We start from the raw sequence: 54,761 nt of genomic DNA on the forward strand, positions 1-54,761 counted from the left end.
AACCGGGGAGATCACCCGCAGCGTGGCCGAGGCCGCCACCGGCAGCACCGAGATCGCCACCAACATCTCCGGCGTCGCCGCGGCCGCGGCCACCACCACCGAGGGCGTCACCGAGTCACAGCGGGCGGCCGAAGAACTGGCCCGCATGAGCAACGAACTGCAGCAGGCCGTCGCGCGCTTCCGCGTCTAACCGCATCGAATATCGTCGACTCCCGCGCCATAACTGGCGCGGGGGTCGACGTTTTTCCGACGGGTCGCCCTGATTGTGTCTCCGCATGTCGAAAAGATCAGAAAAATGCGCGGCGCCCCTTGCCACCAAACCGGCGACAGGGGCGCCCGTACTGGCGCATCGCGCGTAGTACGCGAAATCGAAAACCACGGCAACGCGCCGAATATCCCCGGCGACTGTGCCGGCATTGTCGAAACCGCGCCGTCGGATCAATTCATTTTCCCTCGCACTCGTTTCACGACCGAGGCACGTGCGACTCACCCGCTATTTCGGAATTCACGCGGCATTCACCATGAGCGTGCCCACCGGCCCCGCCGGCACAACAAGCGCCGGATCGGCGTCGGAGTCATTCCGACGTGGTGAAATCGGCGAAGACAATCAGGTTGTCGCGATAGTTTCCCGAAAACCAGTCAAAACTTCCGCCGCAGGTGATGAGGCGAAGCCCCGGGCTTGCCGTAGGGCCGTAGACCTTCTCCGTGGGGAAGTGGTCCTTGGACACCTGTTCGGTGTGGTGCACCACGAACTGGGCGGTCGTGCCGTCCTGTCGGGTGACGAGGACCAGGTCTCCGGGGCGGATTTCGTGGAGCCGGAAGAAGATTCCGGGTTCGTTGTGCCCGTCCACATGGCCCAGGATCACGCTCGGCCCCATCTCCCCGGGGCTGGGGCCGAGCGCGTACCAGCCGGCCTGCATCGGGTTCGACAGCGGCGGCACCTGAACGGTCCGATCGGGGTTGAGTTGGAGCGGCAGCAACGAGGACGCCGCGTCGATCGCGGGAATCCAGACTTGCACCGGGACCGAGCGCGGCAACGCCGCCGGCTGCAGTGCTTCCCGCCGCGGACCGCGTAGCACGACCCGGGTGGGCTGTCCCGCCGACACATGGGGAGCGGTCGGCGGGACAGTCACTGTTGGCCGGGATGCAGCAGGCGTAGTCACCGTCAACACGGTCAACGCAGCGAGGGCGATGCACCGCATGGCGGCCACGTCGGCACCACGAGCCGGTCGCGGCGGACGATCAGTCATCCGCCATCCGACGGCGCCGGGTAAGGGCGACGCCGGCCGGGACAAGGACAGCCATAGCAGCCAACGGCACGAGGAGCTCGGCGGTGGATCCAGCCGTACCGCCACCGCCGGTCTTTGCCGCACCAGTCGGCATGACAGTCGGTTTCTCGGTCGGCGTCTTCGTCTCGGTCGGCATTTCGGTGGGCTTCTCGGTCGGCTTCTCGGTCGGCTTCTCGGTCGGCTTCTCGGTCGGCTTCTCGGTCGGCTTCGGCGTCTTCGTCTCCGTCGGCTTCTCCGTCGGCGTCTTCGTCTCCGTCGGCTTCTCCGTCGGCGTCGGCTTCTCCGTCGGCTTCTCCGTCGACGTCTTCGTCTCCGTCGGCTTCATCTCCGCGTCGCACAGGGCGGGCTTCTGCGGCTGGTGGTCGCAGGTCTGCACGGTGTTGGTCGGAGCCTGGGCCGCGGCGACCCCGCTGTAAACGCCCACACCCAATGCGGCCATGGATGCCACTGCCACCAGACGAGGCCATGTTGCGTTACGCCGGCGAAGAGGTTCTCTCGTTCCCTCCGGGGACCCATCCTCGATCATCTTGTGCACCAATACCTCCAGGTAGATCGCGAAATCGGACTGCCGAACTCGGCCCGCTGGCGCGCAGCCGTTCGAACCCCGTTGCCGCCGGTGACACCGGTGGCATGGGGCCAGGCAGGCGGGTGGGCAACGCCGATATCAGGCCGGCGGTGCGAGCGGACTATCCGCGGAGGATGGCTTTAAACAAGGCCAGACGAAGAAAGGGTCGCTTGTGGACGGTAGGACAACCCGGTGAACCTGCTTGCGCATACGATCGCGGCCGGGTCGCGGTCGCCGTGCGGCGACCGCGACCCGGCCGGGGTCAGGGGGTGGTTAGGACGACATAATCAGGACACGGTCGATTCGGTCTCCGCCACGATCGTGCGGCGCAGTTCGCGCTTGAGCACCTTGTGGCTCGGCCCGAGCGGAAGCTGGTCGAGGAAGCGGACCTGCCGCGGGTACTTGTGGCGGCCGAGCCGTTCCCGACTCCAGTCGATGAGTTCGTCCGCGCTCGGCGCCGGCTCGTTGCCGTCGAGGACCACCACCGCACAGATCTCCTCGCCGTGCACCTCGTCCGGAACGCCGATGACGGCTACCTGTACGACGGCCGGGTGGCGGGCGATGACCTCCTCCACCTCGCGCGGGTACACGTTGAAGCCGCCGCGGATGACGAGGTCCTTCTTGCGGTCGACGATCGAGATGAATCCGTCGTCGTCCTTGGTGCCGAGGTCACCCGTACGGAACCAGCCGTCGACGAGCGCCTGCTCGGTCGCCTCCGGCCGTCCGAGATAGCCAGCGAAGACGTTGTGTCCCCGGATCACGATCTCGCCCAGCTCACCGGCCGGCACCAGCTCGATGCGATCGTCGACGTCGGCCCGCGCGACCTCCACCTCGACACCCCAGATGGGGTGGCCCACCGTGCCGGGCCGGGTGCCGAAGCGCGGCTGGTTGACCGTCGCGGTCGGCGACGTCTCCGACAGCCCGTACCCCTCGAAGATGGTCGTGGAGAATGCGGCGTTGAAGCGTTCGAGCACGACCACGGGCAGCGACGCCCCACCGGAGACGCACAGGCGCAGCCGCGGTAGCCGCTCATGCCGGGCGGCTGCCTCCACGAGTGCCACGTACATCGTCGGCACGCCGTGGAAGATGGTGACGCCCTCACGCAGCATCAGCTCGATCGCCGCATCGCCGGTGAAGCGCGGCAGCAGTACCAGCGTGCCGCCGATCCGGAAGGTCGAGTTCATGCTGACCGTCTGCCCGAACGTGTGGAACAGCGGCAGGCAGCCCAGGGCCACGTCGTCGGCGCGTACATCGTGGCAGTCGAATGCGTTGACGGTCGCGTTGAGGACGAGGTTGAGGTGGGTGAGCAGGGCGCCCTTGGGTTCACCGGTCGTGCCGCTGGTGTAGAAGACGACAGCGGTGTCCTCGGCCTCGCGCGACACGTACGACCGGAGTGCCTCCACGCGCGAGCTGACGTCCTCCAGCCGGCGCACCTGTCCCGCCATCTCCGGCGACAGCGGCCCCACCGCCACCAGCGGGATTCCGGCCTTCGCTGCCGCCTGGGCGCCCATGGCGAGCTGGCTGGCGTGGCAGACCAGCAGGTTCGCGCGGCTGTCGCGGAGCACGTACGCCATCTCGTCGGCGGTGAGCAGGAGGTGGACCGGTACCACCGCCGCGCCGGCGGCGAGCGCGCCGTAGTAGGCGCGCGGGAAGTCGACGACGTTGGGAGCCAGCAGCGCGACGGTGTCGCCGGCGCCGATGCCCAATTCGCGCAGCCCCGCCGCGTACGACCGGGCCTGCGCCCACAACTGCGCGTACGTGACCCGCACGTCGCCGTCAACGACCGCGACCTTGTCGGCGTGGCGTCGGGCCGACTCGGCGAGGATGGTGGCCAGCGAAAGTGTCGTCACGCCAGGTGCCCTCCGATCATCGTGTACCCGCGCAGCAGGTCCCGGGAAATGATCAATCGTTGCATCTCGTCGGTGCCCTCGAAGATGCGGAACAGCCGGACCTGGCGGTACCACCGCTCGATCGGCAGCTCACGGGTGTAGCCCATGCCGCCGTGGATCTGCATGACCCGGTCGACGACCCGGTTGACCATACCGGCGCCGTACAGCTTCGCCATCGACGACGAGTGCCGCGGGTCCATTCCCTGGTCGACCGTCCACGCCGCCCTCAGCACCAGCCAGCGGGCGGCCTCCAACTCGACCTCGGAGTCGGCGATCATCCACTGGATGGCCTGGTTGGTACCGATCGGCTTGCCGAACGTCTCCCGCGTGCGGGCCTGGTCGAGCGCCATCGACAGCGCCCGCTCGGCGATGCCGATCGCGTGCGACGGGATCGTGTAGCGCCCCTTGCCGATCCACTGCATGCCCAGTTCGAAGCCCTGGCCGATCTCGCCGAGAATGTTGCGGCTCGGTACCCGGACGTTGTCGAACACCAGCGACGCCGGGCCACCCTCCCCCATCGTCTGGATGAACTCCGAGCGCCACCCCATGGCCCGGTCCACGAGGAACGCGGTCGTACCGCCGCCGCGTACGCCCTTCTCCCTGTCGGTCACCGCGACGACGATGGTGAAGTCGGCGTCGTTGCCGTTGGTGATGAAGGTCTTCTCGCCGTTGAGGACCCAGTCGTCGCCGTCCTTGCGTGCGGACAGCTTGATGTTGGCGGCGTCCGAGCCGGCGCCCGGCTCGGTGATGGCGAAGCAGGAGATCCGCTCACCCTCGATGGTCGGGATGAGGTACTCCTTCTTCTGCTCGTCGTTGGCGTAGAAGAGGATGTTGTCGGCCTCGCCGCCGAACCGGAACGGCACGAACGTGTGCCCGATCTCGGTCCAGATCAGCGACTGCATCACGGCCGACAGGTTCATGCCGCCGTACTCCTCGGGGGTGGACAGCCCCCAGAAGCCGAACTTCTTCGCCTTGAGCTGCAGCTCGCGCAGCTCGCTGAGGTCCAGGCCGGGCTGGTGGTTGCGCTCGCGGCGTAGCACCTCCTGCTCCAGCGGCATGACCTCCTTGCGGATGAAGTCGCGGACGGTGTCGCGGATCGCCTTCTCTTCGTCGCTGAGGGAGAAGTCCATGGTGTCCTCCGAGGAGTTCTTCAGAATGCGTTGATACCGGTCAACGCCCGTCCGATGAGCAACTGCTGGATCTGGCTGGTGCCTTCGTACAGAGTGGTGACGCGGGCGTCGCGCAGGTACTTGCCGACCGGGTACTCGTCCACGTAGCCGTAGCCGCCGAAGACCTGCAGGGCGTTGTTGGCCGCGCGTACCGCCGCCTCGCTGGCGAACAGCTTCGCCATGGACGACTCGGTCGCGAACGGCTGGCCGCGGTCGATGAGGTCGGCGACCCGCCACACGAGCAGCCGGGCCGCCGCAGTGTCGACGGCGATGTTCGAGATCAGCTGCTGGACCAGCTGGTACGAGGCGATCGGCTTGCCGAACTGCTGGCGCTGGCCGGCGTAGGCGACGGCGGCGTCGAGGCTGCCCTGGGCGATGCCGACGCAGCCGGCCGCGACCGACATCCGCCCCTTGGCCAGGGCCGCCATCGCGATGCTGAAGCCCTTGCCCTCAGCGGCGAGCCGCGCGGAGTCGGGCACCCGGACGCCGTCGAAGACCAGCTCTGCGGTTGCCTGCCCGCGCAGGCCGAGCTTGCCGTGGATCTCCCGCCGGGTCAGGCCCGGCGTATCGGTCGGCACGAGAAACGCGGTGATGCCGCGGTGGCCGTCGCCGCCCGTACGCACGAACACCAGCGCCACGTCGGCCCAGGTGCCGTTGGTGATGAAGATCTTGGTACCGGAGATGACCCAGTCGTCGCCGTCGCGCACCGCGCGGGTACGCAGGGACGCGGCGTCCGAGCCGGTGTCCGGTTCGGTGAGCGCGAAGCAGCCGAGCGCCTCGCCCGCGCACAGCCGGGGCAGCCACTCCCGCTTCTGCGCTTGCGTGCCGTACGCCGCGATCGACTTGGTGACCAGGCCGAGCGAGACCGAGACGATCCCCCGGACCGACGAGTCGCCGCGGCCGAGCTCTTCGAGGACCAGGCAGTACGCCAGATGGTCGCCGGCCGACCCGCCGTGCTCCTCGGGGATGGTCAGGCCGAGGAAGCCCAGGTCGCCGAGCGTCTTCACGAGCCCTGAGTCGACCGACTCGCGGCGGTCCCACTCGGCGGCGTGCGGCAGCACCTCCCGGTCGACGAAGTCGGCGGCGAGCTGCCGCACGGCCGTCTGCTCCGGCGAGAGCGTCAGGTCCATGTGTTCTCCTGCTCCAGTGGCACAGCCGAGTGGCACAGCCCCCATAAACTAGCGGTGCAAGTTTTTCGAAGTCCAGCCCCCCGGAGGCCGCTATGGCTCGACCGCGCCAGGCGCTGCTGAGCCGGCAGCGCATCATCGAGGCGGCGACCGCGCTCATCGACGCCGAGGGCCTCGCCGCGCTCTCCATCCGGCGCCTCGCCACCGAGCTGGGCGTACAGGGGCCGTCGCTGTACAACCACGTCGCCACCAAGGAGGAGATCCTCGACGCGGTCGCCGACGCGATCACCGGACAGGTGGACAGCTCCGTCTTCGGCCGGCACGACTGGCGAGTGGCGCTTCGGATGTGGGCACACGCGTACCGCGACGCCCTCGCCGCGCACCCGAACATCGTGCCCTACCTCGCGCAGGGCCCCGGCCGGCGGCCGGCTGCGCTCGCCATGGCGGACGCGGTCTACGGCGCGCTCGTCGACGCGGGATGGCCGCCGGCCCGCGCCACCCATATCGGCGCGGTGATGCGGTACTTCGTCGCCGGTTCGGCGCTGGGCTCGTTCGCCCGCGGCTTCGTCGAGGATCCCCAGCTCTACGCGGCCCGGTACCCGCACCTGACGAGCGCGCACCGGCTCGCGGGGCACCAGAAGAGCGTGGACGAAGGCGCGTTCACGCTCGGGCTCGACGCGCTCATCGACGGACTGACAGCGGTGTACGAGCAGGTCATAGGCCCGCTGCCGGCCCTGCCAGGAGAGCCGTAGCCGTAGCCGTAGCCGACGCCGACGCCGACGCCGACCGTGCCACAGCCGGGCGCGCCGGCCGCTGGCGCGGTATGCGGACCGCCCGCCCGCTACCCACCACGGCCGCCCGCTCCGCCGCAGCAGCCGCCTCAGCGTCCAGGCTGCGCTTCGCCGCCGCCGCCATGTCGGCGGCGTTGCGGGCCGCCCGCTCCATCTCAGACCCGGTCCGGTAGGCCGCGAGAAGCTTCTCACGGACGGCCCGCCGCAGCCTCGCCTCCTGCTCGTAGCGGTTGCGCTGAGCGCCCCAGCTGTCACGCTGCCCCACCAGGTCGCGCAACTGCTCGACCGACAGTTCCCCACGCCGGTACGCCCCGGTGGCGGCGTCGCACACCCGCCGCCAGTTGGCGGCGTGCTCCTCGGCAGTCTGTACGGGCAGCGAGTACATCGCCGCCTGCGCCGCGACCCGCGCGGCCTCGTCCGCGGCTTCATACGCCTGCCACGCCGCCGCGCACTCGCGCTCGGCCCGCTTCCACTCGTCGTGCCGGCGCTCGGCGGTGATCGTCGCCCTCCTCGCTGCCACTGCGACCTCGTCGGCGTAGCGGCGGACATCGGCGACCTCGGTGGCTCGGCGGGTGCGGCGCAGCCGTGCCGCGGCCATGCGCGCCGCCGTGGCGCACAGCCGGCGGCGCGCTTCCGGCATCAACATGACCGCCACGGCGAGTACGGCGAACGCGATGAGCGCGGCCTGGATCAACGCTGCCTGCTGAATGATGAGCATGGGTTCCCGCGCGACGGACATGGATCTCAATTACCGCTGACGCCGACGGCCCAAACACGATCCAGGCTCGGGCCGCCCTGCAACCTTGTTGCACCCGTTTCGACACGGCCGGCGCTCCCCGCGGCCTCAAGTATTGGCGTCACCCGATCAGGTACGGCCCACCGCCGACCAGATCACATCGCCGGAGCCGCATCACATACCAGGCTCCGGTTCGTTGTCTGCCTCGGCGGAGCCGTGCGTGCAAGTGAGGTAGTTGAATTGGGCCGGATTGACGTGAAGCGATCATCGGGCAGGATCGTCAGGCTGGGCGCCATCACAGTGGGCGCGATAGTGCTGACAGCCGGCCTCATGGGCCCGGGTGTGGCGTCGGCCTCGCCAGCGGAGGGGCCTATCGTCGGCGCCAACGCCGTCGGCGCGGTCAAGGACAACTACATCGTGGTGTTCAAGCCGGGTGCGCCCGAGGCAAGCGCCGTCGACGCCTCGGCCAACAATCTGAGCCGCTCCTACGGCGGCACACTGCGCCACGCGTACAAGAGTTCGATCAAGGGCTTCTCGATTCGGCTGACCGAAACGGCCGCCAAGCGGTTGGCCGCCAACCCCGCGGTCGCGTACGTCGAGCAGGACCGAAAGGTCAAGCTCACCGGCTCCCAGACCAGTCCGCCGTGGGGGCTCGACCGCATCGATCAGCCCAATCTGCCGCTCAATGGCGCCTACACGTACCCGAACGCCGCGGCCACCGTCCACGCGTACGTCCTGGACACCGGCATCAACGTCACCCACACCGACTTCGGCGGCCGGGCGACGTTCGGCTACAACGCGGTTGACACCAACAACACGGACTGCCACGGCCACGGCACGCACGTCTCCGGCACCGTGGGCGGCACCACCTCCGGGGTCGCCAAGGCCGTCCTGCTCGTCGGCGTCAAGGTGCTCGACTGCGCCGGCGAGGGCACCGTTGCGCAGATCGTCGCGGGTGTCGACTGGGTCACCAGCAACGCCGTCAAGCCCGCCGTGGCGAACATGAGCATCGGCGGCCCGGCCTCCAGCACGATCGACACCGCCGTCAGGAACTCCATCACCTCGGGCATCACGTACGCCGTCGCCGCCGGCAACGACAACCTCGACGCCTGCACCCAGTCGCCGGCTCGCGTAGCCGAGGCGATCACCGTCGGCGCCACCGACAAAACCGACACCCGCGCCGGGTTCTCCAACTACGGGTCCTGCCTGAACATCTTCGCCCCGGGCGTGAGCATCCGCTCCGCCTCCAACGCGGACAACGTGAGCTACGTGTCGATGAGCGGCACCTCGATGGCAAGCCCGCACGTGGCGGGCGCCGCTGCCGTGTACCTGGAGGCGCACCCGACCGCCAGCCCGGCGGAGGTGCGCAACTCCCTCCTCACGTACTCGCCCAACGCAGTGCTCAACGCCGGCGCCGGCTCGCCGACCAAGCTGCTCAACAGCACCGTCCAGGTCGGATCGGTGCCGAACAGCAGCACGCCCGGAGTGGGCGCCGCCCAGCTGTCGGGCGTGGAGTCGTCAAAGCTCAAGGCCGACTTCAACGGCGACGGCACCGACGACGTCGCCATGTTCTACGACTACGGTAACGGCAACGTTTCGCTGTGGACGATGACCGCGCGCAACGGCGCCCTGGACCCGCCGGTCCTGCGCTGGCAGGACCGGAACTGGGGCCGCGGCACGAAGTTCGTGACCGCCGGGGACTTCAACGGCGACGGCAAGGCCGACATCGCCCTGTTCTACCACTACGGCGGCAACTCGGTCGCCCTGTTCACCCTCACCGCCACCGGCAACGGCGACGGTGGCCTCTCCGCCCCGGTGCTCCGCTGGAACTCCGCCTACTGGGGACCCGGCACCAAGTTCCTGTCGGCCGGGGACTTCAACGGCGACGGCAAGACCGACATCGCCCTGTTCTACCACTACGGCGGCAACTCCGTCGCCCTGTTCACCCTCACCGCCACCACCAACGGCGACTTCGGCCCAGTGCAGGCCCGCTGGAGCTCCGCCTACTGGGGACCCGGCACCCAATTCCTGTCGGCCGGGGACTTCAACGGCGACGGCAAGACCGACATCGCCCTGTTCTACCACTACGGCGGCAACTCCGTCGCCCTGTTCACCCTCACCGCCACCACCAACGGCGACTTCGGCCCGCTGCAGTCCCGCTGGAGCTCCGCCTACTGGGGACCCGGCACCAAGTTCCTGTCGGCCGGGGACTTCAACGGCGACGGCAAGACCGACGTCGGGTTGTTCTACCACTACGGCGGCAGCTCCGTCGCCCTGTTCACCCTCACCGCCACCACCAACGGCGACTTCGGCCCAATGCAGGCCCGCTGGAGCTCCGCCTACTGGGGACCCGGCACCCAATTCCTGCCGACCGGCGACTTCAACGGCGACGCCAAGACCGACATCGCCCTGTTCTACTACTACGGCGGCAACTCCGTCGCCCTGTTCACCCTCACCGCCACCACCAACGGCGACTTCGGCCCAATGCAGGCCCGCTGGAACTCCGCCTACTGGGGAACGGGCACCAGCGCGCTGCTGTGACCACCGTGCGGTGGCGGCCTGCTGGGCCGCCACCGCATCGGGGCTCTCGCGGAACCCATCGACCGGCTTCCGGTACGTGTGGCGGTCGCCGCCATGGGTCGTTAACCCAAGCCGGGGACCAGGCGCAGCGCGCCCGCTCGCCGGGCGGCCAGCCGTAGGGTACCGACGGTCGAGCGGACCACCTGCTCCTTTACTCCCGCCGCCGAACGTCCGGTGAGGAGCGCGGCCGCGGCGTGCGCACCGGTGGGAAGAGCGGTCGCACACGCCATGCGCAGCAGGCCCGGCACAGGCGCGGTGGCAGCAGCGGCATCTCCGGCGGCGTACACCTCTGGATGGGAAACCGAGCGCAGCGCCTCGTCGACGCGTATCCGGCCGGCTGCGTCCACCGCGAGCCCGGCGCGTTCGGCCAGGTCGGTGACTGCGGTCATGGACGCGGCCCACACCACCACATCGGCGTCAACCTCATCGGCAGACCTGACGTGGCGGCCTTCCGCCACGCGGACGCCCATCGTGGCGAGCGTGGCGCGGACGTGCGTACGACCCCGTTCGGACAGTCCCGCCCCCAGGACGGTGCCGCTCAGCAGCCGTACCTGCCAGTCCGGGTAGGTCTCGGCGAGTTCGGCGGCCAGTTCGATACCGGTCAGCCCGCCGCCGACGACTGCCAGGGAGCCGGGTCCGTCGAACAGCCGCTTGCGCAGCTCGGTGGCGGCCTCGACAGGGTACGCGCGGTCACCGGCGCCCAGGACCCCGCCGCGGGTGTCGGTACGGCTGCCCAGGGCGTACACGAGCCGGTCGTGGCACCACCACGACCGCGCGGCTGACGCTGCTGCGCGCGCCGCGCAGCCCCGACCCGCGTACCGACCAGGGCCCGCACCGGTTCACGTACGCGCTGGTCGTCGGCGCCGGCATCGGTGCCGCCGTGGACGCCGGCTATGCTCTCAACCTTCCGCTTCGCGTGGTTCCCGGCGCTGCTGACCGTCGACCACCCGGCGGTACGGGTGGAGGCGGTCAAACTCGCCGACGACCGCTCCGGCGACGGGGTGGTCCGGCTGTACGAGTCGCACGGCGGGCGGGCGACGGCGACCGTCCGCGCCGGGTTCCCGATCGGCGGTTTGTCCGAAATAGACCTGCTCGAACGCGGGCTGAGCAAAGGGCAGCGCCGCGCCGGGCCGGACGTCGAACCCGACGGTGCCGTGCGGCTGTCGTTGCGCCCGTTCCAGGTGGCCACTCTCCGGTTGCGGGCCGCCAGCCTTAAATCAACCTCCGACCAGGCCTAAGGGCAGCTTAAACGATCTTTCCGCACCGTCCGGCATCGATAGGGTTGGCAACGATCACCCGGGGGCTCGTTGCCGCCTCCGGCATGGCCGCTTGCGGGAGGCGCCGGTGAGTACCCCTGTCGACCCTGGCCTCGTGCGGCAGCGCGCCGACGCGCTGACCGCCAAGGAGGCACGGGCCGTCACCTTTCGGCAGTCCCAACTGGGGTGGCGTGGGTACTCCGAAGACGAGGTCAACGAGTTCGTCCAGCGCGCCGCCACCGCGCTGGAGATAGCCGAGCGCGACCAGGCCGCCCTCCGCGTCGAGATCGAACGGCTGCGCAGCTTCTACCGCGATCACGGCACCGACGTCGATCGTACCGCCGGACAGCCCCGGCCTCGCCGGCTGCACAGCCCGTTGATTCGCGAGGTGGACCGCTACGCCGACACGATCGTGACCCTCGCCGGCGCGTGCGCGGACAGTGTGGTGGAAGACGACCCCCGGACGAGCGAGCAGCACCTGTACCACGCTCGCGTCCGCGCCCGCCTGTTCGTCGAAGAACTGATCTCGGCACTCCTGACCAATCCCCGCTACCGGTCCCACGCCGAAGCCGAACTACTGCAACTGGCGCGCTGGCTGCACGGGTTCGGCGAAGCGCTCCTGGCACAGGTCGACGCCATGGTGCTGGCGGCTGATGGCAGGTCCCGACCGCCGGCTTCGTGGCGGTGAACCTCCACCGATCACCCTTCTTTTGCAGCCCGCTGTCGTTTTCGTATCGGGGCTTGGCAGGCGGCGCGAGCTGGGGAACAGTCATGCCTGTCGCTGCTTAGTCCACATCACCGCCAAGTCCGCGTCACTGCTGAATTCGCCGCACGATTCGCCATCTGACGTGAGGAGCCTGAGTTGGAACTGCCGAACTGGGTGCCCGACGGCGTGGACGTGACCGTCCCCAATGTCGCCCGGGCCTACGACTACTTCCTGGGCGGGTACCACAACTTCGCGGTCGACCGGGAGTTCGTCGCGAGAGTCGAGGCGGTCATGCCCGGCTTCGGCCGGGCCGCGCACGCCAACCGGGCGTTTCTGGGCCGGTGCGTCCGCTGGCTGGTCGACGCAGGGGTACGACAGTTCCTCGATATCGGCTCGGGCATCCCGACCCTCGGCAACGTGCACGAGATCGCTCAGTCGTCCGCGCCGGACGCCCGGGTGGTCTACGTCGACATCGATCCGGTGGCGGTCGCGCACGGTCAAGCGATCCTGTCCAACAACCCACGCGCCCTGTCGATCGAGGCCGACCTCCGCCGCCCCGCCGAGATCCTCTACCACCCCCAGGTACTCGACCTGCTGGACTTCTCCCAACCGGTGGCGGTGCTCCTGATGGCCGTGCTGCATTTCGTACCCGACGACGACGACCCGGCCGGCATCGTCGCCCAACTCCGCGACAGCCTGGTCTCCGGCAGCTACATCGCGATCTCCCACGTCACCGAGTCCACCCACAAACAGGAGATCGAGGAGATCCGGCGGCTCTACGACCACACCCCGACACCCGGTCAGCCGCGCACGCCCAAGCAGGTGGAGGCGCTGCTCGACGGCCTGGAGATCGCCGAACCCGGCGTCGTGGAGGTCGAGCACTGGCACCCGTACCCGGGCGAGACGGACGACTCCCCCGGCGCGGCGTTGATACTGGGAGCGGTGGGCCGCAAGCCCTAGCTCTCCCGTACGACCTCGTCCGGCGACTTGTCGTGTCGCAGGCCGCGCCAGCTCGGCTGGCGCAGCCTGCCGTCACGGGTCCACTCCCCGAACTCCACCTCTCCCACGAGCGTCGGCGCGACCCAGTGCGCGTCCTTCGCGTCGCGGGTGGGCAACGGATGGGCGAACGGCGGGGTCTCGCGCTCGAGCGGGCGCAGCATCCGGTACAGCTCGTCCAGCTCCTCGTGGGTAAAGCCGGTGCCCACCTGCCCGACGTACTCCAGCCCTTCGGGTGTGGGGATACCCAGCAGCAGCGCACCGATCGTGCCTTCCCGGCGGCCCTTACCCGGCGTCCAGCCGCCGATGACGACCTCCTGGGTCCGGGTGTGCTTGACCTTGATCCAGGCGCTGGAGCGTCTCCCCGGCTCGTAGCGGGAGTCGAGCCGCTTCGCGACGATCCCTTCGAGATGCTGCTTCTGGGATTCCGCGAGGGCCTGTGCGCCCCCTCCCCTGGTGTACGGCGGGGTGTCCCAGTGCGGGCCGGCCAGTCGCAGGGATTCCAGCAGCTCGCGGCGTTGCGTGTACGGCAGGCCGATGGTGTCGTGCCCCTCGAGGTGCAGCAGATCGAACACCTTGTAAGTCACCGGGGTCCGCTTGCGCCGCTGCTCGATCTGCGCCGGATCCCGGACATGGATCCGCGGTTGCAACGCCATGAAGGAGACCCGCCCCGCCGGGTCACACGCGACGATCTCCCCGTCGAGTACGGCCGGGACGTCGCCGAGCGCCTGGCCGAGCGCCTGTAGCTCCGGGTAGGCGACCGTGACGTCCCGATCGTTGCGGGAAACCACGCGTACCCGGCCGCCGGCGATGTAGATGATCGCCCGTAGGCCGTCCCATTTCATCTCGTAGCCGTACTCGTCGTCCTCGCCGGGTGGCGGCAACTCCCCCAGCGTGGCCAGCATCGGCCGGATCAACTCCGGCATCGGCTCCCGCGTCGAGGTCGGCTCGCGGCCGTGTTCGGCAACCATGATTGCTGTCTACCCGTACCGGCGGCGCCTCAACGCGCACCTACCGACGCGCACCTACCGACCAGGGCGCGGCCTGGTCGGTAGGTAGGCGCTCAGCCGGAGACGTTCCACACGAACATCCCGCCCCGGATCTTGCTGGCCACCAGGACGGCGAAGACCACCAGATCGGCGATGCCCAGACCGATTCCGGCGAGCGCGGCGACGCGGCCTGGCCGCCCCGGTCGCGCCCGGCGCGCCGCCGCCACCCCGAGCACGATCGCTATCGGTCCGAACACGACATTGAACAGAAACAGCCCTACCGCGCCCGAGAGCAGGGCCGCGGCCGCGCGGTCGTCGAGCCGCGCGGCCGCGCGGGGTTTGACGGCGTTCACGTTGTGCTCCCTTCGCTACAAGCGGGTCCTTGATGTCAGTCGTCAGCGGCGTCGGCGGACCGCGCGGCGCTCCGGGCGCGCACGCGCCACATGACGGCGAGGATCACGCCACCGACGGCGAGCGCCGCCACGATCAGCGGCAGCGGATAACCACTCAGCGCAGCCGTACCGACGATCAGAAGGGCGAGGAGGAGCGCACCCGAGAGGGCGACCACGACTACCCCTTTCGGCGTACAAACGTTTACCGGACCCAGCCTGGCCTACTCGGCTCCGCGCGAACAGGTGTTTACTGAGTGACATGACCCATACCCTCGGCCCGCGGGCGGCGCAAAAGCTCCAAACACGACAGTCCTTGTTGGAGGCGGCGCTGCGGCTCACCGAGGAACACAGCCTGGGGAGCGTGAGCCTGCGCGAGGTCAGCCGGGCGGCAGGCATCGTGCCGGCCGGCTTCTACCGGCATTTCCCGGACGTGGAGAGCCTCGGAGTGGCGCTGGTCGAACAGTCGCTGGGCGGCTTGCGCACCGCGCTGCGCGCCGTACGGTCGGATCGGACCGACAGCGAGGAGATCGCCCGCCGCTCGGTCCAGGTGCTGGCCCGTGAGGTCCGCGCGCGGCGCGCGCACTTCCGCTTCATCGCCCGGGAGCGCTACGGCGGGATGAGTCGGGTACGGGAGGCGATCCGCGATCAGCTACGCCTGCTCGGCGACGAACTCGCCACCGACCTGCTCAGCGACGGCGCCACCGCCGCGACGGTCCTGAGACGCTGGGACGATGCGGACGTACGCGTACTCACCAGCATGATCGTCGATCACATGATCTCGACCGCCGCCGCGATCGTGGACGTTCCCGCTGGCCGGCCCGCAGTGGAGCGCCGAATCATCAACGCCGCCAGCAAGCAACTGCGGCTCATCATCGTCGGCGCGAGGCACTGGCTCGATCCGACCTGAACCGGACGGATCAATCTGGGCCCGAACGCCGCCTACTACTGGGCCGGTGTCTCTCGGTGATCATGAGAGGTAGGCGCATCGTCCAGCCCGGCAAGTCTGGGCCGCCGGCCGGTCACGTACAGCACGATCAGGATGACCGCGCCGATCCCGAGCCAGACGAAGCCGAGTACCTGGGCGGCCACCTTGGCGTTGACGACCACGTACGCAAGGATTCCGAACCCGACCACCGGGACGACGAGGTGGCGAAGCCAGTCCCGGCTGCCGCGGCGGACGACGTAGTGCACGACGACCGAGACGTGCAGCGCCAGGAACGCCGTCATCGCGCCGAAGTTGACCAGCGTGGACAGCAGCGAGATACCGTCGTCGCGGGTCGCCATGGAGATGCCGAGCACCAGCGACACCGCCGCCACGAGGAAGGTGGCGTTCGCCGGTACCTTGTGCCTGGGGTTGATCTTCGCCAGGAAGCCGGGCATCTGCCGGTCGCGGGCCATCGCGTACAGCAGGCGGGACGTGGCGGCCTGCGCGACCAGGGAGTTGGCGAACCCCCACGCGATCGCGGTGGCGAGCGCGGTCAGGGCGGCGAGCCAGCCACCACCGGCCACCCGGGCAGCGTCGTAGAACGCGGTTCCGTCCGGGTCACCGGCTGCCAGCAGTTTGGCCGGGTCGGGTACGAGCAGCGAGGCGACCCAGGTCTGCACGACGAACAGCGTGCCGGCCAGCAGCAGCGCCGCCACCATGGACCGGCCGATCTGGCGGGCCTCCACGCGGCTCTCCTCGGCGAGCATCGAGATGCCGTCGAACCCGAGGAACGACAGCACCGCGACGGAAACGGCGCCGAAGACGAGCGGCCAGGAGAAGGTACCGGCGTCGTACAGCGGCCGTAGCGAGAAGCCGGTGCCCTTGCCCTGCCCGAGCGCGACCACGCCGACGACCAGGAACACGGCGAGCACGGCCAGTTCGGCCACGATCATGATGCGGGTGATCCGGGCGGTCATCTCGATGCCGAGATAGTTGACGACCGTGTTGAGCACGACGAACGCCACCAGCCACAGCCATACCGGGATCGCCGACACCAGCGAGTGCATCGCGACGCTCGCGACGAGGTACAGCAGGCCGGGCACGAGGACATAGTCGAGCAGGATGACCCAGCCGGCCAGGAAGCCGACCGGCGGGGCGATGCCCCGGCCGGCGTAGCTGTACACCGAGCCGGCCATCGGGAACGCGCGGACCATCTGCGAGTACGACAGCGCGCTGAACATCATCGCGACCATGCCGATGATGTACGTGAGGGCGACCATCCCGCCGGACCCGGCGAAGACGCTACCGAAGATGCCGAACGGCGCGATCGGCACCATGAAGATCAGGCCGTAGATGAGCAGATCGGCGAAGCTGAGCGACCGGCTGAGCTCCTGGCGGTATCCGAACTGCTCCAACTGCGCGGCGGCGGCCGGCTCGGCAGGTGGATGGGCCACGGCGCGACTTCCTTTCCCTCAATGCTTCGACGAAGGAACAGCTAGCTGGAAGTACAGAGAAACGCCTGCTTGTCAGGTGTGTGCCGCACGATAGTCCATGCGCTTGCGCTTGAAAAGATCTCCACAGCCAGCTTCGCCCCGCCTGATATACCTTGACAGGCATATGCCTGCATCGACATAGTCGCCGCATGGCCGTTGACGCCTTTGCCGTACTCGCCGAGCCGACCCGGCGCCGCATCCTCGACGAGCTGCGCCGGTCCGACAGCAGCGTCAATGAGCTTGTCGAGGCGCTCACAGTCAGCCAACCCACGATGTCCAAACATCTGAAGGTCTTGCGCGAAGCCGGTTTCGTCTCCTGCCGGACAGCGGCGCAGCAGCGCATCTACCGGATCGAAACGCGCCCATTCGAGGCCCTCGACGAGTGGCTCAAGCCGTACCGCGAGCTGTGGACCAGGCATCTCGACGCTCTCGAACGCCATCTCGACAACCTGGAGTACTGATGAGCCAACCCGACTTCGAACCCGGCCCGCTCGCTGAGGTCGACTGCCGCTCCGACGAGGACCGCTGGACGCTGGTCTTCGTCCGGGACCTGCGGCATCCACCGGAGAAGGTGTGGGCGGCCTTGACCGAGCCGGCCCAGTTGCGCGAATGGGCTCCCTACACCGTGGACAGAAACCTGGGCCGCACCGGGGACGCGACGCTGACGATGATCGACAGTGACACCTCGATGGACCTGGCGGCATCGGTACGCCGCGCCGAGCCACCGACGCTCCTGGAGTACACCTGGGGGGCGGACCTGCTGCGCTGGGAACTCACGCCGACCGGCGACGGGACGCGGCTGACCCTGCACCATACGGTCGCCGACCGCGACTGGGTACCGAAGGTGGCCGCCGGCTGGCACCTGTGCCTCGTGGTGGCGCAACACCTGCTCGACGGCGAGCCCATCACCCCCATCCGCGGCGAGGACGCCCTCAACTACGGATGGGGGGACCTGCACGACGCGTACGCCGAGAAGCTGGGCATCGGCCCCGCCGACCGGTAGGGGCGAGAATTGTCGGTGCCCCGCTGTAGCGTCCGGCGCATGGACGAGATGCCTGAGGACCTCGCTCGCCTGCAGCGACTACTCGACCGCAGCTACGACGCCGCCGGACCGCACCTGCGCGGGATCATCACACCCGAACGCCGGCTGTCCGCCGAAGAGGTCAGCGCGCGGTTGCAGGGCATGTGCCTGCTCGCCCTCGCCACCGTGACCCGCGACGGCAGACCGCTCGTCGGTCCGGTGGACGGCATCTTCTATCGGGGCTCCTTCTACTTCGGGTCCTCGCCGGAGTCGGTCCGGTTCCGCCACATCGCGAAACGGCCACAGGTCAGTGCCACCCACCTTCCCGGCGAGGAGTTGGCGGTGACGGTTCACGGTCGCGCGATCCCCATCGACGTGCGCGGCGCGGCGGAGGCGGGCCTCCGCCGCGCCCTGCTCGACGTCTACCTGCCCCGCTACGGCGCTGGATGGGAGCGGTTCCTTGACTCCGGCCCCGTCTATGCCCGCATCGAGGCGGACCGTATGTTCACCCTTCACATGGAGGACGCGGCGCTGTCATGACAGGATTCGACCCAAAGACGGATCTCCATCGCTACCTGCAGGCCGCGCGGGAGGCCCTGCTGTGGAAGCTGGAGGGGCTGTCGGAGTACGACGTCCGCCGCCCATTGACGCCGACCGGCACGAACCTGCTGGGGCTGGTCAAGCACGTCGCCAGCGTCGAAGCGGGGTACTTCGGCGAGACGTTCGGCCGGCCGTTCGGCGAGCCGCTGCCGTGGTTCGACGACGGCGCCGAGCCGAACGCCGACTTCTGGGCCACCGCCGAGGAGTCACGGGAGCAGATCGTCGGGCTGTACCACCGGGTCTGGGCGCACTCGGACGCGACGATCGACGCGCTGGCGCTGGACGCGATCGGTCGCGTTCCGTGGTGGCCGGCGGACCGTAACGAGGTCACCCTGCACCGGATCCTGGTCCACCTGACCACCGAGACCCACCGGCACGCCGGCCACGCCGACATCGTCCGGGAACTCATCGACGGTGCCGTCGGACTGCGGGCCGGCAACGACAACATGTGGGTGGGCGACCAGGGCTGGGAGAGCTACCGCCGCCGGTTGGCGGACGTCGCGCAGACGTTCGCCTCAGCCTGAGCCACCCCTTCCCCGAAGGAGCGACATGTCCTACCCCGAGCCCCGCTACCGGGCAGACGAGGGCACCGTCAGCGCTGTCCTCCAACCGTCCACCCGGGAACCCGATCTGTTGATCGGCCCGACCGCGGTGCACTACCTCGCGACGTCCGACCTGACCCACGGCGAGTTCGGCCTCTACCGGTGGGAGATGGGCCCGAAGCCGAGCGGGCCCAGCCCGCATTTCCACAAGACCATCTCGGAGTCGTTCTACGTCCTCAGCGGCGCCGTGCGACTGTTCGACGGCGGCCGCTGGATCGACGCGACCGCCGGCGACTTCCTGTTCGTCCCGCAAGGGGGCGTGCACGCCTTCCGGAACGAATCGGGCGAGCCGGCGTCGATGCTGATCCTCTTCGCTCCCGGCGCCCCGCGCGAGGGCTACTTCGAGGCGCTGGCGGAGATCACCAGAACCGGACGGCAGCTCACCGACGAGGAGTGGACGGAGCTGTACGCCCGGCACGACCAATACATGGTGTGACCCGTACATGGTGTGACCCGCCGCCGCGATGGGCGAGGATGTCCGTATGAACTGGACGCGCGCCGTACATCATGTCGAATCGCTCGCGAAGTCCTGCGCCGACATGGCCACCCGGCCGCCCTCGATCTTCCCGTTGCGCGTGACCCAGTTGTGGGCGGTCGGTGACATCCTCGGCCCGCCACGCGAACTGGAGACCGTGACGGTCGCGCTCTCCGTCGACCTGCCACCGGAAGCGGTTCCGTGGTGGAGCGAGCCGCCCGGCGCCCAGCACTGGGCCAACGCCACCCGCCTGGCCAGAAACCCGATCACCGCCTGGTGGCGCTCCGCGCACGCGCCCGTCTGGAACCACCGCATCGTCCGCCCGGCCCTGGTGTGGGACTCCGCGGACGGCGTCCGGGCGGACACTCTGGCCGCGCTGCACGACGGGCGTGGCGAGTCAGTGCGGATACCCGCGCCGGACCCGGATGCGCTGCGGGAGCGCCTCCAGGAGGAGCTTTCGCTCAGCCTGTCCGCTCTCCGGACCGGTACGCACACCTACGAGGAGCGGCGGTGGAGCCCCGGCAAGTTGGAGCCGGTCGCGGACTCGCTGTGGCGCGCCAGCGACGGGTACCTTGACGTGCTCGACGCCGTACAGCGCGCGTAGCCTCGCCCACGATGGATGCCGAACAACTCCCCGTACACCGCCCCGCGGCGCGGGTGATCTGTCTGGACGCCGCGTACCGCGTCCTCCTGCTGCACTGGCGCGACCCGTACGACGGCGCGCGGCTGTGGGAGCCACCCGGCGGCGGGATCGAGGCGGGCGAGACGCCGCTGTCGGCCGCCCGCCGGGAACTGGTCGAGGAGACCGGCCTGAACCCGGCGGCGGTCGGCGACCGGTCGGTGCCGGTCGAGCGGGACACGTGGTGGAACGGCAGGCACTACATCGGCCCGGAGCAGTTCTTCGTGGCCCGGTTCGCCGAGGCGGAGCCGGCACTGACCCGGACCGGGCTGCTCGTCGACGAGCAGGCGACCCTCCTCGGCCACGCCTGGGTGCCCTGGTCGGACCTGAGCACCCTGCCCGACCGCCTCGAACCGCCCGGGCTGCCGGCCGTACTGGCCGCGCTCGTCCCGGACGGTCCGTGGCGGTCGTGACGTCGCGAGCCTAGTGCCCGCGCGCGATCCACTCGTCGAGGTGCGGCGCCTCGTCGCCGATGGTCGTGCTGTCACCGTGGCCGGTGTGCACGACGGTCTCCGGCGGCAGGGTCAGCAGCTTCGTACGGATCGACTCGATGATCGTTCCGAAGTCGCTGTACGACCGGCCGGTCGCGCCCGGACCACCCTTGAAGAGGGTGTCCCCGCTGAACACCGCGCCGAGGTCCGGCGCGTGGAAGCAGCACGCGCCGGGGCTGTGGCCGGGCGTGTGCAGGACGCGCAGCATCGTGCCGGCGACCTCGACGCACTGGCCGTCGCGCAGCTCGCCGCTGGGTGCCGTGTCGGGGTGCACCATGTCCCACAGCACCCGGTCGTCGGGGTGCAGGAGGATGGGCGCCCCGGTCGCCGCGGCGAGGTCCGGCGCGACCCGTACGTGGTCGTCGTGCGCGTGGGTGGCCAGGATCGCCTTCACCCGCCGGCCGCCGACCGTGCGCAGGATCGCCTCGACGTCGTGCGGGGCGTCGATGACCACGCACTCGGCGTCGTCCCCGACGACCCACACGTTGTTGTCGACGTCGAAGGTCTGCCCGTCCAGCGAGAACGTGCCCGAGGTGACCGTGTGGTCGATGCGCGCCGCCATCAGAACACCACCACAGAGCGCAGCACGTCACCGTGGTGCATCTTGGTGAACGCCTCCTCCACCTGGTCGAGCGAGATCTCCTCGCTGACGAAGGCGTCGAGGTCCAGCCGGCCCTGCAGGTACAGGTCGGTCAGCGCCGGGAAGTCGCGGCTGGGCAGGCAGTCGCCGTACCAGCTGGACTTGAGCGCCCCGCCGCGGCCGAAGACGTCCAGCAGCGGCAGCTCGATGTTCATGTCGGGGGTCGGTACGCCGACCAGGACGACCCGGCCGGCCAGGTCGCGGGCGTAGAACGCCTGCTTGTACGTCTCGGGGCGGCCCACCGCCTCGATCACCACATCGGCGCCGTTGCCGCCGGTGAGTGAACGGATCGCCTCGACCGGGTCGGTCTCGCGCGAGTTGACGGTGTGGGTGGCGCCGAAGCCCTTGGCCCACTCCAGCTTGCGCGGGTCGACGTCGACCGCGATGATCGTCGTCGCGCCCGCGAGGGCAGCGCCGGCGATCGCCGCGTCACCGACGCCGCCACAGCCGATCACCGCGACCGACTCGCCGCGCTCCACCTGCGCGGTGTTGACCGCCGCGCCGAGGCCCGCCATCACGCCGCAGCCCAGCAGGCCCACAGCGGCCGGGCGGGCGGCTGGGTTGACCTTGGTGCACTGGCCGGCGTGGACCAGCGTCTTCTCGGCGAACGCGCCGATGCCGAGGGCCGGCGTCAGCGGCGTGCCGTCGGTGAGCGTCATCTTCTGCTTCGCGTTATGGGTGTTGAAGCAGTACCAGGGCTTGCCGCGGCGGCAGGCGCGGCACTGGCCGCAGACCGCGCGCCAGTTCAGCACCACGAAGTCGCCGGGCGCGACCTCGGTGACGCCCTCGCCGACCTGCTCGACGATGCCGGCCGCCTCGTGGCCGAGCAGGAACGGGTACTCGTCGGTGATGCCGCCCTCGCGGTAGTGCAGGTCGGTGTGGCAGACCCCGCACGCCTGTACCCGCACGACCGCCTCGCCCGGCCCCGGGTCAGGCACGACGATGGTGGTGACCTGGACCGGCGCGCCCTTTGCCGTCGAGACGACGCCCCGCACTTGCTGACTCACACTGCCTCCATCCTCGCGCTACCCTCATCCGCACACTGCGCGCCAACCGGCACCCGGCGCAGGAAGGTCATTCAACGCATTAGATCATCTGTATGGGTGGCTTCCCGCCGCACCTCGGCCTCCCGTAGCCGCGCCCGGCGCAGCAGGAACAGGACCACGCCGAGCACGAGGATCGTCCCGCTCAGCACACCGATCTCGAGCATCACGTCCCGGAAACGAGAAGTTCCCCGCACATTGTCCGCCTCGGCGCCGACCACGAGCACCCGCCGGATGGAGGCCACGATTCCCACGATCAGGAACGGTTCGACCATCACCTCCTTCGTGGCGATGACGGCGCGGAGCGTGCCGATGAGCTCGGTGAAGATGAATACCAGGAGCAGGCCGCTGAGCAGGGCGATCACCCGGCTGATGAGCGCCCCGTGGCCGAGTCCGTGCACGAACTCGTACACCACGACGCCGAACAGGGTGGCCCCGCCGACCCCGAGCGCGAACGCCACCGCCGCGTTGAGGACGAACTCGGCGTAGTCGAGCACGGCCGCGCTCCGGGGCCAGTTACGGCGTTCGGACCTGACGTTTCGCAACCCCACAACGGGAACCGTTGCCCAGCGTTGCGGGCCTTATCCGCCCGGCGCTTGAGCCAGCGGCGGCGGGGTAACGCGCTGGGGTACGGAGGTAGGCGGATGGATCGCACCGCCGGCAGCGCCGCCCAGCGAACCGCGCCCGGCCGCCCGGCGTCGCGCCGGCTGGCTGCGGCGGCACCCGCGATCGTCGGAGTCGTCGCGGGCGCCTGCTACAGCTCGTTCCTGGCGGCCGGGGCGGTGGGTTCGCGGCTGAGCATTACCGACTCGTACGTGAGCGAGCTCGGGGTACCCGGCCAGCCGGCCAGCGCGTTCTTCCGAGCGACGGACCTCGCCGCCGGTGTGTTCATCGCGGTGCTCGCGGTCGCGCTCGGAGTCCACCTACGCCCGGAGAGGCGCGGCACCCTCGGCTTCCTCTGCCTCGCCGGGGTGGGGCTGGCCTCCATCGTCGACGGCCTGCGCCCGATGCCCTGTACGCCGTCGACCAGCGAACCGTGCCGGCGGCACATCGACGAGGTCACGATCTTCGCCCAGCTCCACCAGGGGCACACGGTGTCGAGCGTCCTGGGGGTCCTCGCCGCCCAGGCGGCCATGCTGCTGCTCGGCGCCTCCCCACGGGTACGCCGCTCCTGGCCGCGGTTCGCCCGGGCGAGCCTGGTCAGCGGAGTCGTCCTGGTGGTGCTCGGCCTGAGCGAAGTGCCGCTGGCCCTCTACCAGGACGTCGGTGTCCTCGAGCGGATCCATGTCCTGCTGATCTCCGCGTGGATCGCCGCGCTGGGCTGGTACCCGTCACGCGCTCGGAGCGTTGAAACCCCGCCCGTACGGCTTCATCGGGGTGCGGCCCGGGTAGGGCACCTGGATGGCGGGAACCCTCGAAGACGGCGACATCTACTTCCTCTACCGACCGCGGGTGGGCGAAGAGCAGGTCGAGTCCGCGGATGAGGTGCAGCGCCTGCTGGTGGTCCTCCACCCCTGGCGCAAAGAGCGGCTGCGGCTGCTCATCGTGGGGGCCAAACGCCTGCCTCGGATCGCCGAGCACGAACGCGCGTGGTGCTTCGTCGACAGGGTGGTGCAGCGACCGGAGGAGCTGCGGGAGGTACTGGGGCGGCGGACGTACTCGACGAAGACCCGCGGTGAACGAACCCTGGCACCGGTACGCCCGACGGGCGAGGGGGCGTACTGCATCGCCAAGCACGACGGGCACACCCACCTCGCGTACGAGCTTGAGATCCCGCGCGAACCGGGAGAACCGCAGCGCGCCCTCAACATCGAGCCCGAGGCGAGTTACGTGGTCAACGTGCGCAACCCGCGAACTCCGCCACCGCCCGGCGCCGGCCGCCCGCGCCGGGAGGCGCCGGCGCTACCGGACGAACTGCTGGCCCGCCTCGGTACGCGCCGCTTCGCCCCGCTCGACCCACCCGACTTCCTCGACTACCCCGGCACCGAACTAGTCCTGATCGGGGCGGCCGAGGACGCGTCCGAAGACCTGGGGATCGATCTGAACGCCCAGGTGGAGTCGGCGGCGCGCCGGTCCATCTTCGCGGATCTGCTTTCTTCACGGCAGGAGCACCCGGTGGAGCCGCTGTTCGCGGGCGTTTGGCGGTAACGCGAAGGCACCACGATGATCATCGACACCCACGAGATGGGGTTCGGGCGCGCCCCGGCCCGCTGGCGGCGTCCCTCTTGACATCCGCCACTGGCGGTGGATTGATATATCACATGCAATTGAGCCGGGTACCCCGCCGCCTGCTGCGCGACGAGGCGTACGACGTGTTGCTCGCCGCGATCGTCAGCGGCGATCTGCAACCCGGACAGGTGGTGCGCGACGGCGAACTCGCCGCCGCGGTCGGCCTGTCGCGCACACCGGTGCGTGAGGCCCTCGCGCGGCTCGCCGACGAGGGCCTCGTCGAGTCCAAGCCCAACGCGTACACCCGCGTCACGCCACTCGACCGGCGCGACTGCGAAGAGGCGTTCGTCATGCTCCGCGCACTGCACGTCCTCGCCGTCACGCAGGCAGTCCCCCGCATGACCGCCGACGACGTGGCGCGGATGCGCGCGGCGAACGCCGCCTTCGCCGCCGCGCTCGATACCGGCGACGTCGACGCCGCCCTCGCCGCCGACGACGACGTGCACAGCGTCTACGTCGATGCCGCGGACAACCGGACGCTCAAATCCACGCTCGACCGCCTCGCTCCCCGGATCCGCCGACTCGAGCGCCTCCGGTTCTCCTCCCCGCCCGGCCGGGACTCGGTCGACGTCCACGAGCGGATCGCCCGGGCGTGCGCCGAGGGTGACGCCGACCTTGCCGGCCGGCTCGTACACGACAACTGGGACACCCTGGGCCGGCTGATCGAGACGGCGTTCACCCATGAACCACACGACTGATCGGAGCTGCCCGTGGCCCTGTCCGACCACCCGCGCCAGCCACTGCTGTTCGGCCCGTCACCCGTACACCCGCTGGAGCGCCTCACCGCGCACCTCGGCGGCGCCCGGCTGTGGGCCAAGCGCGAGGACTGCAACTCCGGCCTCGCGTTCGGCGGCAACAAGGTGCGCAAGCTGGAGTACCTGGCCGCCGACGCGCTCGCACAGGGCTGCGACACGCTGGTGTCCATCGGCGGCGTGCAGTCCAATCACACCAGGGCGGTCGCGGCGGTGGCGGCCCGGCTGGGCCTGAAGTGCGTACTGGTACAGGAGTCCTGGGTGGACTGGCCCGACGCCGTGTACGACCGGGTCGGCAACATCCTGCTCAGCCGGCTCATGGGCGCCGACGTCCGGCTCGTGAAAGCCGAGTTCGGCATCGGGTTCAAGGAGAGCTGGGCGCAGGCCCTCGCGGAGATCGACCTGATGGGCGGCAAGCCGTACCCGATCCCCGCCGGCGCGTCGGACCACCCGCTCGGCGGGCTGGGCTTCGCCAACTGGGCCCGGGAGGTCGAGCAGCAGGAGCGCGAACTCGGCGTCTTCTTCGACACCGTCATCGTCTGCTCGGTGACCGGCAGCACCCAGGCGGGGATGATCGCCGGGTTCGCGGCGGGATCCCGACCCCGGCGCGTCCTCGGCATCGACGCCTCCGCCAAGCCCGCCGAGACCCGCGAGCAGATCACCCGGATCGCGCAGAACACCGCGCGGCTGCTCGACCTCGACCGCGAACTGCGCTCCGACGAGGTCGAACTCGACGGTCGCTACCACGCCGGGACGTACGGCATCCCCGACGAGCGGACGTGTGCGGCAATGCGCCTGGCCGGCCGGCTGGAGGGCATGATCACCGATCCGGTGTACGAGGGGAAGTCGATGGCCGGGATGATCGACCTCGTCACCAGCGGCGAGATCGGACGGTCGTCGAACGTGCTGTACGCCCACCTCGGCGGCCAGCCGGCGATCAACGGGTACAGCGCGCTCTTCAGCTGATCGACCTGCAGCCCGGCAGCAGCGCGACGAACCAGTCCTGCCCGGGCACCGATTTCCCCTGCCTGGCTCGTCTGCGTAGCAGGACCGTGGCAGCCAGGACGATCACGAGGAAGTACGCCGTGAACCCGATGGCAGCGGGCACCTGGTGGCCAGGTGGCCACACCAGTCCGACGTCTGCGGGTCGGACCCCTGGCGCGAGCACGAACACCAGCACGACCCCGAGCACCCAGGCGGCGGTGCTGAACCGGGGCGCGGGACTCTCATGATCACCCCGACTTTTGGGTGCTATCACACCCAAGAGTCGGGGTGATCATGGAGAAGGCAGCGGGAGAACGCCCGGGAGGTGAAGAGCGCCGCCGCCCGCTGACCGCCGGGTACGCTTCTGGGGCCATTTCGCGCTTTCGGAGGAGATCCCGTTGTTCCGCGACCCCGCCCGTACCTTCCGCGTGATCGCCATCGCCGAGGCCTTCTCCTGGCTCGGACTTCTGATCGGCATGCTCTTCAAGTACTCGTTGGCGCACAACGAGATCGGCGTGAAGGTGTTCGGCCCGATCCACGGCACGCTGTTCATCGCGTACCTGGTGACGCTGATGTGGCTGGCGGGGCGGGAGCAGTGGGGCTGGCGCCGGGCGGTCGTCGGCGCCGCGGCGGCCGTGCCGCCGTTCACCAGTGTGATCTTCGAACGCTGGGTGGCGCGCCGCCGCGCCGGTGCCGCGACGGGCGCCCCGGAGCGGGAGCCGGCAGCCGTCCGGTAAGGCAGCCGTCCGGTAAGCCAGCCGTCCGGTACCGGCGTCAGGCGCCGGGCTCGTACGTCGTACCGGGTGCGGCGAAAGCGCTGGCCTCGGTGAACACGCCCTCGCCGCGGTCGGCGTCGTAGCGGTAGACCACCCGGCCGCCGATGTACGCCACCTCCACGCGGCTCATCACGTCCAGCGGATTGCCGGACCAGATGCACAGGTCGGCGTCCTTGCCCGGCTCGAGTGAGCCCAGCCGGTCGTCGATGCCGGCGATGCGGGCCGGGTTGATGGTCACCGTCCGCAGCGCGTCCACGGCCGGCAGACCCTCCTTGACGGCGAGGGTCACCTGGTGGATGAGGAAGTTGATCGGTACGACGGGATGGTCGGTCGTGACCGCGATCGTCACCCCGGCAGCGTGCAGCCGGCCCGGGCTGGCCATCGTCCGGTGGCGCAGTTCGACCTTGACCCGCGTGGTGAACAGCGGGCCGATGACGACCGGGATGCCCTTGTCCGCGATGAGGTCGGCGAGCAGGTGCGCCTCGGTGCCGTGGTCGATGACCAGGTCGTAGCCGAACTCCTCGGCGATCCGCATGGCGGTCGCGATGTCGTCGGCGCGGTGGGAGTGCTGCCGCCACGGGATCTCCCGGCGAAGCACCCTGGCGAGCGCCTCCATCTTGAGATCCCGGTCGGGCTCCTTGCCCGGCTCCGCGTTGTCCCACTTGGCCATGTAGTTGCGCGCCTGGGTGAACGCCTCGCGGAGCACGGCCGCGGTGCCCAGCCGGGTCGACGGCGTCTGCTTGCGTTCCCCGTACACCCGCTTCGGGTTCTCCCCCAGCGCCGACTTCAGCCCGCTGGGCTGCCGCAGCACCATCTCGTCGACGGTGCGCCCCCAGCACTTGAGCGCGACGGTCTGTCCGCCGATGGGGTTGCCCGAGCCGGGGTTGACGTTGACGGCGAGGACCCCGCCCCCGATCGCGTCGCGGAAGCCGAGGTCGGCCGGGTTGATCCCATCAAGAGCCCGGACGTGGGCGGTGTTGGGGTTGGTCATCTCGTTGACGTCGTCGCCGGCCCACCCCTCGCCCTCTTCCCAGACCCCGACGTGGGCGTGCGCGTCGATGAAGCCGGGCACCACCCAGGCGCCATCGGCCAGCACCACGGCCTCGGCGCCCTCCGGAACGGCGGTGTCCGGGCCGCCGACGGCCACGATCCGGCCGTCTTCGATCACCACGACGCCGCGCTCGATCGGGTCGCCTTCGATCGGGAGCACCCGGCCCCCGACGATCGCCGTCACGCCCATGCGAAACACCTCCGGCCATCAGGTTCCCGGCCCGGTAAGCCCCAAACTCCGAGATCAACCGGCCAGCCAGCGCAGCGTCACCCGCTGCCCGGGCCTGGCCTGACCCAGCAGGTCGGTGTCGGCCGGTTCGACGACGCCGATGACCGGGTACCCGCCGGTCACCGGGTGGTCGGCCAGGAACAGCACCGGCTTGCCGTCGGGCGGGACCTGCACGGCCCCGCGCACGATGCCCTCGGAAGGTAGCTCGTCCTGCCTGGCCCGCTCCAGCGGCGGGCCGTCGAGCCGGACCCCGACCCGGTTGCTGCGGGGGCTGACCACGTAGCTTTGCCGCGCCAGCAGGCGGATGGCGTCCGCGGTGACCCAGTCGGCGCGCGGGCCGGCCAGGACGCGCAACTCCAGCGCGTCGGGCAGGGCCGGCACCGGCGCGATGTCCACTGTGGGCTCTCCGGTCGCCGCGTTCCCGACGGGCAGCCGGGTGCCGGGCCGCACCGGCTCGGGGCCGAGCCCCGACAGCAGGTCGGTCGAGCGGGACCCGAAGACGGGCGGCACGTCGATCCCGCCCCGGACGGCGAGGTACGTCCGCAGGCCCCGGGCGGGCGCGCCGAGTACCAGGGTCTCGCCCGCCCGTACGGTCAGCGGGCCGTTGACGAAGCCCTGCCGGTCGGCTACCCGTACCGGGGTGGGCGCGCCGGTCAACGCGACCAGGGCGGTCTCGGCGAACCGTGCGGCGAGGCCGCCGAGCGTCACCTCCAGGCACGCGGCCGACTCGGGGTTGCCGACGAGCCGGTTGGCCAGCCGCAGCGCACCGAGGTCGGCGGCGCCCGACGGGCTGACGCCGAGCCCGGCCCGGCCCGGCCGGCCGAGGTCCTGCACGGTTGTCAGCGGACCCGGTCGCACAATTTCGATCATCACTGCGCCACGAACCGGACCCTGGTTCCCGGCACCAGCAGAGCCGGCTGGTCACGGTCGACGTCCCACAGCGTCTCCGCCGTGCGGCCGATCAGCTGCCACCCGCCCGGCAACGGGCGGGGGTAGACGCCGGTGAACTCTCCGGCGAGCCCGACCGCACCGGCCGGCACCTCGGTGCGCGGACTGTCCCGGCGGGGTACGCGCAGCGCCGGATCACCCCCGGTCAGGTACGCGAACCCGGGCGCGAAGCCGCAGAACGCGACCGTGTACTCGGCGCCCGTGTGCCGCCGGACCACCTCGGCGGGCGACAGGCCGGTCAGGTCGGCCACCGCGTCGAGGTCGGGCCCGTCGTACGACACCGGGAGCTCCACGGTTGCGGCCGGCGCCTCGGCACCGGCCGCGGGGTCGGCCCCCTCCACCACCCTGGCGAGGCTGTCGACACCCGTCCGCGCCGGGTCGAACATGACGAGCAGGGTCCGCGCCGCCGGCACAAGATCGACCACTCCGGCGGGTGGAGCGGCCGACAGAGCCCGGTACAGGCCCATGACCTCGTCCGTGCCGGCCAGTTCGACGAGCAACGCTGACCGGCCGTACCGGAAGATCCGCACGCTGCTCAGCCGCTCTCCGCGAAGGGCTTGATCGAAACACTGGCGTGGCGGCCACCGGCCACGTTGGCGCTGGTGACGATGTCGAGCAGGGCGTCGTCGTCGCCGCGGGTCCACGCGCCGAAGCCCTCGCCCAGGTCGCTGTTGAGATCGACGATCATCGGCTGGCCGCGCTTTCGAGAGGTTCGGCGTCCGGTTCGGCCCCGCGGGTCTCCGGCGCGAACGCGAGCGCCACGACCGTGAGCACGAGCGCCGCCACGACGTACAGGCAGACCGCGAGCGGTGAGTGGTAGCGGCGCACCAGCGCGATCGAGATGATCGGGGCGAGCGCCCCGCCGAGCACGCCGGCGATCTGGTAGCCCAGCGACGCTCCGGTGTAGCGCAGCCGGGTGGCGAACAGTTCGGCCACGAACGCGGCCTGCGGCCCGTACATGGCGGCGTGGAAGCCGAGGGCCACCACGGTGGCGAGCACGATCGCGGCGAACGACTTCGTGTCCAGCAGCGCGAAGAACGCGAAGACCCACAGGCCCGCGCCGATCGCGCCGGCGAGGTACACCGGCCTGCGGCCGACCCGGTCGGACAGCGCGCCGAACAGCGGGATCAGCACGAGTTGGCAGGCGGAGCCGACGAGCACCGCGGTGAGGGCCGTCGTACGCGCCAACCCGAGCGTCCCGGTCACGTACGCCAGGATGAACAGCGAGAACGTGTAGAAGGCCACGTCGGTGCCGATCCGCGCGCCGATGGCGACCAGTAGTTCGCGCGGATGCTCGCGGAACACGTCGACGATCGGCCGGCGCGCCGTCGCCTCCCTCTTCTCCACCTCGACGAAGAGCGGCGACTCGGAGATCCCGAGCCGGATCCACAGCCCGACGGCGATGAGCGCGCCGGAGAGCAGGAACGGCACCCGCCACCCCCAGGCCAGGAAGTCCTGATTGGGCAGCAGGCGGCTCATCAGCCACAGGACGGCGGCGGCGAGCAGGTTGCCCATCGGCACGCCGACCTGCGGCCAGCTAGCGGCCAGTCCGCGGCGGGCCGCCGGCCCGTGTTCGAGGGACATCAGCACCGCGCCGCCCCACTCGCCGCCGAGGCCCAGCCCCTGGAGGAAGCGCAGCGCGACGAGCACGATCGGGGCGGCAACGCCGATCGCACCGTACGTCGGGAGGACGCCGACCAGGAACGTCGAGACGCCCATCAGCAGCAGGGTGGCGACGAGGACGTTCTTTCGGCCGACCCGGTCACCGAAGTGGCCCGCGATCGCCCCGCCGACGGGGCGCGCCACGAACCCGACCGCGTACGTGGTGAAGGCGAGCAGGGTGCCGACCATCGGGTCGAACGTGGGGAAGAACAGCTTGTTGAAGACCAGGGCCGCGGCCGACCCGTACAGGAAGAAGTCGTACCACTCCAGCGAGGTGCCTACGAGGCTGGCGACGACGACCCGTCGCAGCGAGCTGGTCTGAGGCGAGATACCGGTCATCGCGTCCGCCCTTCCGGGTCCCGCTCGACCCGTCGGTGTCTGGGGGCCGTTCACATATCAACGAGGCTATCGACGTCCACCGGTCACTGGCCCCGCGGACGTCAGCCGGCAAGTACGGTCAACCGGTGAAGAGCTTGGCCGCGGTGATCGCGGTCTGTGCGACCCCGTACCCGAGCAGGACCGCGACCAGCAGCCAGGACAGCCAGAGCCGTGCCGATTGGTTCACTTCGCACCTTCCTCAGCGGCAGCGGGGACGGGCTCACCGGCTGCGGCCGGCTCGTGGTAGCGCTCGGGAACCGGGCGGATCAGCAGGTTGGCGATGAAGCCGACGACCAGGATGCCCACCATCGTGAACAGCGCGGGCTGGTATGCCGACGCGGTCAGCGTGCCGGGCTTGCCCTGCGCGTCCAGGAAGCCGTTGATGATCAGAGGTCCGGCCACCCCGGCGGCCGACCAGGCGGTCAGCACCCGGCCGTGAATCGCGCCGACCTGGTAGGTGCCGAACAGGTCGCGCAGGTACGCCGGCATGGTCGCGAAGCCGCCGCCGTAGAACGACAGGATGACGCCGGCGAGCAGGACGAACAGCGCGGTCGCCGAATGCCCGACGAGCGCGAGCAGCGTGTACAGCACGATCCCGCCGCCGAGGTACAGCAGGTAGATCGGCTTGCGGCCGGTGAAGTCGGACGTGGACGACCATACGAACCGGCCGGCCATGTTGAACAGCGACAGCAGCCCGACGAAGCCGCCGGCGGCCGCGACGGAGACGCCGGAGACGCCGCCGGAGCGGAAGAAGTCCTGGATCATCGGGCTCGCCTGCTCCAGGATCCCGATTCCCGCGGTCACGTTGCAGAAGAGCACGACCCACAGCAGCCAGAACGAACGGGTGCGCAGCGCGTTCGACGCCGAGACGTTGGCGGTGGTCACCAGCGGCTTGGCCACCACCTCGGCCGGGTCGAAGCCGGCGGGTCGCCAGCCCGGCGCCGGCACGCGCACGTTGAATACGCCGAACATCATGATGACGAAGTAGCCGATGCCCAGCGTCACGAACAGCGCCACCAGAGCGCCGCCGGACGCGACGGACTTGGCGTTGGCCGGGTCGTACGCGGGGTCGTAGAACGACAGCAGTTGGCGCGACAGCGGGCTGGCGACGAGCGCGCCGCCGCCGAAGCCCATGATGGCAAGGCCCGTGGCCAGGCCGGGGCGGTCGGGGAACCACTTGATCAGCGTGGAAACCGGGGAGATGTAGCCGATGCCCAGCCCGATCCCGCCGAGGAGGCCGTACCCCACGTAGACCAGCCATAGCTGCTTCGTGGCGATGCCGGCGGCACCGACGAGGAAGCCCACGCTCCAGAAGCAGGCCGAGACGAACATCGCCTTGCGCGGGCCGTTGGCCTCGACCCAGGTGCCGCCGACGGCCGCGGACAGGCCGAGCATGACGATGGCGATGCTGAAGATGACCCCGATCGCGGTCTGGCTCGTGTGGAAGTGCGCCAGGAGCGAGTTCTTGTAGACGCTGGTCGCGTACGCCTGACCGATGCACAGGTGCACCGACAGCGCCGCCGGCGGGATCAGCCATCGGCTGTAACCGGCGGGGGCGATGGTGTGCTCACGGTCGAACATCCGCACGGGCGCACCTCTCTTCCGTCCCGTTTGCCTGCTTACCGCGCCGAAGCTAACGGTCACCGTGATCACTGACGGACGCCGATGAATCGCCGTGCGCCCAGCGGTCGATCAGCTGAGCCGAACGGCGTGGATGCGCGTCAGATCCAACCCGACGCCTGGGCGATCCGGATCGCCTCGATCCTCGTACGCGCCCCGGTCTTGGCGATGACCCGCGACAGGTAGTTACGGACCGTGCCGGCGCTCAGGAACAGCTCCGTCGCGATCTCCTTGGCCGGCGCGCCATCCGCGGCCAGGCGTAATACGTCACGTTCCCGGTCGGTCAGCGGGTTGTCCCGGGCGGTCAGCGCCGCCACCGCGACCTTGGCATCGAGCACCGTCTCGCCCCGGACCAACTGACGGACGCTCTCGACCAGTTGCCACGGTGTCGCATCGGTCGTGAGCACGCCCACGCGCGGAGCCAGCCTGGCCAGGGCCGTGCTCAGGGCGCCACCCCGCTGGTCCATCAGGACCAGCACGACCGACCCCGGCAGGGCCGCGCCGAGCTTCTCACACAGATCGGGCACGGTGAGGGATCCGGGTAGCGCGTGATCGAGCACGACGACATCCGGCCGCTTCCTGGCAGCAACAACCGGCACCTCGTCGGTGTGAGCCAGTTCGGCGACCACCTCCAGGTCTTCTTCTGCAGCCAACACCGCGGCGAGCGCTTCGCGCCACACCCGTCCTTCGCGTCCGAGCAGGATCCGGAACAACCCTCCCCCTGTCTGGGTCGGTGTAACGATACAGGTCAATGTCAAGTCCCAGACTGCCCCGACCGGACAGGCGCGCGAAAACAACGACTGACCGGCGTCTGAAACCACGAGCGCGCAGGCGTTTATCTCTTCCAATATGTGCCATCACCCGAGGTCCCGCCAATGCAACACAGTGCGAATATCGATGACATTCGGATCTCGGACAGCGGCCACCGCGCATTCACATGCATTAGCACGAAATATGTAATTCACTCCCCGGGCGCGTTAGCGCACTACTCCAGAGTAAGCAAGGACCGCTGCACAAATGGCAACACGAACGCTAAGGCGCTCGCACTGCTTCCAGCGCGCACGCATGCAGAGTCGGCGTACGAATTATCGACATAAGTGCAGCACGAAACGGATCACATCAGACGACACCCCAGGGCGTTAGCCGGCAATGTGCCTTGTCACCGTTCGAGCACAAAAGACCCGACATGCTACCGATGGGGTTGACGCCACGTTATGCCGACTGCTCAAATAGTCGGAAATTAGTGCTCCGAGCCAAAACGGCGACGCGCAAATGCGTACGATGCCGGACTTCGCCGGGTCCCATTCGCCACCCCCGCGCCCGCTGCGAGCCGGGTTCCATTCGGCGGGCCAGTCGTCGCGAACGCCGGCCAGGTACAACCGCTGGGGCGTGGCCGCCATCGCCAGCACCCACCGTCAGGGTCTTCCCTGATCACCGTCGGGGACACCCGGTCCGCGCGCTCCGGGTACGCGCAGGGCTTCTCCCCGATGGCAGGAAGCGATCTTGTCCATAGCGTTCCGGGTGACTCACGAGAGATCCCCGGAAGGACGTTCGCCGTGCACAAGAGGCCTGCGACAGTACGAATGGCGCGCTGGAGCGCGACCCATCCGTGGCGAGCCATCTCGCTGTGGCTCGTGTTCATCGCGTTATGTTATGGGCTCGGCAGCATCGCCGGCTTCCAGAAGAGCACCGCCGACGGCGAGGTCGGTGAGTCCGGTCGCGCCAGCCTTCTCGTCGACGAGGGGCACTTCAACGACCCGGCGACCGAGAACATCCTCATCACCGCGCGTACCGGCGCCCTCGACCCGGTGACCGCGAAGTCCGCCGCCGACGACGCCATCACCCGGATGCGCACCCGCGCCGACGTCGCGAAGGTCGACGGCCCCGTCCCCGCCCGCGACGGCCAGGCGCTGCTCGTGGTGGTCACCATGGCGGGCGACCCCAAGACCGCCTCCGATCGGGTCCAGCCCCTGCGCGCGGTCACGGCCGACATTCAAAAAGCCCACCAGGATGTACGGGTGGAGCAGACCGGCGGCCCGTCGATCAACAAGGCCCTCAAAGAGACCCTGGGTAACGACTTCAAGAAGGCGGAACTGCTGAGCCTGCCCGCCACCCTGATCGTCCTGCTGGTCGCGTTCGGTGCGCTGATCGCCGCCGGTGTTCCGGTAATCCTGGCGATGTCGTCGGTCGCCGGCGCGCTCGGCCTGTCCAACCTGGCCTCACACCTCATCCCCGGCAACGACAGCACCAGCAGCGTCATCCTGCTCATCGGTATGGCCGTCGGTGTCGACTACTCCCTGTTCTACCTGCGCCGGGAGCGCGAGGAGCGGGCGAGGGGGCGGTCGCACCTCGACGCGGTCTCACTCGCCGCCGAGACGTCCGGCCACGCCGTCGTCGTCTCCGGCATCGCCGTTGTCGTCGCGATGGCCGGCCTGTTCCTGGCCCGCGACTCGATCTTCTCCTCCTTCGCGATCGGCTCGATCCTGGTCGTCCTGGTCGCGGTCATCGGCTCGCTGACCGTACTCCCGGCGATCCTCGCCAAGCTCGGCCCTTGGGTCGACAAGCTGCGGGTACCGGTGCTGTGGCGGCTGACCGCGCGCCAGAGCACCGGAAGAGGTGGTGAGCCCAAGCTGTGGCCCGCGCTCCTGCGCCCGGCGCTGCGCGCGCCCCTCGCAACGCTGGTGATCTCGGTGGTCGCCCTGCTCGCCCTGGCCGCGCCGGCGCTGAACATGAAGCTCAAGCTCCCCGGCGACGAGGACCTGCCGCGCACCACCGCGGCCATGCAGGCCTACGACCGGCTCACCGCGGCGTTCCCCAGCACCGGCACCACCCACCTGATCGCGGTCAAGGCACCGGCCGACAGAGCCGCCGAGGTGAAGGCGGCCCTGGGCGACCTGGCGCGGCGGGCCTCGGCGGACAAGCTGTTCGCCGTCGACGACCGGCTCGACATCCGGACGTCGACCGACGGCCGGATCACCACCGTGGAACTGGCCACCCCGTACGCCGGACGCAGCGCCGAAGCCGGCCGCGCGCTGGGCCTACTCCGACGCGACCTCGCCCCGGCGACGATCGGCAAGGTTCCGGGTGCCGAGTACGCCGTGGGTGGCTTCGTCGCCGCGAGCGTCGACTACGCCCAGCACGTCAAGGAGAAGCTGCCGATCGTCATCGGGTTCGTGCTGCTGCTGACGTTCCTCGTGATGGCATACACGTTCCGCTCGATCGTCATCGCGGTGACCGCCATCGGGCTGAACCTGCTGTCGGCCGGCGCGGCGTACGGACTGGTGACGCTCGTCTTCCAGGGCACCTGGGCCGAGGGCCTGCTGGGCTTCCGCAGCATCGACGGGATCGTGTCCTGGCTGCCGCTGTTCCTGTTCGTGGTGCTGTTCGGCCTGTCGATGGACTACCACGTGTTCGTCGTCAGCCGGATCCGCGAGGCGGCGCGGCGGGGCATGCCGACCCGGTTCGCGGTGGCGCACGGCATCACCACCTCCGCCGGTACGGTCACCAGCGCCGCACTGGTCATGGTCGCGGTGTTCAGCATCTTCGGCACGCTCAGCGCGATCGAGATGAAGCAGCTCGGGGTCGGGCTGGGCGCGGCGATCCTGCTCGACGCGACGGTCATCCGCGCGGTGGTGCTGCCGTCGCTGATGACGCTGCTCGGCAAGGCGAACTGGTGGGCGCCCCGCCTCCTGCGCCGGCCTGCGGACGGCGGGGCGCAGAGCGCCTCGCCCGCCCCGGTCGAGCCGCGACCGGAGCTCACGCCGGTCGGTTGAGCCGACGGGTTCGAGGGTACGGGTGGCAGCGCCAGACGGGGGGCTGCCACCCGTACCCGTGTTGATCTCCGCCCGGGGTCATGTGCCAGGATGATGCCTGACTCGGCCTTTCGGTCTTCGGTCTTCGGTCTTTCGGCCTTCGAGCTACCTCGTGGCCACGGGCGCAGGAGATGATCATGCTGGAGCAGGGCACACCAACGGCGCAGGGCGCCGAGCGACTGGCCGCGGTGGCGCGGTACGAGATCCTGGACGCGCCCCGGGACGGCACGTTCGACCGGATAGCCCGGATGGCGGCGGCCATCTTCGGCACTCCCATCGCGACGGTCACCATCGTCGACGCCGACCGCGTGTGGTTCGCCGCCTGCGAGGGCCTCGACGGCGTGACCCAGGTCGGCACCGAGCCCGGACTGTGCGCCTCCGCCGTGTTGACCGACGACCTGTACGTGGTCAACGACGCGAGCGTCGATGCCCGTACGCTGGACCACCCTCTGGTACGCGGGGAGCTGGGCCTGCGGTTCTACGCCGCGGCCCCGATCGTGACCTCCGACGGCTACCGGCTCGGTACGGTCAACGTGATCGACCAGCAGCCACACGACGTGACGCCCGAGCAGGCGCAGCTGCTCGAACAGCTCGCCGGCCTCGTCATGGAGCACCTCGAGCTACGCCTGTCGGCGATCCAGGCGGTTCGCACCGAGCGCAGCTTGCCAGGCCCGGAGGAGCACTCGCAGAAGCGGGCCCAGCTCGCCGCGCAGCTACGCGAGGCGGCCGACGCCGGTCGTAGCCACGAGCACCCGGCCACCTGCCAGCTCGTCGGGCGTGACCGGCGCTGCGGGAACCCGGCCGAGGTGAAGGTCGCCGACGGGTGGGGAGACTCCGCCTGGGGCTGCATTCAGCACGCCGAGAACCTCCTCCTGGAGGTGTCGGGCGTGTTCCTCGCCGACGAGGGGCTCAGCGGCCTCGCCGACCACCTGAAGCGGTAAGCAACCGACCGACGCGCGTCAGCGTCTCGCGCAGGTTGGGCTCGGTCGTCAACGTGTGCGCTTCCTCGATCGACAGCCAGCGCAGGGCGGCCGCCGGATTCTCCGGCCGGACCGCGTCCGGGTCGGCGGTCGCCAGCACGAACCGCACGTCCACGTGCTCGTGCGCCGGCTCTTTGGCGGACGCGGTGACGGGAACGACGACGACGTGCAGCACCCGCTCCTCGGGCCAGGGCACGAGGTCGTCGAGGCCGGTCTCCTCCCGCCCCTCGCGCAGCGCGATGGCGAGCGGGTCCGTCTCACCCGGATCGGCATGCCCACCCACCTGTAGCCAGGCCTGCTGGCGGGCGTGCCAGCGCAGCAGGACCCGGCCGGTGCGCGGGTGGACGACCAGCGCCGACGCGGTCACGTGGAGGGGGGTCGACCGGTGCCACGGGTCGCCGGTCGCCAGCAGCGGGCGGACACGGTCGAGGTCAGCGGCCTCCACATCGGTCTGCGGCCGGTACCGGGTCAGCGCGGCGGCGAGCGGGTCAGCTGTCATGAGCCCCGTGAGCCTACCGAATGCTTAGCGGACAGAAACCGGGGTAAGCCCGCGCCCATGCCCCAGACCACCGAAACGGCGCCCCCGCACACCGAAATCGAGGAGAACGCCCAGCACGGGCGCCTCTCGGCACGCCCGATCCAACCGGTCACCATCTCCGACCGGACAGGCCTGCTGTCGTTCGAAGGGCCGGCCGGCGACCTGTTGGGGGTCGCGTACGTGCCCGAACCGGTGGACGGCCGCCCGTACCGTCTGGCGCTGATGCTGCACGGGGCCGGCGGTTCGCCGCGGCACGGCCTGGACCTGCTGCTGCCGGCCGTCGACGACAACCGCCTGCTGATCCTGGCCCCCAAGTCCACCTTGGCCACCTGGGACGTCATCGTCGACGGTTTCGGCAAGGACGTGCGCCGGATCGACCGGATGCTCGAAGAGATGTTCGACTCGTACGCGGTCGACGACGTCATCGTCGGCGGCTTCTCCGACGGCGCGTCGTACGCCCTGTCCATCGGGCTGACCAACGGCGACCTGTTCAGCTCGGTGGTCGCGTTCTCCCCCGGCTTCGCTGCGCCGCTCGTGCTGCACGGCGAGCCGCGCGTGTTCGTGTCGCACGGAACCGCCGACCGGGTCCTACCCGTCGACGCCTGCAGCCGGCGCCTGGTGCCCCGGCTGGAAGCCATGGGTTACCCGGTCGCCTACGAGGAGTTCGAGGGCGGCCACGAGGTACCCGAGCCGATCGTGGACCGGGCGGTGTCCTGGCTGCGGGTCGGGGCCAGGGAGGTCGGCGCCCCGGCCTGATCCCCGTCAGGGTCGGACCGTGCGCACGCGGGTCGTCATCGACTCCAGGACGTCCAGGCGCGGTTCGACCCCGATCCCCGGCCCAGTGGGCACGGCGAGTTGGCCATCGACCAGGACAAACGGCTCGGTGATGTCTTGCGCGTAGTACCGGTCCGACGCCGACGTGTCCCCGGGAAGCCGGAAGTTCGGCAACGCGGCCAGGGCCACGTTCGCCGCCCGGCCGATGCCGGTCTCCAACATGCCACCGCACCAGACCGGTACGCCGAGCGCGGCGCACACGTCGTGGACGCGTACCGCCTCCAGGTAGCCACCGACCCGACCGGGCTTGATGTTGACGACGCCGCACGCGCCCCGGTTGATCGCGTCCGCCGCCACGGCCGCCGACACCACCGACTCGTCCAGGCACACCGGCGTGACCAGCCGGCGGGCGAGCAGCGCGTGCTGGTGCAGATCCTCCTCGGCGAACGGCTGCTCGATGAGCAGCAGCCCGTACTCGTCGAGCGCGTGCAGCCGGGGCGCGGTCGCGGCGTCGTACGCGGTGTTCGCGTCGACCTGCAGCGGCAGGTCGACCCCGAACGCGTCCCGGACCGCGCGGACCGGTTCGAGGTCCCAACCCGGCTGGATCTTCAGCTTGATGCGGCGGTAGCCCTGCGCGACGTACCCGCCCACCTCGTCGAGCAGCGCGTCGATCGTCGGGGCGATGCCCACCGAGACGCCACACTCGACGCGGGCTCGCTCCGCGCCCAGGTAGCGGCCCAGTGAGATGCCGTACGAGCGCAGCTCAGCGTCGAGGACGGCCATCTCCAGGGCCGCCTTGGCCATCCGGTGCCCGAGCACGCCGCGCAGCGCCGGCCCGACCGACCGAGCGGTGAGATCCTGCTGCGTGAACAGCCGCGGCAGCAGGTGGTCGGCGATGACCGCCTCGGCCCCGGCGACGTACTCGCTGCTGTAGACGGGGTCGGCGAGTGCGACGCACTCACCCCAGCCCGTACCTTCGTCCGTGCTGGCCTGGACGAGCAGGACGTCGCGGGTGATCTGCTCGCCGAACGACGTACGGAACGGCCGCACGAGCGGAATGTCGATCCGGCGTAGCTCCACCGCTTCGAGCTTCATTCCGCTCCCCAGTCGTCGGCTGTCAGCTCCTCCAGCACCGCACAGATCAGTTCGGCCCGCTCGCCCAGGAGCCTGGTGTCCACGTACTCGCCCTCCGCGTGCGCGTTGCCGCCGACGGCGCCGAGCCCGTCGAGGGTGGGGACGCCCAGCGCGGCGGTGAAGTTTCCGTCCGACGCGCCGCCCACCTCGGCCCGCCCCAGCGGGGGGAGGCCGAGCCGCTGCGCGCAGCGGTCGGCGAGGTCGGCCAGGGTCGCCGACTGCTCCGACTCCAGCGGCGGGCGGTTCACCCCGCCGGTCAGGTGCAGCGCCGCGCCCGGCAGGACGGGCCGCAACCGCGACAGCGCCTCGTGTACGCGGGACTGCTCCTCGGCGGTCCACGCCCGCACATCGACGTCCACCAGGGCGCTCGCCGGTACGGTGTTCATGGTCGTACCGGCGCTCGCCGTCGTCGGCGTGACGCTGGTCCCGACGCTCGCGTCGCCGAGCGCGGCGAGCGCCTGCACCTGGTGAGCGAGTTCGACGAGCGCGTTGACGCCGCGCTGGGGCTCCAGGCCGGCGTGCGCCGCCCTCCCCTCGACGAGCAGGCGGTACATCGACGTACCCTTCCGCGCCGTCTTGAGGGCGCCGTTCGCGCTGGGCTCGAAGACGAGCGCCGCCCGGCAGCCGCGCGCCTCCTCCTCGATCAGGGCGCGCGACGACGGCGAACCGATCTCCTCGTCGGAGGTGATGAGGAGCGTGACCCGGTCGGCGCAGCCCACCGAGCGCAGCGCGTACAGGGCCTGCACGAGCCCGGCCTTCATGTCGAACACGCCCGGACCGGAGGCCCGGCCGTCGGCCACGTGGAACGGCCATCGACGGGTGGTGCCGGCCGGCCACACCGTGTCGAGGTGGCAGAGTACGAGCACCGGGTTGGCGGAGCCGCCCCGCAGCCGCAGATGCGGCCGGCCGTCGACCTCGACGGTCTCCGCCGTCTCGCCCAGTAACCGGCGTACGAGGGCCGCGGTCATGCCGATCCCAGCCTTGATCAACGTGCCGTCGTTGCTCGGGGTCTCGGTCATCACCAGGTCCTCGAGGACGCCGACCATGTCGTCCTCGCGAAGTCGGTCTCTCCTCATTCCGGTCCCCCGTCACTGCGCGCCGCGTTACTACGCTCTTTTGATCGGATGAACTCATATCGGATGAACTCATAGTGGTCCTGAGACCATTCGACACCGCAGCCTGCCGCGAAGGCGCGCTCGATCGTCTCCCGGGCCCGCTGGCGGACCTGCCTGGCCTGGCCGGGGTCGAAACGCCGCAGCGCTTCGTAGTCCTTCGGGATCTCCAACACCGCCACCACCCGGCCCGCTCGCCCGCGCCGCCCGGCGGCGGGCCCCACCGGCCGCCGCAGGCGCCACGACACCTCGAAACGGTCGCTGTGGTCGCCTGCGTTCACGGCGTCGTCCATCGCCCCGTAGAAGTCGGGCCGGTACGCCACCACGTCCGCGCCGAGCTTGACCAGGTTGAAGTGGGCGTTGCGGGCGATGAGCGGGTCATAGGTCCAGCGCATCTCGTCGACGCCCGCCTGCAGACACAGGGCGCGTTGCCAGAGCTTGAGGGCGTAGCCGACACCCCGGGACTGGTCACCCGGGATCACGGCGGCCATGTGGGAGTGCAGGTGAAGCCCGCCGGCCCAGCCCAGGAAGCCGAGGACGAACCCGATCGGCTGACTGTCTCGCCTCGCCAGCAGCAGCGTGTTCCCGGCGTGGGCGACCGCCCGCAGCAGGTTGCGCTGCGGCACCTCGCGCGGGCCCCACACGCGCTCGATGAGGCACTGCGCGATCGCTACGTCGGCGCCGGTCAGCACGCCGATGTCCACCCCCGCCGAGCGGGCGGCGGCGCGGGCGTCCCGCCATGCCTCCGTGGTGACCGGCTCCGCCATCACTGCCTCCCGATCCGGGGTCGCCCGTCGCTGACGACCCTAATACGGTCGGTTCCACGCGGCTTGACCTTGACGCTACGTCAAGATTTAGCGTGGGATCACCGACAAGATCTGGAGGCTGAAGGGCGATGGAATGGTCGATCCAGGACATCGCACGCCTGACCGGCACCACGAGCCGTACCCTGCGCCACTACGGCCAGGTCGGACTGCTCGAGCCCAGCCGGGTCGGCGCCAACGGCTACCGCTACTACGACCAGGAGTGCCTGGTTCGGCTGCAGCGGATCCTGCTGCTGCGCGAGCTCGGCCTCGGCCTACCGGCCATCGCCCAGGTGCTCGCCGGCCAACGGGACACCGCCACCGCGCTGCGCACCCACCTGGAGCTGTTGGAGCAGGAGCGCGCGCGTATCGGGCGCCAGATCGAGTCGGTGAAGACGACGCTACGCAAGACGGAAGGAGGTGAACAACTCATGGCAGCGGAAGTATTCGACGGGTTTGACCACACCCGGTACGAGGAGGAAGTGACCGAGCGGTGGGGCCGCGAGGCATACGAGAAAGGCGACCGGTGGTGGCGCTCGCTCAGCGACGCCGACAAAAAGGCGTTCCAGCAGCGCCACCTGGACATCGCAGCGGACTTCGGGCGGGCATGCCTGGCCGGTAAGTCCGCTGACAGCCTGGAGGTGCAGGCGATCACCCAGCGGCTGAGATAGCGCAGCGACCGATACGGCGCCGTGCGGCGGACGGGGCTGCAGACCCGTCCGGCCACGCCGGATCTCTCAAGTTCCGGCTGGGGCGTCCGATCAGAGACGCATGGCTCCCGTTGACAGCAGAGAAATCGGGTTGGATCCGGCCGAGATGACCTCACCGTGCTCGGTGCGGGTCACGCCCGCCGGCGACGAGATCGTGGTGGAGATGGTGCGGGTCCCCGACCGCCGCCTGTCCTGACGCCCACTCGACTCAGTAGCGCCTCGGCCATCATGGCGATGGAGGTTCATACTTTCAGCGGTCCTCACAGCTGTTCCTGTGCCTGTTAGCGTCACCTGTCGATAGTTCGATCTCATTGCACTGTCGCCGGTGGGTGTGGAACCGACGCTAGGAGAACCAGGGTCGAATGAGCGCTGCCGACTCACCGCTGCTGTCCGTAGTCGTACCCATGTACAACGAGGAAGAGGTCATCCCTCTCTTCATCGAGCGACTGCGGCCGGTACTGGACACGCTGGGTGACAGCTACGAGGTACTGACCGTCGACGACGGCAGCGTGGACGCGACCCCACAACTCCTCCTCGGCCTACGCCGGGTCTGGCCACAGGTGCGCGTCATCCGACTCCGGCGCAACTCGGGCCACCAGGCCGCGCTCACCGCCGGACTGCACTCGGCTCGTGGCGCCTACGTCGTGAGCATCGACGCCGACCTGCAGGACCCGCCCGAGAAGATCCTTGAGATGCTCACCCTGGCCCGCGCCCGCAACCTGGACATCGTCTACGGCGTGCGGACCGACCGCAGCACCGACACGTTCTTCAAGCGCATCACCGCAGGCCTGTACTACACCGTCATGCGGCGCTGCGCCGGCAGAGCGGTCAGCCCCAACGCCGGCGACTTCCGCCTCCTCAGCCGCGCCACCGTCGACGTACTCAAGACCCTGCCCGAGCATCAGCCGGTGTACCGGCTGCTGGTGCCCTGGATGGGCTTCCCCAGCGGCGAGGTGACCTACGCCCGCGAGCAGCGGGCGGCCGGGCGCACCAAGTATCCGCTCTCGAAGATGATCCGGCTCGCGCTCGACAGCGTGACCAACTTTTCCGCGTCCCCCCTGCGCCTGGCGACCTGGCTGGGGATGCTCACCTTCGCCGGGTGCCTGGCACTGGCGTGCTTCAGCGTCGCCCGGCATCTCCTCGGGTTCACCGTGCCCGGCTGGACATCGCTGTTCCTGGTTGTCCTCTTCACCGGCGGAGTCCAATTGGTCTGCCTCGGCCTGCTCGGCGAGTACGTCGGGCGGATCCACTCGGCGCTGCAGCGGCGGCCGGCGTACTTCATCGCCTACGACACCGCCGACCCCGCCGGGGCGTCCACGCCGACCGTCCCCCGGCTGCCGACGCAGCCCGACGCCGCGGCCCGTAACAGCACGGCGGCCATGGCGGCCCCGGCCAAGGACGGTCCCCGGTGAAGGTGTCCTCGGTCGAGGAGCCGCCGGAGTTGCGCCGCTACGCCAACCTGCGTCTGGGGCAGCTGGCCGGATACCAACTCCGCTGACGGCGTCATGCCACGTGAAGAACCGCACGTCGCCGGTGCTGTCGGGAATAGGGCAGCATGGAATGGTGATCGGAGTGGCGGGGTGACCGGAGTGGCGGGAACTGTCGGCGAACTTGCGGGGCTGGTGGCAGCCGGCGACGCGGTCGTACTGAGCGGGGCCGGGTTGTCGACCGAGTCGGGGATCCCGGACTACCGGGGCCCGAGCGGAGCGATGCGCCGAAGTACTCCGATGACCTACCAGACCTTCACCGGCGACGCCGCTGCGCGCCAACGGTACTGGGCCCGCAGCCACCTCGGCTGGCGCACCATCGCCCGCGCGCACCCGAACGCCGGCCACCGCGCCGTCGCGCACCTTCAGCAGCGGGGCCTGTTATCCGGAGTGGTGACCCAGAACGTGGACGGCCTGCACCAGGCCGCCGGCGCTCGGGACGTCATCGAACTGCATGGCAGCCTGGACCGAGTGGTATGCCTGAACTGCGGTGATCTGCTCTCCCGCGACGAACTCGACCGCCGCCTCCGGCAGGCCAACCCGGACTTCGACGCAGCCGTCACCGCCATCAACCCAGACGGCGACGTCGACCTCTCCGACTCCGACGTCGACCGGTTCCGGATCGTCGACTGCCAGACCTGCGGCGGCGGCATGCTCAAGCCCGACGTGGTCTTCTTCGGGGAGACCGTGCCGGCCGGACGCGTCCAGGAGTGCTTCGCCCTCGTGGAGAGCGCGCGCCTGCTGCTCGTACTCGGATCGTCGTTGACCGTCATGTCCGGGCGCCGATTCGTGCTCCGCGCCGCCAAGCTCGGCATCCCCGTGGCGATCGTCAATCAGGGCCCGACGCGCGGCGACGGTTACGCGGCGTTGACCGTCGACGCTCCACTGGGCACCGTTCTTCCCGAACTGGTTCGGCTCCTCGACCTGTCGGGAGTCGCCGCCTGACCGCATCACTGCCCGGAAGCGCCCCCGGCTTGACAGCGTCGCCTGAGGATCGCACGGTTGGTTGTGGCTCGCTCTCCGAGCGTGCGCTCCCCCTGCAGCCGTCGGACGTGTACCGGGAAGGGTGACAGCGATGCTGCGACTCCCCGATCATTGGGTGTGGGACAGTTGGCTCGCCGTTGATCGGGGCCTCTACCACCTGTTCTTCCTGCGGGCCTCCCGCGCGCTGCACGACCCTGGCCGCCGGCACCTGCGGGCCTCGATCGGCCACGCGGTCTCCCGGGATCTGCGCTCCTGGCAGCTGCTGCCCGACGCCCTGGTGCACGCCGACGCACCGACCTGGGACGACCAGGCGGTATGGACCGGCTCGGTGGTACGGGGCAGCGGCGGGCAGTGGTACCTGTTCTACACCGGCGTCACCCGGATGCGGGGAGCCTACCCACAGCGCATCGGGGTCGCGGTCTCCGACGATCTCCTCACGTGGCACCGGGTCGGGCCGCAGCCGCTGCTCCAGGCCGACCCGCGCTGGTACGAGTGCCTTGATCTGCATCCGGGCATCAGCGAGTGCTGGCGCGATCCGTTTGTCTTCCCCGATCCGGACGGCGACGGCTGGCACATGGTCCTCACCGCCCGCGCCCCCGTCCGGTCGTCACCCTGGCGCGGGGTGATCGGCCACGCCCGCTCCCACGACCTGCTGGAGTGGGAGGTGCAGCCCCCGCTCACCAAGCCGGCCGGTTTCACCGATCTCGAAGCCCCCCAGGTGCAGTTCCTGGACGGCAAGGCGCTCCTGGTCTTTTCGTGCCCGCCCGAAGCGGTGTCCTCGACAGCGATGTCCTCGACAGCGATGTCCTCGACTGCGATGTCCTCGACTGCGGTGTCCTCGACAGCGATGGCCGCGAACCGGGCGGTGGGCGGTACCTGGACCGTGCTGGGCGGGCGGGTGACCGAGGGCTGGAACGCCGGGTCAGCAACGCCGTTCGCCCATCCGTCCCTGTACGGGGGCCGGCTTGTCCAGGACCCCGGCGGCGACTGGTGCCTGCTGGGATTCCGGAACACCGAAGCCGGCGTCTTCTATGGAGAGATCCTGGATCCGATCCCGGTCACCTGGGCTGACGGGCAGCTCGTCGCCGGCCCTCTCGCGGCACCTAGCCTCGCGTGACGCCCATCAAGTAACTGTGCGCAACCGGGCTGCCAACGCGGCCGCGTCGCCGTCCCACCCGGCGAGCGCCGTGGCGACCGCTCCGGGAGGCGGTGCCCCGAAGAACACGGGCTTGTCGTCGACAGTGAGCGATGGCACCCCGTGCACCCCGATCGCCAAGGCATGCTCGCGAAGCGTCCGCAGCCGTGCCTGCAGCGCGGGGTCCCACGCCGCCGCCACCGCTTCGTCGGGGTCCAGCTTGCTCTCGCGCGCGACGCGGCGCAGCGTACGTTCGTCGCTGACATCGTGGCCCTCGATGAAGAACGCGCGCTGCACGCCCTCGCGCCACGCCCGCCCGGCCCCCTGGTCCTCCGCCCAGAGACCGGCGGCCAGCGCAAGCGTCGAGCGCGGCTGATAGACCGGCACATGGATCTCGATGCCGTAGGACAGTGCCAGCGGGTACACATGGTCGCGCCAGTGATCGCGGATGTACCTGCCCCGCGGCTCCGGCAACTCGACCGGTGCGGGGCGCAGTTCGAAGGGCACCCACTCCACCGGCGTACCAGCGTCCTCAGCGGCCTCCACCTCCGGCATCAGGAGGTAGCTGTACGGGCAGACGACGTCGAAGTAGTAGCGCAGCATCTGTCTCAGCATCCACCTTCCGATGTCGACCCGGCGCGGCGGGGGCGGTAGACGGGTGCCCCTTCACCCCTACCGAGAAGCGCTGCGACAATCACGCCATGCCGACGCTGTTCACGAAAATCATCAACGGCGAGCTGCCGGGGCGGTTTGTCTACACCGATGACCGGGCGGTCGCGTTCCTGACGATCGCACCCATCACCATGGGCCACACGCTCGTCGTACCCCGCGCCGAAGTCGATGACTGGACCGCCCTCGAACCGAACCTGCAGAGCCACCTCATGGTGGTCAGCGGCAAGATCGGCGCCGCGGTCCGGCGCGCCTTCGAGGCTCCCCGCGCCGGGCTGGTCGTGGCCGGCTTCGAGGTCCCGCACACCCACCTGCACGTCTTCCCCGCCTGGGGGATGGAGGACTTCGACTTCAAGCGGGCGAACAGCAACGTTCCGGAAGCGGAGCTCGACGAGGCCCGCGACCGCATCATCGCCGCGCTCGGCTGAGCCCCGCCGGCACGGGCGGCCTGGTACGGCTCGTTAATTGGGTTGTTCACCCCGACGCCGCGTCGCTACGGTGGATCAGTCAGCACCAAGATCCAGGAGGCCACGTTGCGGGAAGCCATGTTGCGGGAAGCCATGACGCGACGGCACGCGTTGCGCGCGACGCGGCGCGGGCGTGCCGTGGTCCCCGGCTGCGGCCGGCCACTCTTGTGCTGCGGCGGCCCCGGGCTGCGCGGCTAGCGCTCGCCCGCCGCGCCCGCATGCCGCCCTCCCGAACCGGGACCGGGCGGCGTTCTGTTTCACCAGCCAGCCAGCGATAGGCGGGCCCTTGGATCTTCAGCGCGCACCGCGGTAGCTCAGTGGGTACGAACCTCTCAGAGCCCGCGGACTCACGTGCGCCTTTCCTGTCCTTCTGAAGTAGGAGCCATCGTGCAGCAGGTCAACAAGCGCCTCATGAACTGGGCCAGCATCATCGAGCCCAAGACGTTGGCACAGGCCGAGGCGACCGCCGCACTGCCGTTCATCTTCCCGCACGTCGCGCTGATGCCCGACGCGCATCTGGGCAAGGGCGCCACCGTCGGCTCGGTGATCCCTACCCTCGGCGCGATCATCCCGGCGGCGGTCGGGGTCGACATCGGCTGCGGCATGGCGGCCGTGCGTACCCAGTACCACCGGGAGGAGCTGGGCTCCGACCTGGCCCGGCTGCGGCAGGCGATCGAGCGCGCGATACCGCTGTCGGCGGGCAACTACAACACGTCACTGACCGACTCGGCGGCACAGCGGGTGGAGCAGCTCACGAAGCTGGCGGAGAAGTCCGGCTTCGACCCGGCGCGGTACGCGAAGAACTGGGCTCTCCAGCTGGGCTCGCTCGGCTCGGGCAACCACTTCATCGAGGTGACCGTGGATGAGCGGGGCTGGGTGTGGCTGTTCCTGCACTCCGGTTCGCGGGGCGTGGGCAACAAGATCGCCTCGCACCACATCCGGGTCGCGCAGCAGGCGATGAAGCGCTGGCACATCGACCTGCCCGACAACGAACTCGCCTACCTCGTCGAGGAGACGGACGAGTTCTGGACGTACATCCGCGAGCTGCGGTGGGCGCAGGAGTTCGCGCTGGCAAACCGGGACGAGATGATGGACCGGGTGGTAGCAGCGTTCGCGGAGTGGCACGGCGGCCCGGTCGAGGAGGTCGAGCGGGTGCAGTGCCACCACAACTACACGGCTCGGGAGCAGCATTTCGGCAAGGAGGTGTGGCTGTCCCGCAAGGGCGCCATCAACGCGACGGCGGGCGTACCCGGTCTGATTCCCGGCTCGATGGGTGACGCGTCGTACGTCGTGGTCGGCAAGGGCAACCGGCTCTCGCTCAACTCGTCCCCGCACGGCGCCGGCCGCAACTACTCCCGGTCCGCCGCGCGCCGGACGTTCAGCCGGGCGCAGCTACGGGAGGCGATGGCCGGGATCGAGTACCGGGACACGGACGCGTTCCTCGACGAGATCCCGCAGGCGTACAAGCCGATCGACGTGGTGATGCGGGACGCCGCCGACCTGGTGGAGGTCCGCCACACGCTGCGGCAGATCGTCAACGTCAAGGGAGATTGACGTACTTCAGCGCGTCGGGTGCGGCGACCGGCCGCACCCGACGCCGGGCTCACCTGTTACTGGACGATCGTCTACCAGTACCGTGACAGCTTCCCAGTGCTACCGCGTCAAAGGAGTTCGCGGATGGACGGTTACCTGACCTACGACGCGGTCGGTCTGGCGGAGCTCGTTCGGGCCGGCGAGGTCAAGCCGGCCGAGCTGCTCGAGGCCGCCCGGAAGCGGGCGGCCTCGGTCAACCCCAGGGTCAACGCGATCGTGGTCGACGTCGACGTCGACGTCGACGTCGACCCGGCCGTCGCCGTCGAGCGTCCTGACGCGCCCTTCTCGGGCGTACCCTTCCTCGTCAAGGACCTCCACCAGGACCTCGCCGGCTACCCCACCAGCGACGGTTCCCGTTCGCTCGCGGCCGTCCCGGCGACGGAGAACGCCACTGTGGTCCAGCGCTGGCTCGACGCCGGCCTGGTCATCTTCGGCAAGACCAACACGCCGGAGTTCGGCGCCAAGGGCATCACCGAGCCCGAGCTGTTCGGCCCCGCGCGAAACCCCTGGAACACCGATCACACGCCCGGCGGCTCCTCGGGTGGCGCGGCGGCTGCGGTGGCGGCCGGCATCGTGCCGTGCGCGGGGGCCAGCGACGGTGGCGGGTCGATCCGCATCCCGGCCTCCGCGTGCGGCCTGTTCGGCCTCAAGGCCTCCCGTGGACTGATCCCGGCCGGGCCCGCACGCGGCGAGAGCCTCGGCGGCACCGCCACGAACGGTGTCATCTCGCGCTCGGTACGCGACACCGCCGCGATGCTGGACGTGCTGGTCGGCCCCACAGCGGACGCGCCGTACCTGCCGGCGCTGCCGGCAACACCGTACGCCGGCGAGGTCGGGCGCGATCCCGGCCGGCTGCGCATCGGCGTGTGCACCGCCAGCTCGATCAACCCCGACCCGCACCCGGAAGCCGTGGCCGCGGTACGGGAGGCGGCCGAGCTCCTCACCGCGCTCGGCCACGAAGTCGTGCAGCTGACGGCAGCGCCGTTCGACGACGCCGTCCTGGCCAAGGACTTCCTCACCAGCTGGTTCGCCTACGTCGCCTACTCCGTCGACGAGGCCAAGACCGCCAGTGGCGCCGGCGACTCCGGCTTCGAGGTCGACACCCAGCTGATGGCCGCTCTTGGCCGGGCAACCAGCCCGGTCGCGCTCAACCGCGCGATCGAGAATCGACACGAGCACGTGCGCCGGCTCGCGGCCTTCCACGAGACCTACGACCTGCTCCTCACGCCGACGACCGCAACCCCGCCGCCGCGCATCGGAGCCTTTGACCTGTCGCCGGCGCTGCGACTGGCGCAGAAGGCAATGCTCACCGTACGCGCTGCCGGGCTGCTCCGGCTGACCCCGATCGTCGACCAGCTCATCACCGACAACCTCGCCTGGGTGCCCTACACCCAGTTGGCGAACCTCACCGGGCGTCCCGCCATGTCCGTTCCGCTGCACTGGACCGCCGACGGGCTCCCGATCGGGGTCCAGTTCGTGGGCGCCCTCGGCGCCGAGGGGCAGCTGATCCGGCTCGCCTCCCAGCTCGAACAGGCCCGCCCCTGGGCGGACCGCCGCCCGCAGCTATAGAAACTCTCGCAGTGCCCGGTGCACGACTCCGCCGGCCTCGACCAGTGCCCGCCGGGCCCGGTCCGGATCGGCCGGGGACAGCAGCGTCACCAGCGCCACCTTCGGATCGCCGTCCGCCCGGACGAGAGCCGCCCGGCAGGCGTCCGGGTCGGCACCGGTCGCCTCCGCCAGCATCCGCAGTTGGCGTACCCGCAGCTTCTCGTTGCTGACCACCATGTCGATCATGAAGTTCGAGTACGTCCGCCCCAGCCGCACCAGGACGGCGGTCGACAGCGAGTTGAGCACCAGCTTCTGAGCCGTGCCGGCCTTGAGCCGGGTGGAACCGGTGATCGCCTCCGGCCCGGTGTCCACGGCGACATGGACGTCGGCCAGCACCCGGAGCGGCGCCTGCGGATTGGCCGAAACCAGCACCGTACCGGCCCCGCGGGCACGGGCCCCATGCAGCGCTCCGGCCACGTACGGCGTTCGCCCGCTGGCGGTCACCCCTACCGCGACGTCACCGCTCTCGACCTCGGACGCGGCCGTCTCGCCGCCGTCCCGGTCGTCCTCGGCCGCCTCCGACGGGTTGGTGAGCGCGTGCGGTCCGCCAGCCAGATGCGCGACGACGCGCTCCGGCTCAAGCCCGAACGTCGGAGGTAGCTCGGCGGCGTCCAGGATCGCGATCCGCCCCGACGTGCCGGCGCCGAAGTAGTGCAGCCTCCGGCCGCCCGCGAGCGCCGCGACCGCCAGGTCGACCGCGTCGGCGAGGCGGGGCAGCGCCGCCGCCACGGCCTCCGCGACCGTGGCGTCCTCGGCGTTGAGCAGCCGGAGGACCTCGAACGTCGGCACCTGGTCGATGGCGACCGTCCGGGGGTTGCGCTCCTCGGTGGGGGAACCGCCCTGCGAACCGGTCACCGGGAGCTTCTCGTCCATGTGGAAGAGCTTCCGTTGGCCCCTGCACTCCGTCAATCAGTACGACCGGCGCCGCCGGTCACCGCGACCACTTCCGCAATCGCCGCCCCGACGCGGGCATTCACGCGCCGGCAACGGATAGGTACTCCGGCATGCACGGTGAGCCGCCGACGGTCTCGCCCGCGGACATCCGGTTCCCGCGCAGGACCCTGCGCGCCGGCGCTCCCCGGGAGGTGGGCCTGCTCGCCGAGCCCATCCGGCGGATGCGCGCCGATCTCGAGACGTACCTGTCCCCTACCGCCGACCACCCCGAGCACCCGGCCTACGCGGGCGCAGCCGTCCTCGCCGCCAAGGACGGCGTCGTGGTGGGGCGTACCGCCGTGGGCAAGGCGGTTCGCTACGGCGCCGTCGGGGTCGAACTTCCAGCCGGCCAGCAGGTGGCGGCCCGACCCGACACGATCTTCGACCTGGCCTCGGTGTCGAAACTGTTCACCGCCGTCGCCGTGCTGCAGCAGGTCGAACGCGGCCGGGTCGACCTCGACGCTCCGCTGGCCCGCTACCTCCCGGAGTTCGCCGTCGGCGGCAAGGGCGACGTCACCGCCCGGCACCTGTTGACCCACGCCGGCGGGCTGCCCGCGGACCTGCCGCTGTGGCGCGACCACCCCGACCCGCCGGCACGCCTGGCCGCAGCGCTCACCGTACCGCTCCTTCCCGGCGCCGGGCCCGGCCAGCAGTACCTGTACTCCGACCTCGGTCTCATCGCGCTGGGCGAACTGGCGCACCGGGTGACCGGCGTGCGCCTCGACGCGGCGGTCCGCGCCGGGATCACCGGACCGTTGTCCATGGTGGACACCGGGTACAGTCCGCCGGCGGACGAGCGCGGCCGCATCGCGGCGACCGAGTACCTGACCGCCCCGCCCCGCGGCCTGATCCGGGGCGAGGTGCACGACGAGAACGCCTGGTCGCTCGGTGGGGTCGCGGGACACGCCGGAGTGTTCTCCACCGTCGACGACCTGGCCGTCTTCTGTCAGACGCTGCTCAACGGCGGAGAGTACAAGGGCAGGCGGATCCTGCGGGCCGACACCGTCCGGTCCATGCTGATCAACTACAACTCCCACCTGGCAAGCCCCGAGAGCCGGCGGGGGCTGGGGTTCGAGCTCAACAAGCGCTGGTACATGGACGGCCTGTCCTCGCCGGTGACGTTCGGCCACACCGGGTTCACCGGCACCTCCATCGTGATCGACCCGCTGTCGCACTCGTTCGTGATCCTGCTGACCAACCGGGTGCACCCGGACCGGGCCTGGGGATCGAGCAACAACGCCCGCCGCGCGGTAGCCCGCAACCTGGCCGAGGCGATGCACGCCGCCTTCCACCGCGAGGTGCAGGGCGGCCTGACGGCAGGGCGGCTCACATAATCCTGACATTTCGGGGCTGGCGAGGACTGGATGATCGATGGATGATGATCCGATGACTGATGATCCGATGACTGATGCCAAGGTTTGGACGGCACCCGAAGTGGCCCGGATCAAAGAGCCCTACCTCGCGGACGAGCGGACCATGCTGGAGGGTTGGCTGGATTGCCACCGCACGACCCTGCTGCACAAGTGCGCGGGCCTCACCGCCGAGCAGTTGGCGAGGTGGGCGTCGCCGCCCTCCAACCTCTCGCTGCTCGGACTGGTACGCCACCTGGCAGAGGTCGAGCGGTCGTGGTTTCGCCGCCGGTTGCGCGGAGAGCAGGTCGAGCCACTGTACTTCCGCGACGGTGCGAGCGCGGACGCCTGCTTCGACGACGTGGACCCGGCGCAGGCGGCGGCGGACTACGACCGCCTGGTCAGCGAATGGGAACTCGCCCGCGCGGCAGCGGCCGGCGTCTCCCTCGACGAGACCGTGACCGTGCCGTTCGGCGAGGTGTCGTTCCGCTGGATCCTCATCCACATGATTGAGGAGTACGCACGCCACAACGGGCACGCGGACCTGTTCCGGGAGCGGATCGACGGCGCGACCGGAGTCTGAACCGCAGGTCAGTCCGGCGCGCTCATCCGGCGTACCAGCGTCGCGACGGTGGAGTTGTCGAGGATTGCCGCGTCGGCGTTCCCGTTCTTCGTCGACGCACCGGTGAGCATTCGGGTGATCTGCGGCGCGGCCGCCCACCAGCCGGCCAGCGCGATCACCGCGTATATCAGTTCGGCCGCGCCGACCGACGTCGTCAGATGGCCCGCCTGCTGGGCCCGGCCGACCGCGGCCACCTTCTCCGCGTAGTAACCCGCCCGCTCCAGCTCGTCGACGACCGTCGCGCCACCGCGCTCCAGGCCCTCCCAGTAGAGCAGTCGAAGCAGCGCCGGATGCTTGCGATTGTGCTCCAGCACGCGGCCGGCGTACTCGCCGAGGTCACCCGCCTGCTCGTCGCTGAGCGGGACGGCCGCGGCGAGCCGCGCCAGTTCCTGCCGTAGCACCTGGACGAAGAGCGCTTCCTTGTCGCCGAAGTACCCGTACAGCCGCTCCTTGCTGATGCCGGCCCGCGTCGCGATCCGGTCCACGCGCGCGCCGGCGGCGCCGAACTCAGCGAAATCCTCGACCGCGGCGTCCAGCAACCGCTGTCGGGTCAGCTCGGTCTGCCATGCCATACCACCATCCTAGTGATCTTGCAGTCTGTGCACTGTCGACCCACCGCACCGCAGCCGAGGACCTTGCAGGCGGTCGTTTCCTTAGGAGTGCATTAGACAGCTTGGGTACGGTCCGTAGCGGGGCTATGGTCTGTGCCGACCACCGTCAGCAAGTCGCCGAAGGCGGCTGCGGCTGGTCGCCGCCGAGTCACCGCAGGGGTGAGCCGGGGACCCAGGTACCTGGGGTGAATCCGCACGGTGCGGTAGGGCGTGTGCCGGCCCGAACCCGTCAGCTAACCCGGTAGGCGGCACAGGCGAAGGAACCTCTCCGTGACGCTGCGTGCCGTTCGTGCCCGCTCGACCCTGGCCACCAGGCCGCTACTCGGTGCCGTCCTCACCGTCCTGGCTGTACTCCTGG

Annotated in this window: 61 protein-coding genes, 2 pseudogenes and 1 riboswitch (1 of these 64 running past the window's edge); of the genes and pseudogenes, 34 read left to right on the forward strand and 29 right to left on the reverse strand. The window is 70.1% G+C overall.

The genetic code is table 11. The annotated features are described in order from the left end of the window. A pseudogene (locus tag HC028_RS22775) lies at positions 1-190 on the forward strand (methyl-accepting chemotaxis protein); the annotation flags it as partial. Between the two features lie 385 nt (positions 191-575). Here the strand turns inward: HC028_RS22775 and HC028_RS22780 are convergent. After that, positions 576-1,202 carry a class F sortase gene (locus tag HC028_RS22780; protein ID WP_203981657.1) on the reverse strand — a complete coding sequence of 209 codons (627 nt, stop codon included), beginning with the start codon at positions 1,200-1,202 and terminating at the stop codon, positions 576-578. A gap of 131 nt (positions 1,203-1,333) precedes the next feature. On the opposite strand from HC028_RS22780, the gene HC028_RS22785 reads away from it, so the two are divergent. After that, entirely contained in the window at positions 1,334-1,705 is a 372-nt protein-coding gene (locus HC028_RS22785; RefSeq protein ID WP_168079442.1) for a hypothetical protein, read from the forward strand. A gap of 436 nt (positions 1,706-2,141) precedes the next feature. On the opposite strand, the gene HC028_RS22790 is transcribed toward HC028_RS22785, so the two are convergent. The 3 genes from HC028_RS22790 to HC028_RS22800 are packed head-to-tail and all read right to left on the reverse strand — an operon-like array spanning position 2,142 to position 6,042. Further along, positions 2,142-3,704, reverse strand: coding sequence for a long-chain-fatty-acid--CoA ligase (locus HC028_RS22790; protein WP_168079443.1), 1,563 nt, complete (start codon positions 3,702-3,704; stop codon positions 2,142-2,144). Further along, entirely contained in the window at positions 3,701-4,873 is a 1,173-nt protein-coding gene (locus HC028_RS22795) for an acyl-CoA dehydrogenase family protein (protein ID WP_168079444.1), read from the reverse strand. The genes HC028_RS22790 and HC028_RS22795 overlap by 4 nt, the downstream gene beginning before the upstream one ends. A gap of 20 nt (positions 4,874-4,893) precedes the next feature. Beyond that, complete coding sequence (locus HC028_RS22800) at positions 4,894-6,042, reverse strand: acyl-CoA dehydrogenase family protein (RefSeq protein ID WP_168079445.1); 1,149 nt, start codon at positions 6,040-6,042, stop codon at positions 4,894-4,896. Positions 6,043-6,134: 92 nt separating this feature from the next. Between HC028_RS22800 and HC028_RS22805 the strand changes: the two genes are divergently transcribed. After that, complete coding sequence (locus tag HC028_RS22805) at positions 6,135-6,791, forward strand: TetR/AcrR family transcriptional regulator (protein WP_168079446.1); 657 nt, start codon at positions 6,135-6,137, stop codon at positions 6,789-6,791. On the opposite strand, the gene HC028_RS22810 is transcribed toward HC028_RS22805, so the two are convergent. Beyond that, on the reverse strand, positions 6,754-7,569 hold the full coding sequence (locus HC028_RS22810; protein ID WP_168079447.1) for a hypothetical protein: 816 nt from the start codon (positions 7,567-7,569) through the stop codon (positions 6,754-6,756). The two genes, HC028_RS22805 and HC028_RS22810, sit on opposite strands and share 38 nt — an antisense overlap. 327 nt (positions 7,570-7,896) lie before the next feature. Between HC028_RS22810 and HC028_RS22815 the strand changes: the two genes are divergently transcribed. After that, on the forward strand, positions 7,897-10,107 hold the full coding sequence (locus tag HC028_RS22815; protein ID WP_168079448.1) for a S8 family serine peptidase: 2,211 nt from the start codon (positions 7,897-7,899) through the stop codon (positions 10,105-10,107). A 101-nt stretch (positions 10,108-10,208) separates the two neighbouring features. Here HC028_RS22815 and HC028_RS22820 read toward each other — a convergent pair whose 3' ends face one another. Further along, on the reverse strand, positions 10,209-10,892 hold the full coding sequence (locus HC028_RS22820) for an FAD-dependent oxidoreductase (RefSeq protein WP_168079449.1): 684 nt from the start codon (positions 10,890-10,892) through the stop codon (positions 10,209-10,211). A gap of 147 nt (positions 10,893-11,039) precedes the next feature. Between HC028_RS22820 and HC028_RS22825 the strand changes: the two genes are divergently transcribed. The 3 genes from HC028_RS22825 (at position 11,040) to HC028_RS22835 (ending at position 13,068) form a co-directional block, all read left to right on the forward strand. Beyond that, the gene (locus tag HC028_RS22825) at positions 11,040-11,384 is read left to right on the forward strand and encodes a glycosyl hydrolase-related protein (RefSeq protein ID WP_203981468.1); all 345 of its coding nucleotides are present in this window, start codon (positions 11,040-11,042) and stop codon (positions 11,382-11,384) included. A gap of 106 nt (positions 11,385-11,490) precedes the next feature. After that, positions 11,491-12,090, forward strand: a complete 600-nt coding sequence (locus tag HC028_RS22830; protein ID WP_168079450.1) for a DivIVA domain-containing protein — start codon at positions 11,491-11,493, stop codon at positions 12,088-12,090. A gap of 174 nt (positions 12,091-12,264) precedes the next feature. After that, positions 12,265-13,068, forward strand: a complete 804-nt coding sequence (locus HC028_RS22835; protein WP_168079451.1) for an SAM-dependent methyltransferase — start codon at positions 12,265-12,267, stop codon at positions 13,066-13,068. Here HC028_RS22835 and ligD read toward each other — a convergent pair. The 3 genes from ligD to HC028_RS22850 form a co-directional block, all read right to left on the reverse strand. Beyond that, complete coding sequence (gene ligD / locus HC028_RS22840) at positions 13,065-14,075, reverse strand: non-homologous end-joining DNA ligase (protein ID WP_239075623.1); 1,011 nt, start codon at positions 14,073-14,075, stop codon at positions 13,065-13,067. The genes HC028_RS22835 and ligD overlap by 4 nt on opposite strands. Before the next feature lie 92 nt (positions 14,076-14,167). Further along, positions 14,168-14,446, reverse strand: coding sequence for a DUF4190 domain-containing protein (locus tag HC028_RS22845; protein ID WP_168079452.1), 279 nt, complete (start codon positions 14,444-14,446; stop codon positions 14,168-14,170). Between the two features lie 35 nt (positions 14,447-14,481). Next, complete coding sequence (locus tag HC028_RS22850; protein ID WP_168079453.1) at positions 14,482-14,661, reverse strand: hypothetical protein; 180 nt, start codon at positions 14,659-14,661, stop codon at positions 14,482-14,484. 83 nt (positions 14,662-14,744) lie between these two features. Here HC028_RS22850 and HC028_RS22855 point away from each other — a divergent pair, with 83 nt between their 5' ends. After that, positions 14,745-15,392 (forward strand): TetR family transcriptional regulator, encoded by a 648-nt coding sequence (locus tag HC028_RS22855; protein WP_168079454.1) that lies wholly within the window; start codon positions 14,745-14,747, stop codon positions 15,390-15,392. 35 nt (positions 15,393-15,427) lie between these two features. On the opposite strand, the gene HC028_RS22860 is transcribed toward HC028_RS22855, so the two are convergent. Next, entirely contained in the window at positions 15,428-16,864 is a 1,437-nt protein-coding gene (locus HC028_RS22860; protein WP_203981469.1) for an APC family permease, read from the reverse strand. Positions 16,865-17,052: 188 nt separating this feature from the next. Here HC028_RS22860 and HC028_RS22865 point away from each other — a divergent pair, with 188 nt between their 5' ends. The 7 genes from HC028_RS22865 to HC028_RS22895 are packed head-to-tail and all read left to right on the forward strand — an operon-like array spanning position 17,053 to position 20,693. Next, positions 17,053-17,364: an ArsR/SmtB family transcription factor gene (locus tag HC028_RS22865; protein WP_168079455.1), complete on the forward strand. Its 312-nt coding sequence runs from the start codon at positions 17,053-17,055 to the stop codon at positions 17,362-17,364. After that, positions 17,364-17,906 (forward strand): SRPBCC family protein, encoded by a 543-nt coding sequence (locus tag HC028_RS22870; RefSeq protein ID WP_168079456.1) that lies wholly within the window; start codon positions 17,364-17,366, stop codon positions 17,904-17,906. The genes HC028_RS22865 and HC028_RS22870 overlap by 1 nt, the downstream gene beginning before the upstream one ends. A gap of 39 nt (positions 17,907-17,945) precedes the next feature. Beyond that, the gene (locus HC028_RS22875; protein ID WP_168079457.1) at positions 17,946-18,464 is read left to right on the forward strand and encodes a pyridoxamine 5'-phosphate oxidase family protein; all 519 of its coding nucleotides are present in this window, start codon (positions 17,946-17,948) and stop codon (positions 18,462-18,464) included. Continuing rightward, a complete protein-coding gene (locus HC028_RS22880) occupies positions 18,461-19,048 on the forward strand; it encodes a DinB family protein (RefSeq protein ID WP_168079458.1) in 588 nt (195 codons plus the stop codon). Before HC028_RS22875 ends, HC028_RS22880 begins: the two co-directional genes overlap by 4 nt. Positions 19,049-19,073: 25 nt before the next feature. Beyond that, a complete protein-coding gene (locus HC028_RS22885; protein WP_168079459.1) occupies positions 19,074-19,562 on the forward strand; it encodes a cupin domain-containing protein in 489 nt (162 codons plus the stop codon). A gap of 46 nt (positions 19,563-19,608) precedes the next feature. Beyond that, complete coding sequence (locus HC028_RS22890) at positions 19,609-20,205, forward strand: DUF7711 family protein (protein WP_168079460.1); 597 nt, start codon at positions 19,609-19,611, stop codon at positions 20,203-20,205. A gap of 11 nt (positions 20,206-20,216) precedes the next feature. Beyond that, positions 20,217-20,693 carry an NUDIX hydrolase gene (locus tag HC028_RS22895; protein ID WP_168079461.1) on the forward strand — a complete coding sequence of 159 codons (477 nt, stop codon included), beginning with the start codon at positions 20,217-20,219 and terminating at the stop codon, positions 20,691-20,693. 10 nt (positions 20,694-20,703) lie between these two features. Here HC028_RS22895 and HC028_RS22900 read toward each other — a convergent pair whose 3' ends face one another. The 3 genes from HC028_RS22900 to HC028_RS22910 form a co-directional block, all read right to left on the reverse strand. Continuing rightward, entirely contained in the window at positions 20,704-21,333 is a 630-nt protein-coding gene (locus tag HC028_RS22900; RefSeq protein ID WP_168079462.1) for an MBL fold metallo-hydrolase, read from the reverse strand. Continuing rightward, positions 21,333-22,418 carry an S-(hydroxymethyl)mycothiol dehydrogenase gene (locus HC028_RS22905; protein ID WP_168079463.1) on the reverse strand — a complete coding sequence of 362 codons (1,086 nt, stop codon included), beginning with the start codon at positions 22,416-22,418 and terminating at the stop codon, positions 21,333-21,335. Before HC028_RS22905 ends, HC028_RS22900 begins: the two co-directional genes overlap by 1 nt. 71 nt (positions 22,419-22,489) lie before the next feature. Continuing rightward, positions 22,490-22,951 carry a phosphate-starvation-inducible PsiE family protein gene (locus tag HC028_RS22910; RefSeq protein WP_168079464.1) on the reverse strand — a complete coding sequence of 154 codons (462 nt, stop codon included), beginning with the start codon at positions 22,949-22,951 and terminating at the stop codon, positions 22,490-22,492. Between the two features lie 147 nt (positions 22,952-23,098). Between HC028_RS22910 and HC028_RS22915 the strand changes: the two genes are divergently transcribed. From HC028_RS22915 to HC028_RS22930, 4 genes are all read left to right on the forward strand, one after another. Continuing rightward, positions 23,099-23,938: a DUF998 domain-containing protein gene (locus HC028_RS22915; protein ID WP_168079465.1), complete on the forward strand. Its 840-nt coding sequence runs from the start codon at positions 23,099-23,101 to the stop codon at positions 23,936-23,938. Further along, positions 23,907-24,602 (forward strand): hypothetical protein, encoded by a 696-nt coding sequence (locus tag HC028_RS22920; RefSeq protein WP_203981470.1) that lies wholly within the window; start codon positions 23,907-23,909, stop codon positions 24,600-24,602. Before HC028_RS22915 ends, HC028_RS22920 begins: the two co-directional genes overlap by 32 nt. A 119-nt stretch (positions 24,603-24,721) precedes the next feature. Further along, positions 24,722-25,381 (forward strand): GntR family transcriptional regulator, encoded by a 660-nt coding sequence (locus HC028_RS22925; RefSeq protein ID WP_203981471.1) that lies wholly within the window; start codon positions 24,722-24,724, stop codon positions 25,379-25,381. Positions 25,382-25,393: 12 nt separating this feature from the next. Beyond that, on the forward strand, positions 25,394-26,401 hold the full coding sequence (locus HC028_RS22930) for a 1-aminocyclopropane-1-carboxylate deaminase (RefSeq protein ID WP_168079468.1): 1,008 nt from the start codon (positions 25,394-25,396) through the stop codon (positions 26,399-26,401). On the opposite strand, the gene HC028_RS22935 is transcribed toward HC028_RS22930, so the two are convergent. Further along, positions 26,394-26,627 carry a hypothetical protein gene (locus tag HC028_RS22935; RefSeq protein WP_168079469.1) on the reverse strand — a complete coding sequence of 78 codons (234 nt, stop codon included), beginning with the start codon at positions 26,625-26,627 and terminating at the stop codon, positions 26,394-26,396. The two genes, HC028_RS22930 and HC028_RS22935, sit on opposite strands and share 8 nt — an antisense overlap. 190 nt (positions 26,628-26,817) lie before the next feature. Here HC028_RS22935 and HC028_RS22940 point away from each other — a divergent pair, with 190 nt between their 5' ends. After that, positions 26,818-27,156: a DUF3817 domain-containing protein gene (locus tag HC028_RS22940; protein WP_168079470.1), complete on the forward strand. Its 339-nt coding sequence runs from the start codon at positions 26,818-26,820 to the stop codon at positions 27,154-27,156. A 37-nt stretch (positions 27,157-27,193) separates the two neighbouring features. On the opposite strand, the gene HC028_RS22945 is transcribed toward HC028_RS22940, so the two are convergent. The 8 genes and pseudogenes from HC028_RS22945 to HC028_RS28575 form a co-directional block, all read right to left on the reverse strand. After that, a complete protein-coding gene (locus HC028_RS22945) occupies positions 27,194-28,435 on the reverse strand; it encodes an amidohydrolase (protein WP_168079471.1) in 1,242 nt (413 codons plus the stop codon). 54 nt (positions 28,436-28,489) lie between these two features. Beyond that, the gene (locus HC028_RS22950) at positions 28,490-29,344 is read right to left on the reverse strand and encodes a 5-oxoprolinase subunit C family protein (RefSeq protein ID WP_168079472.1); all 855 of its coding nucleotides are present in this window, start codon (positions 29,342-29,344) and stop codon (positions 28,490-28,492) included. Next, complete coding sequence (gene pxpB, locus HC028_RS22955; RefSeq protein WP_168079473.1) at positions 29,344-29,952, reverse strand: 5-oxoprolinase subunit PxpB; 609 nt, start codon at positions 29,950-29,952, stop codon at positions 29,344-29,346. Before pxpB ends, HC028_RS22950 begins: the two co-directional genes overlap by 1 nt. A 29-nt stretch (positions 29,953-29,981) precedes the next feature. Continuing rightward, positions 29,982-30,110, reverse strand: a pseudogene (locus tag HC028_RS22960) (LamB/YcsF family protein); the annotation flags it as partial. After that, positions 30,107-31,423, reverse strand: coding sequence for an MFS transporter (locus tag HC028_RS22965; protein WP_168079474.1), 1,317 nt, complete (start codon positions 31,421-31,423; stop codon positions 30,107-30,109). The pseudogene HC028_RS22960 and the gene HC028_RS22965, both read right to left, overlap by 4 nt. Positions 31,424-31,541: 118 nt before the next feature. Further along, positions 31,542-31,649, reverse strand: a complete 108-nt coding sequence (locus HC028_RS28795) for an MFS transporter small subunit (protein ID WP_420850193.1) — start codon at positions 31,647-31,649, stop codon at positions 31,542-31,544. Further along, positions 31,646-33,043: an OFA family MFS transporter gene (locus HC028_RS22970; protein WP_168079515.1), complete on the reverse strand. Its 1,398-nt coding sequence runs from the start codon at positions 33,041-33,043 to the stop codon at positions 31,646-31,648. The genes HC028_RS28795 and HC028_RS22970 overlap by 4 nt, the downstream gene beginning before the upstream one ends. Before the next feature lie 140 nt (positions 33,044-33,183). Further along, entirely contained in the window at positions 33,184-33,903 is a 720-nt protein-coding gene (locus tag HC028_RS28575; protein WP_239075625.1) for a response regulator transcription factor, read from the reverse strand. Positions 33,904-34,638: 735 nt separating this feature from the next. Here HC028_RS28575 and HC028_RS22980 point away from each other — a divergent pair. Beyond that, the gene (locus HC028_RS22980) at positions 34,639-36,855 is read left to right on the forward strand and encodes an MMPL family transporter (RefSeq protein WP_168079475.1); all 2,217 of its coding nucleotides are present in this window, start codon (positions 34,639-34,641) and stop codon (positions 36,853-36,855) included. A 176-nt stretch (positions 36,856-37,031) separates the two neighbouring features. Next, positions 37,032-37,835: a GAF domain-containing protein gene (locus HC028_RS22985; protein ID WP_239075626.1), complete on the forward strand. Its 804-nt coding sequence runs from the start codon at positions 37,032-37,034 to the stop codon at positions 37,833-37,835. On the opposite strand, the gene HC028_RS22990 is transcribed toward HC028_RS22985, so the two are convergent. Further along, complete coding sequence (locus HC028_RS22990; RefSeq protein WP_168079477.1) at positions 37,804-38,373, reverse strand: NUDIX hydrolase; 570 nt, start codon at positions 38,371-38,373, stop codon at positions 37,804-37,806. The genes HC028_RS22985 and HC028_RS22990 overlap by 32 nt on opposite strands. Positions 38,374-38,430: 57 nt before the next feature. Between HC028_RS22990 and HC028_RS22995 the strand changes: the two genes are divergently transcribed. After that, on the forward strand, positions 38,431-39,168 hold the full coding sequence (locus HC028_RS22995) for an alpha/beta hydrolase (protein ID WP_168079478.1): 738 nt from the start codon (positions 38,431-38,433) through the stop codon (positions 39,166-39,168). A gap of 6 nt (positions 39,169-39,174) precedes the next feature. Here the strand turns inward: HC028_RS22995 and menC are convergent, their stop codons facing one another. From menC to HC028_RS23010, 3 genes are read right to left on the reverse strand one after another with little or no spacing between them, the layout of a single operon-like run. Next, on the reverse strand, positions 39,175-40,281 hold the full coding sequence (menC, locus tag HC028_RS23000; RefSeq protein WP_168079479.1) for an o-succinylbenzoate synthase: 1,107 nt from the start codon (positions 40,279-40,281) through the stop codon (positions 39,175-39,177). Beyond that, on the reverse strand, positions 40,278-41,396 hold the full coding sequence (locus tag HC028_RS23005) for a M20 family metallopeptidase (RefSeq protein ID WP_239075627.1): 1,119 nt from the start codon (positions 41,394-41,396) through the stop codon (positions 40,278-40,280). Before HC028_RS23005 ends, menC begins: the two co-directional genes overlap by 4 nt. After that, complete coding sequence (locus HC028_RS23010; protein ID WP_168079480.1) at positions 41,393-42,199, reverse strand: GNAT family N-acetyltransferase; 807 nt, start codon at positions 42,197-42,199, stop codon at positions 41,393-41,395. Before HC028_RS23010 ends, HC028_RS23005 begins: the two co-directional genes overlap by 4 nt. Positions 42,200-42,327: 128 nt before the next feature. Between HC028_RS23010 and HC028_RS23015 the strand changes: the two genes are divergently transcribed. The 5 genes from HC028_RS23015 (at position 42,328) to HC028_RS23030 (ending at position 46,533) form a co-directional block, all read left to right on the forward strand. Beyond that, positions 42,328-42,906 (forward strand): MerR family transcriptional regulator, encoded by a 579-nt coding sequence (locus HC028_RS23015; protein WP_168079481.1) that lies wholly within the window; start codon positions 42,328-42,330, stop codon positions 42,904-42,906. Positions 42,907-43,006: 100 nt separating this feature from the next. Next, positions 43,007-43,141, forward strand: coding sequence for a hypothetical protein (locus HC028_RS28245; RefSeq protein ID WP_275408269.1), 135 nt, complete (start codon positions 43,007-43,009; stop codon positions 43,139-43,141). A gap of 166 nt (positions 43,142-43,307) precedes the next feature. Further along, complete coding sequence (locus HC028_RS23020) at positions 43,308-44,357, forward strand: glycosyltransferase family 2 protein (RefSeq protein ID WP_168079482.1); 1,050 nt, start codon at positions 43,308-43,310, stop codon at positions 44,355-44,357. 177 nt (positions 44,358-44,534) lie between these two features. Then, the gene (locus HC028_RS23025) at positions 44,535-45,377 is read left to right on the forward strand and encodes an NAD-dependent protein deacetylase (protein WP_239075628.1); all 843 of its coding nucleotides are present in this window, start codon (positions 44,535-44,537) and stop codon (positions 45,375-45,377) included. Between the two features lie 130 nt (positions 45,378-45,507). Continuing rightward, a complete protein-coding gene (locus HC028_RS23030; RefSeq protein WP_168079484.1) occupies positions 45,508-46,533 on the forward strand; it encodes a glycoside hydrolase family protein in 1,026 nt (341 codons plus the stop codon). 6 nt (positions 46,534-46,539) lie between these two features. On the opposite strand, the gene HC028_RS23035 is transcribed toward HC028_RS23030, so the two are convergent. Continuing rightward, positions 46,540-47,166 carry a DsbA family oxidoreductase gene (locus HC028_RS23035; RefSeq protein ID WP_168079485.1) on the reverse strand — a complete coding sequence of 209 codons (627 nt, stop codon included), beginning with the start codon at positions 47,164-47,166 and terminating at the stop codon, positions 46,540-46,542. Positions 47,167-47,252: 86 nt separating this feature from the next. On the opposite strand from HC028_RS23035, the gene HC028_RS23040 reads away from it, so the two are divergent. The 3 genes from HC028_RS23040 to HC028_RS23050 all read left to right on the forward strand — a co-directional run bounded on the left by HC028_RS23040 (position 47,253) and on the right by HC028_RS23050 (position 50,849). Next, complete coding sequence (locus tag HC028_RS23040; RefSeq protein ID WP_168079486.1) at positions 47,253-47,648, forward strand: HIT family protein; 396 nt, start codon at positions 47,253-47,255, stop codon at positions 47,646-47,648. Between the two features lie 426 nt (positions 47,649-48,074). Continuing rightward, positions 48,075-49,241: an RtcB family protein gene (locus HC028_RS23045; protein ID WP_239075629.1), complete on the forward strand. Its 1,167-nt coding sequence runs from the start codon at positions 48,075-48,077 to the stop codon at positions 49,239-49,241. 123 nt (positions 49,242-49,364) lie between these two features. Further along, complete coding sequence (locus HC028_RS23050; protein WP_168079487.1) at positions 49,365-50,849, forward strand: amidase; 1,485 nt, start codon at positions 49,365-49,367, stop codon at positions 50,847-50,849. Here the strand turns inward: HC028_RS23050 and murQ are convergent. Further along, complete coding sequence (murQ, locus tag HC028_RS23055) at positions 50,844-51,761, reverse strand: N-acetylmuramic acid 6-phosphate etherase (RefSeq protein WP_168079488.1); 918 nt, start codon at positions 51,759-51,761, stop codon at positions 50,844-50,846. The two genes, HC028_RS23050 and murQ, sit on opposite strands and share 6 nt — an antisense overlap. Positions 51,762-51,892: 131 nt before the next feature. Between murQ and HC028_RS23060 the strand changes: the two genes are divergently transcribed. Further along, positions 51,893-53,155 (forward strand): serine hydrolase domain-containing protein, encoded by a 1,263-nt coding sequence (locus HC028_RS23060; protein ID WP_168079489.1) that lies wholly within the window; start codon positions 51,893-51,895, stop codon positions 53,153-53,155. Positions 53,156-53,207: 52 nt separating this feature from the next. Next, a complete protein-coding gene (locus tag HC028_RS23065) occupies positions 53,208-53,753 on the forward strand; it encodes a DinB family protein (RefSeq protein WP_239075630.1) in 546 nt (181 codons plus the stop codon). An 8-nt stretch (positions 53,754-53,761) separates the two neighbouring features. On the opposite strand, the gene HC028_RS23070 is transcribed toward HC028_RS23065, so the two are convergent. Then, on the reverse strand, positions 53,762-54,364 hold the full coding sequence (locus HC028_RS23070; RefSeq protein WP_168079490.1) for a TetR/AcrR family transcriptional regulator: 603 nt from the start codon (positions 54,362-54,364) through the stop codon (positions 53,762-53,764). Between the two features lie 170 nt (positions 54,365-54,534). Next, a riboswitch (cyclic di-AMP (ydaO/yuaA leader) is annotated at positions 54,535-54,666 on the forward strand. Between the two features lie 13 nt (positions 54,667-54,679). On the opposite strand from HC028_RS23070, the gene HC028_RS23075 reads away from it, so the two are divergent. Beyond that, a protein-coding gene (locus HC028_RS23075) for a VldE C-terminal domain-containing protein (RefSeq protein WP_240940544.1) crosses the window boundary here: on the forward strand, positions 54,680-54,761 show its 5' portion. The gene runs 983 nt beyond the window's last position; the window shows 82 of its 1,065 coding nt (coding positions 1-82); it begins with the start codon at positions 54,680-54,682; the stop codon falls past the right edge of the window.

Origin of the sequence: Planosporangium flavigriseum, from assembly GCF_011947225.1 — a bacterium.
Lineage (GTDB): Bacteria > Actinomycetota > Actinomycetes > Mycobacteriales > Micromonosporaceae > Planosporangium > Planosporangium flavigriseum.

Coding starts and splice junctions, on each gene's coding strand:
- HC028_RS22970 (WP_168079515.1), bottom strand. CDS start 33,043: ATGTTCGACCGTGAGCACACCATCGCCCCCGCCGGTTACAGCCGATGG.
- HC028_RS22985 (WP_239075626.1), top strand. CDS start 37,032: ATGCTGGAGCAGGGCACACCAACGGCGCAGGGCGCCGAGCGACTGGCC.
- HC028_RS22865 (WP_168079455.1), top strand. CDS start 17,053: ATGGCCGTTGACGCCTTTGCCGTACTCGCCGAGCCGACCCGGCGCCGC.
- HC028_RS22780 (WP_203981657.1), bottom strand. CDS start 1,202: ATGCGGTGCATCGCCCTCGCTGCGTTGACCGTGTTGACGGTGACTACG.
- HC028_RS22880 (WP_168079458.1), top strand. CDS start 18,461: ATGACAGGATTCGACCCAAAGACGGATCTCCATCGCTACCTGCAGGCC.
- HC028_RS23030 (WP_168079484.1), top strand. CDS start 45,508: ATGCTGCGACTCCCCGATCATTGGGTGTGGGACAGTTGGCTCGCCGTT.
- HC028_RS23010 (WP_168079480.1), bottom strand. CDS start 42,199: ATGGCGGAGCCGGTCACCACGGAGGCATGGCGGGACGCCCGCGCCGCC.
- HC028_RS22965 (WP_168079474.1), bottom strand. CDS start 31,423: ATGACCGGTATCTCGCCTCAGACCAGCTCGCTGCGACGGGTCGTCGTC.
- HC028_RS22855 (WP_168079454.1), top strand. CDS start 14,745: ATGACCCATACCCTCGGCCCGCGGGCGGCGCAAAAGCTCCAAACACGA.
- HC028_RS22810 (WP_168079447.1), bottom strand. CDS start 7,569: ATGTCCGTCGCGCGGGAACCCATGCTCATCATTCAGCAGGCAGCGTTG.
- HC028_RS23050 (WP_168079487.1), top strand. CDS start 49,365: ATGGACGGTTACCTGACCTACGACGCGGTCGGTCTGGCGGAGCTCGTT.
- HC028_RS22950 (WP_168079472.1), bottom strand. CDS start 29,344: ATGATCGAAATTGTGCGACCGGGTCCGCTGACAACCGTGCAGGACCTC.
- HC028_RS22900 (WP_168079462.1), bottom strand. CDS start 21,333: ATGGCGGCGCGCATCGACCACACGGTCACCTCGGGCACGTTCTCGCTG.
- HC028_RS22815 (WP_168079448.1), top strand. CDS start 7,897: ATGGGCCCGGGTGTGGCGTCGGCCTCGCCAGCGGAGGGGCCTATCGTC.
- HC028_RS22890 (WP_168079460.1), top strand. CDS start 19,609: ATGAACTGGACGCGCGCCGTACATCATGTCGAATCGCTCGCGAAGTCC.
- HC028_RS22825 (WP_203981468.1), top strand. CDS start 11,040: ATGCTCTCAACCTTCCGCTTCGCGTGGTTCCCGGCGCTGCTGACCGTC.
- HC028_RS23005 (WP_239075627.1), bottom strand. CDS start 41,396: ATGAGGAGAGACCGACTTCGCGAGGACGACATGGTCGGCGTCCTCGAG.
- HC028_RS23060 (WP_168079489.1), top strand. CDS start 51,893: ATGCACGGTGAGCCGCCGACGGTCTCGCCCGCGGACATCCGGTTCCCG.
- HC028_RS22875 (WP_168079457.1), top strand. CDS start 17,946: ATGGACGAGATGCCTGAGGACCTCGCTCGCCTGCAGCGACTACTCGAC.
- HC028_RS22945 (WP_168079471.1), bottom strand. CDS start 28,435: ATGGGCGTGACGGCGATCGTCGGGGGCCGGGTGCTCCCGATCGAAGGC.
- HC028_RS23070 (WP_168079490.1), bottom strand. CDS start 54,364: ATGGCATGGCAGACCGAGCTGACCCGACAGCGGTTGCTGGACGCCGCG.
- HC028_RS22805 (WP_168079446.1), top strand. CDS start 6,135: ATGGCTCGACCGCGCCAGGCGCTGCTGAGCCGGCAGCGCATCATCGAG.
- HC028_RS22990 (WP_168079477.1), bottom strand. CDS start 38,373: ATGACAGCTGACCCGCTCGCCGCCGCGCTGACCCGGTACCGGCCGCAG.
- HC028_RS23020 (WP_168079482.1), top strand. CDS start 43,308: ATGAGCGCTGCCGACTCACCGCTGCTGTCCGTAGTCGTACCCATGTAC.
- HC028_RS23065 (WP_239075630.1), top strand. CDS start 53,208: ATGACTGATGATCCGATGACTGATGCCAAGGTTTGGACGGCACCCGAA.
- HC028_RS22795 (WP_168079444.1), bottom strand. CDS start 4,873: ATGGACTTCTCCCTCAGCGACGAAGAGAAGGCGATCCGCGACACCGTC.
- HC028_RS28245 (WP_275408269.1), top strand. CDS start 43,007: ATGGCTCCCGTTGACAGCAGAGAAATCGGGTTGGATCCGGCCGAGATG.
- HC028_RS23040 (WP_168079486.1), top strand. CDS start 47,253: ATGCCGACGCTGTTCACGAAAATCATCAACGGCGAGCTGCCGGGGCGG.
- HC028_RS22800 (WP_168079445.1), bottom strand. CDS start 6,042: ATGGACCTGACGCTCTCGCCGGAGCAGACGGCCGTGCGGCAGCTCGCC.
- HC028_RS23035 (WP_168079485.1), bottom strand. CDS start 47,166: ATGCTGAGACAGATGCTGCGCTACTACTTCGACGTCGTCTGCCCGTAC.
- HC028_RS22915 (WP_168079465.1), top strand. CDS start 23,099: ATGGATCGCACCGCCGGCAGCGCCGCCCAGCGAACCGCGCCCGGCCGC.
- ligD (WP_239075623.1), bottom strand. CDS start 14,075: ATGGTTGCCGAACACGGCCGCGAGCCGACCTCGACGCGGGAGCCGATG.
- menC (WP_168079479.1), bottom strand. CDS start 40,281: ATGAAGCTCGAAGCGGTGGAGCTACGCCGGATCGACATTCCGCTCGTG.
- murQ (WP_168079488.1), bottom strand. CDS start 51,761: ATGGACGAGAAGCTCCCGGTGACCGGTTCGCAGGGCGGTTCCCCCACC.
- HC028_RS22895 (WP_168079461.1), top strand. CDS start 20,217: ATGGATGCCGAACAACTCCCCGTACACCGCCCCGCGGCGCGGGTGATC.
- HC028_RS22995 (WP_168079478.1), top strand. CDS start 38,431: ATGCCCCAGACCACCGAAACGGCGCCCCCGCACACCGAAATCGAGGAG.
- HC028_RS22885 (WP_168079459.1), top strand. CDS start 19,074: ATGTCCTACCCCGAGCCCCGCTACCGGGCAGACGAGGGCACCGTCAGC.
- HC028_RS23015 (WP_168079481.1), top strand. CDS start 42,328: ATGGAATGGTCGATCCAGGACATCGCACGCCTGACCGGCACCACGAGC.
- HC028_RS22870 (WP_168079456.1), top strand. CDS start 17,364: ATGAGCCAACCCGACTTCGAACCCGGCCCGCTCGCTGAGGTCGACTGC.